Origin of the sequence: Clostridium sp. CCUG 7971 (assembly GCF_017590215.1) — a bacterium.
GTDB lineage: Bacteria > Bacillota > Clostridia > Peptostreptococcales > Peptostreptococcaceae > Faecalimicrobium.
In genome coordinates this window covers 1-57,671 of sequence record NZ_JAFFPK010000054.1, presented here as the reverse complement: position 1 = coordinate 57,671, position 57,671 = coordinate 1, and the positions used below count along the sequence as shown (strand labels likewise).

Annotated in this window: 60 protein-coding genes and 1 other annotated feature (1 of these 61 running past the window's edge); of the genes, 50 read left to right on the top strand and 10 right to left on the bottom strand. The window is 28.3% G+C overall.

Features of this window, described 5'->3' with window-relative positions; genetic code table 11:
• From JWF52_RS07920 to JWF52_RS07900, 5 genes are all read left to right on the top strand, one after another.
• A protein-coding gene (locus tag JWF52_RS07920) for a GTP pyrophosphokinase (protein ID WP_208333042.1) crosses the window boundary here: on the top strand, positions 1–415 show its 3' portion. The gene continues 371 nt to the left of window position 1, outside the view; only the last 415 of its 786 coding nucleotides appear in the window; its start codon lies beyond the left edge, outside the window; the stop codon is at positions 413–415.
• 82 nt (positions 416–497) lie between these two features.
• Positions 498–1,190 carry a metallophosphoesterase gene (locus JWF52_RS07915; protein WP_208333050.1) on the top strand — a complete coding sequence of 231 codons (693 nt, stop codon included), beginning with the start codon at positions 498–500 and terminating at the stop codon, positions 1,188–1,190.
• Between the two features lie 96 nt (positions 1,191–1,286).
• Positions 1,287–2,138: a hypothetical protein gene (locus JWF52_RS07910; RefSeq protein ID WP_208333040.1), complete on the top strand. Its 852-nt coding sequence runs from the start codon at positions 1,287–1,289 to the stop codon at positions 2,136–2,138.
• Between the two features lie 139 nt (positions 2,139–2,277).
• A complete protein-coding gene (locus JWF52_RS07905; protein WP_208333039.1) occupies positions 2,278–2,838 on the top strand; it encodes a 5' nucleotidase, NT5C type in 561 nt (186 codons plus the stop codon).
• A 31-nt stretch (positions 2,839–2,869) separates the two neighbouring features.
• Positions 2,870–3,355: a hypothetical protein gene (locus JWF52_RS07900; protein WP_208333037.1), complete on the top strand. Its 486-nt coding sequence runs from the start codon at positions 2,870–2,872 to the stop codon at positions 3,353–3,355.
• Between the two features lie 138 nt (positions 3,356–3,493).
• Here JWF52_RS07900 and fba read toward each other — a convergent pair whose 3' ends face one another.
• Complete coding sequence (fba, locus tag JWF52_RS07895; RefSeq protein ID WP_208333035.1) at positions 3,494–4,357, bottom strand: class II fructose-1,6-bisphosphate aldolase; 864 nt, start codon at positions 4,355–4,357, stop codon at positions 3,494–3,496.
• 217 nt (positions 4,358–4,574) lie between these two features.
• On the opposite strand from fba, the gene JWF52_RS07890 reads away from it, so the two are divergent.
• From JWF52_RS07890 to JWF52_RS07875, 4 genes are all read left to right on the top strand, one after another.
• Positions 4,575–4,904 carry a DUF1904 domain-containing protein gene (locus JWF52_RS07890; RefSeq protein ID WP_208333034.1) on the top strand — a complete coding sequence of 110 codons (330 nt, stop codon included), beginning with the start codon at positions 4,575–4,577 and terminating at the stop codon, positions 4,902–4,904.
• Between the two features lie 17 nt (positions 4,905–4,921).
• Entirely contained in the window at positions 4,922–5,644 is a 723-nt protein-coding gene (locus JWF52_RS07885) for a pseudouridine synthase (protein WP_208333032.1), read from the top strand.
• Between the two features lie 28 nt (positions 5,645–5,672).
• On the top strand, positions 5,673–7,028 hold the full coding sequence (gene rlmD / locus JWF52_RS07880; protein ID WP_208333030.1) for a 23S rRNA (uracil(1939)-C(5))-methyltransferase RlmD: 1,356 nt from the start codon (positions 5,673–5,675) through the stop codon (positions 7,026–7,028).
• Positions 7,029–7,158: 130 nt separating this feature from the next.
• Positions 7,159–7,380: a sulfurtransferase TusA family protein gene (locus JWF52_RS07875; protein ID WP_208333028.1), complete on the top strand. Its 222-nt coding sequence runs from the start codon at positions 7,159–7,161 to the stop codon at positions 7,378–7,380.
• Here the strand turns inward: JWF52_RS07875 and JWF52_RS07870 are convergent.
• On the bottom strand, positions 7,377–8,276 hold the full coding sequence (locus JWF52_RS07870) for a LysR substrate-binding domain-containing protein (protein WP_208333027.1): 900 nt from the start codon (positions 8,274–8,276) through the stop codon (positions 7,377–7,379). The two genes, JWF52_RS07875 and JWF52_RS07870, sit on opposite strands and share 4 nt — an antisense overlap.
• Before the next feature lie 237 nt (positions 8,277–8,513).
• Here JWF52_RS07870 and JWF52_RS07865 point away from each other — a divergent pair, with 237 nt between their 5' ends.
• The 11 genes from JWF52_RS07865 (at position 8,514) to JWF52_RS07815 (ending at position 18,372) form a co-directional block, all read left to right on the top strand.
• Positions 8,514–9,206 carry a YeeE/YedE thiosulfate transporter family protein gene (locus tag JWF52_RS07865; protein ID WP_208333025.1) on the top strand — a complete coding sequence of 231 codons (693 nt, stop codon included), beginning with the start codon at positions 8,514–8,516 and terminating at the stop codon, positions 9,204–9,206.
• Positions 9,207–9,234: 28 nt separating this feature from the next.
• The gene (locus JWF52_RS07860; RefSeq protein ID WP_208333023.1) at positions 9,235–9,462 is read left to right on the top strand and encodes a sulfurtransferase TusA family protein; all 228 of its coding nucleotides are present in this window, start codon (positions 9,235–9,237) and stop codon (positions 9,460–9,462) included.
• Positions 9,463–9,486: 24 nt separating this feature from the next.
• Positions 9,487–10,035, top strand: a complete 549-nt coding sequence (locus JWF52_RS07855) for a YeeE/YedE thiosulfate transporter family protein (RefSeq protein ID WP_208333021.1) — start codon at positions 9,487–9,489, stop codon at positions 10,033–10,035.
• Positions 10,036–10,097: 62 nt separating this feature from the next.
• The gene (locus tag JWF52_RS07850; protein WP_208333019.1) at positions 10,098–11,336 is read left to right on the top strand and encodes an FAD-dependent oxidoreductase; all 1,239 of its coding nucleotides are present in this window, start codon (positions 10,098–10,100) and stop codon (positions 11,334–11,336) included.
• A gap of 98 nt (positions 11,337–11,434) precedes the next feature.
• Positions 11,435–11,824, top strand: coding sequence for a tetratricopeptide repeat protein (locus tag JWF52_RS07845; RefSeq protein ID WP_208333018.1), 390 nt, complete (start codon positions 11,435–11,437; stop codon positions 11,822–11,824).
• A 114-nt stretch (positions 11,825–11,938) separates the two neighbouring features.
• Entirely contained in the window at positions 11,939–13,528 is a 1,590-nt protein-coding gene (locus tag JWF52_RS07840; RefSeq protein WP_208333016.1) for an ATP-binding protein, read from the top strand.
• Positions 13,529–14,230 carry a response regulator gene (locus tag JWF52_RS07835; RefSeq protein WP_208333015.1) on the top strand — a complete coding sequence of 234 codons (702 nt, stop codon included), beginning with the start codon at positions 13,529–13,531 and terminating at the stop codon, positions 14,228–14,230.
• 144 nt (positions 14,231–14,374) lie between these two features.
• Positions 14,375–14,851: a potassium channel family protein gene (locus tag JWF52_RS07830; RefSeq protein WP_208333014.1), complete on the top strand. Its 477-nt coding sequence runs from the start codon at positions 14,375–14,377 to the stop codon at positions 14,849–14,851.
• Positions 14,851–15,519 (top strand): potassium channel family protein, encoded by a 669-nt coding sequence (locus JWF52_RS07825; RefSeq protein ID WP_208333013.1) that lies wholly within the window; start codon positions 14,851–14,853, stop codon positions 15,517–15,519. Before JWF52_RS07830 ends, JWF52_RS07825 begins: the two co-directional genes overlap by 1 nt.
• Positions 15,519–17,006 (top strand): TrkH family potassium uptake protein, encoded by a 1,488-nt coding sequence (locus JWF52_RS07820; RefSeq protein WP_208333012.1) that lies wholly within the window; start codon positions 15,519–15,521, stop codon positions 17,004–17,006. Before JWF52_RS07825 ends, JWF52_RS07820 begins: the two co-directional genes overlap by 1 nt.
• 79 nt (positions 17,007–17,085) lie before the next feature.
• Positions 17,086–18,372 (top strand): transcriptional regulator, encoded by a 1,287-nt coding sequence (locus tag JWF52_RS07815; RefSeq protein WP_208333011.1) that lies wholly within the window; start codon positions 17,086–17,088, stop codon positions 18,370–18,372.
• A 57-nt stretch (positions 18,373–18,429) separates the two neighbouring features.
• On the opposite strand, the gene JWF52_RS07810 is transcribed toward JWF52_RS07815, so the two are convergent.
• From JWF52_RS07810 to JWF52_RS07795, 4 genes are all read right to left on the bottom strand, one after another.
• Positions 18,430–19,743: a M20 family metallopeptidase gene (locus tag JWF52_RS07810; protein WP_208333010.1), complete on the bottom strand. Its 1,314-nt coding sequence runs from the start codon at positions 19,741–19,743 to the stop codon at positions 18,430–18,432.
• A 26-nt stretch (positions 19,744–19,769) separates the two neighbouring features.
• Positions 19,770–20,240: a hypothetical protein gene (locus tag JWF52_RS07805; protein ID WP_208333009.1), complete on the bottom strand. Its 471-nt coding sequence runs from the start codon at positions 20,238–20,240 to the stop codon at positions 19,770–19,772.
• A gap of 21 nt (positions 20,241–20,261) precedes the next feature.
• Complete coding sequence (locus JWF52_RS07800; RefSeq protein ID WP_208333008.1) at positions 20,262–21,107, bottom strand: DUF3100 domain-containing protein; 846 nt, start codon at positions 21,105–21,107, stop codon at positions 20,262–20,264.
• 297 nt (positions 21,108–21,404) lie between these two features.
• Positions 21,405–22,754 (bottom strand): dicarboxylate/amino acid:cation symporter, encoded by a 1,350-nt coding sequence (locus JWF52_RS07795; protein WP_286184053.1) that lies wholly within the window; start codon positions 22,752–22,754, stop codon positions 21,405–21,407.
• A 371-nt stretch (positions 22,755–23,125) separates the two neighbouring features.
• Between JWF52_RS07795 and sigV the strand changes: the two genes are divergently transcribed.
• The 7 genes from sigV to JWF52_RS07760 all read left to right on the top strand — a co-directional run bounded on the left by sigV (position 23,126) and on the right by JWF52_RS07760 (position 29,614).
• Positions 23,126–23,623 (top strand): RNA polymerase sigma factor SigV, encoded by a 498-nt coding sequence (sigV, locus tag JWF52_RS07790; protein ID WP_208333007.1) that lies wholly within the window; start codon positions 23,126–23,128, stop codon positions 23,621–23,623.
• Between the two features lie 14 nt (positions 23,624–23,637).
• Complete coding sequence (gene rsiV, locus JWF52_RS07785) at positions 23,638–24,486, top strand: anti-sigma-V factor RsiV (protein ID WP_208333006.1); 849 nt, start codon at positions 23,638–23,640, stop codon at positions 24,484–24,486.
• Positions 24,487–24,577: 91 nt separating this feature from the next.
• Positions 24,578–25,468 carry a LysR family transcriptional regulator gene (locus JWF52_RS07780; RefSeq protein ID WP_208333005.1) on the top strand — a complete coding sequence of 297 codons (891 nt, stop codon included), beginning with the start codon at positions 24,578–24,580 and terminating at the stop codon, positions 25,466–25,468.
• A gap of 157 nt (positions 25,469–25,625) precedes the next feature.
• Positions 25,626–26,831 carry an acetyl-CoA C-acetyltransferase gene (locus tag JWF52_RS07775; protein ID WP_208333004.1) on the top strand — a complete coding sequence of 402 codons (1,206 nt, stop codon included), beginning with the start codon at positions 25,626–25,628 and terminating at the stop codon, positions 26,829–26,831.
• A 21-nt stretch (positions 26,832–26,852) separates the two neighbouring features.
• Positions 26,853–27,512, top strand: coding sequence for a 3-oxoacid CoA-transferase subunit A (locus tag JWF52_RS07770; protein WP_208333003.1), 660 nt, complete (start codon positions 26,853–26,855; stop codon positions 27,510–27,512).
• Positions 27,512–28,171 carry a 3-oxoacid CoA-transferase subunit B gene (locus JWF52_RS07765; protein ID WP_208333002.1) on the top strand — a complete coding sequence of 220 codons (660 nt, stop codon included), beginning with the start codon at positions 27,512–27,514 and terminating at the stop codon, positions 28,169–28,171. The genes JWF52_RS07770 and JWF52_RS07765 overlap by 1 nt, the downstream gene beginning before the upstream one ends.
• Before the next feature lie 81 nt (positions 28,172–28,252).
• Complete coding sequence (locus JWF52_RS07760; protein WP_208333001.1) at positions 28,253–29,614, top strand: short-chain fatty acid transporter; 1,362 nt, start codon at positions 28,253–28,255, stop codon at positions 29,612–29,614.
• An 81-nt stretch (positions 29,615–29,695) separates the two neighbouring features.
• On the opposite strand, the gene JWF52_RS07755 is transcribed toward JWF52_RS07760, so the two are convergent.
• Both JWF52_RS07755 and JWF52_RS07750 read right to left on the bottom strand, forming a co-directional pair.
• Positions 29,696–30,145, bottom strand: a complete 450-nt coding sequence (locus JWF52_RS07755; RefSeq protein WP_208333000.1) for a hypothetical protein — start codon at positions 30,143–30,145, stop codon at positions 29,696–29,698.
• 5 nt (positions 30,146–30,150) lie between these two features.
• A complete protein-coding gene (locus tag JWF52_RS07750; protein ID WP_208332999.1) occupies positions 30,151–30,585 on the bottom strand; it encodes an MFS transporter in 435 nt (144 codons plus the stop codon).
• A gap of 235 nt (positions 30,586–30,820) precedes the next feature.
• Between JWF52_RS07750 and JWF52_RS07745 the strand changes: the two genes are divergently transcribed.
• On the top strand, positions 30,821–31,483 hold the full coding sequence (locus JWF52_RS07745) for a hypothetical protein (RefSeq protein WP_208332998.1): 663 nt from the start codon (positions 30,821–30,823) through the stop codon (positions 31,481–31,483).
• Positions 31,484–31,555: 72 nt separating this feature from the next.
• Complete coding sequence (locus tag JWF52_RS07740; protein WP_208332997.1) at positions 31,556–32,929, top strand: DUF3298 domain-containing protein; 1,374 nt, start codon at positions 31,556–31,558, stop codon at positions 32,927–32,929.
• Between the two features lie 94 nt (positions 32,930–33,023).
• Here JWF52_RS07740 and sleC read toward each other — a convergent pair whose 3' ends face one another.
• Positions 33,024–34,298 carry a spore cortex-lytic germination protein SleC gene (sleC, locus tag JWF52_RS07735; RefSeq protein ID WP_208332996.1) on the bottom strand — a complete coding sequence of 425 codons (1,275 nt, stop codon included), beginning with the start codon at positions 34,296–34,298 and terminating at the stop codon, positions 33,024–33,026.
• Between the two features lie 124 nt (positions 34,299–34,422).
• Between sleC and JWF52_RS07730 the strand changes: the two genes are divergently transcribed.
• From JWF52_RS07730 to JWF52_RS07690, 9 genes are all read left to right on the top strand, one after another.
• Positions 34,423–35,127, top strand: a complete 705-nt coding sequence (locus tag JWF52_RS07730) for a PrsW family intramembrane metalloprotease (RefSeq protein ID WP_208332995.1) — start codon at positions 34,423–34,425, stop codon at positions 35,125–35,127.
• 97 nt (positions 35,128–35,224) lie between these two features.
• On the top strand, positions 35,225–36,016 hold the full coding sequence (locus JWF52_RS07725; RefSeq protein ID WP_208332994.1) for a hypothetical protein: 792 nt from the start codon (positions 35,225–35,227) through the stop codon (positions 36,014–36,016).
• A 48-nt stretch (positions 36,017–36,064) separates the two neighbouring features.
• Complete coding sequence (lepB, locus tag JWF52_RS07720) at positions 36,065–36,598, top strand: signal peptidase I (protein ID WP_208332993.1); 534 nt, start codon at positions 36,065–36,067, stop codon at positions 36,596–36,598.
• A gap of 8 nt (positions 36,599–36,606) precedes the next feature.
• The gene (locus JWF52_RS07715; RefSeq protein WP_208332992.1) at positions 36,607–37,368 is read left to right on the top strand and encodes a sugar phosphate isomerase/epimerase family protein; all 762 of its coding nucleotides are present in this window, start codon (positions 36,607–36,609) and stop codon (positions 37,366–37,368) included.
• 42 nt (positions 37,369–37,410) lie between these two features.
• The gene (locus tag JWF52_RS07710; RefSeq protein ID WP_208332991.1) at positions 37,411–39,078 is read left to right on the top strand and encodes a nucleoside kinase; all 1,668 of its coding nucleotides are present in this window, start codon (positions 37,411–37,413) and stop codon (positions 39,076–39,078) included.
• Positions 39,079–39,172: 94 nt separating this feature from the next.
• Positions 39,173–40,090 (top strand): glutaminase A, encoded by a 918-nt coding sequence (glsA, locus tag JWF52_RS07705; RefSeq protein WP_208332990.1) that lies wholly within the window; start codon positions 39,173–39,175, stop codon positions 40,088–40,090.
• Positions 40,091–40,172: 82 nt separating this feature from the next.
• A complete protein-coding gene (locus tag JWF52_RS07700; RefSeq protein ID WP_208332989.1) occupies positions 40,173–40,739 on the top strand; it encodes an ArsR/SmtB family transcription factor in 567 nt (188 codons plus the stop codon).
• Between the two features lie 91 nt (positions 40,740–40,830).
• Positions 40,831–41,673, top strand: coding sequence for a deoxyribonuclease IV (locus JWF52_RS07695; RefSeq protein ID WP_208332988.1), 843 nt, complete (start codon positions 40,831–40,833; stop codon positions 41,671–41,673).
• 68 nt (positions 41,674–41,741) lie between these two features.
• Positions 41,742–42,737 (top strand): aldo/keto reductase, encoded by a 996-nt coding sequence (locus JWF52_RS07690; RefSeq protein ID WP_208332987.1) that lies wholly within the window; start codon positions 41,742–41,744, stop codon positions 42,735–42,737.
• 68 nt (positions 42,738–42,805) lie between these two features.
• Here JWF52_RS07690 and JWF52_RS07685 read toward each other — a convergent pair whose 3' ends face one another.
• Positions 42,806–43,213 (bottom strand): RusA family crossover junction endodeoxyribonuclease, encoded by a 408-nt coding sequence (locus JWF52_RS07685; RefSeq protein WP_208332986.1) that lies wholly within the window; start codon positions 43,211–43,213, stop codon positions 42,806–42,808.
• A 64-nt stretch (positions 43,214–43,277) separates the two neighbouring features.
• On the opposite strand from JWF52_RS07685, the gene queG reads away from it, so the two are divergent.
• The 12 genes from queG to JWF52_RS07625 all read left to right on the top strand — a co-directional run bounded on the left by queG (position 43,278) and on the right by JWF52_RS07625 (position 57,383).
• Positions 43,278–44,183 (top strand): tRNA epoxyqueuosine(34) reductase QueG, encoded by a 906-nt coding sequence (queG, locus tag JWF52_RS07680; protein ID WP_208332985.1) that lies wholly within the window; start codon positions 43,278–43,280, stop codon positions 44,181–44,183.
• 220 nt (positions 44,184–44,403) lie between these two features.
• Complete coding sequence (locus tag JWF52_RS07675; protein WP_208332984.1) at positions 44,404–46,656, top strand: Lon protease family protein; 2,253 nt, start codon at positions 44,404–44,406, stop codon at positions 46,654–46,656.
• A gap of 177 nt (positions 46,657–46,833) precedes the next feature.
• Positions 46,834–47,478 carry an endonuclease III gene (gene nth / locus JWF52_RS07670; RefSeq protein WP_208332983.1) on the top strand — a complete coding sequence of 215 codons (645 nt, stop codon included), beginning with the start codon at positions 46,834–46,836 and terminating at the stop codon, positions 47,476–47,478.
• On the top strand, positions 47,465–48,817 hold the full coding sequence (locus JWF52_RS07665; protein ID WP_208332982.1) for a VanW family protein: 1,353 nt from the start codon (positions 47,465–47,467) through the stop codon (positions 48,815–48,817). Before nth ends, JWF52_RS07665 begins: the two co-directional genes overlap by 14 nt.
• 205 nt (positions 48,818–49,022) lie before the next feature.
• On the top strand, positions 49,023–49,493 hold the full coding sequence (gene trmL / locus JWF52_RS07660) for a tRNA (uridine(34)/cytosine(34)/5-carboxymethylaminomethyluridine(34)-2'-O)-methyltransferase TrmL (protein WP_208332981.1): 471 nt from the start codon (positions 49,023–49,025) through the stop codon (positions 49,491–49,493).
• Positions 49,494–49,537: 44 nt separating this feature from the next.
• Positions 49,538–50,383, top strand: a complete 846-nt coding sequence (locus JWF52_RS07655) for a DegV family protein (protein ID WP_208332980.1) — start codon at positions 49,538–49,540, stop codon at positions 50,381–50,383.
• 263 nt (positions 50,384–50,646) lie between these two features.
• The gene (locus tag JWF52_RS07650) at positions 50,647–51,699 is read left to right on the top strand and encodes a BMP family lipoprotein (protein ID WP_208332979.1); all 1,053 of its coding nucleotides are present in this window, start codon (positions 50,647–50,649) and stop codon (positions 51,697–51,699) included.
• Between the two features lie 318 nt (positions 51,700–52,017).
• Entirely contained in the window at positions 52,018–53,580 is a 1,563-nt protein-coding gene (locus JWF52_RS07645; protein ID WP_208332978.1) for an ABC transporter ATP-binding protein, read from the top strand.
• A complete protein-coding gene (locus tag JWF52_RS07640; protein WP_208332977.1) occupies positions 53,580–54,671 on the top strand; it encodes an ABC transporter permease in 1,092 nt (363 codons plus the stop codon). The genes JWF52_RS07645 and JWF52_RS07640 overlap by 1 nt, the downstream gene beginning before the upstream one ends.
• Positions 54,671–55,606, top strand: coding sequence for an ABC transporter permease (locus tag JWF52_RS07635; protein WP_208332976.1), 936 nt, complete (start codon positions 54,671–54,673; stop codon positions 55,604–55,606). Before JWF52_RS07640 ends, JWF52_RS07635 begins: the two co-directional genes overlap by 1 nt.
• A 199-nt stretch (positions 55,607–55,805) precedes the next feature.
• Positions 55,806–56,606 (top strand): putative sporulation protein YtxC, encoded by an 801-nt coding sequence (gene ytxC, locus JWF52_RS07630; protein WP_286184052.1) that lies wholly within the window; start codon positions 55,806–55,808, stop codon positions 56,604–56,606.
• Positions 56,607–56,780: 174 nt separating this feature from the next.
• Positions 56,781–57,383: a DUF445 domain-containing protein gene (locus JWF52_RS07625; RefSeq protein WP_208332975.1), complete on the top strand. Its 603-nt coding sequence runs from the start codon at positions 56,781–56,783 to the stop codon at positions 57,381–57,383.
• A 53-nt stretch (positions 57,384–57,436) separates the two neighbouring features.
• Positions 57,437–57,664 (top strand) — a binding site (T-box leader).
• The last annotated feature ends 7 nt before the right edge of the window (positions 57,665–57,671 follow it).

Sequence of the window (57,671 nt, the reverse complement as noted above, 5' to 3'; positions counted from 1 at the left end):
CCCTATAAACTCAATTGCTGGATCAAAGGAAATTTTATGTGAAATACAAATAAGAACATTAGCTATGAACTTTTGGGCAACAATAGAACACTCTTTAAAATATAAATATGAACATTATATACCGGAAAACTTAGCAGTAAGGCTAAGAAGAGCAGCAGATGCTGCATTCTTACTAGATCAAGAGATGAGTGAGATAAGAGAAGACATAATGAAAGCACAAGTTATGTATCAAGTAAAGTCTATAACAGTAAGAGATGTTTTAAATAAAGTTCAAGAATTATATAATGTAGGAGAAACTCATAAAGCTATATTATTTCAAAGAAGATTAGATAAAATTGATAATGAAAAAGATATAACAGAAATAATTAATTTAAAACATGAGATAGATGGATTATTACAACAATATAAAAAATAACTAGAGGGTTATCCATGTAAGTGGATAGCTTTCTTTTTTAGAAAGAAAATAAACTAAAGAGACACTAGAAAGGATTATGAATATGAGTTTATATGCAATAGGAGATTTACATTTTTCAACGGCAGTAGATAAACCGATGGATGTATTTGGTGACAATTGGAGAAATCATGAAAATAAAATTATTGACAATTGGAAAGCAAATGTAAAAGAAGATGATTTAGTCTTAGTTTTAGGAGATACTTCATGGGGAATAAATTTAGCTGAAGGAAAAGCTGATTTAGATATAATAAATAACTTACCAGGTAAAAAGATTTTTATAAAAGGAAATCATGATTATTGGTGGACAACAGTTACAGGATTAAATAAATTATATGAAGATATGAAATTTTTACAAACTAACTTTTATGAGTACAAAGATTATGCAATATGTGGCGGAAGAGGATGGATTTGTCCAAATGATGTAAAGTTTGATAAAAATGATGAAAAAATTTATATAAGAGAAGAAAATAGATTAAGATTATCATTAGAATCAGCTCGTAAAAAAGGATATTCTAAACTAATTGCAATAACTCACTACCCTCCAACTAATGATAAACTTGAAGAGTCTTTATATACTAAATTGTTTGAAGAGTATAAAGTTGAAAAAGTTATATATGGACACTTACATGGAAAAGAATCTTTTAAGATGGGATTAAAAGGAATTAGAAATGGAGTAGAATATATACTTGCTTCTTGTGATTTTCTAGACTTTAATTTAATAAAAATAATGGATTAATAAACTAAAAAGTTGTAAATAATATAAACTAAATGGATAAAAATAGGTATAATGGAGCATTTTGATTCCATATACATGAAAAGGAGATTGTTATTAATGAGATGGATATTAGTATTCTTATTTTTATATCTTATACCCTTAATAGTTCTATTTAGGAATTATAACAACTTTAGAAGATCTTGTATATACAGTAGTATTTATATAGTGTTAGTAAGCACAATAGTAATAACAAATATGTATATGAGTGGCCTAAATAAAATAAAAGAGGCTATGTATTATCAAAACTATGCTTTAGAAGAACGATATAAAGATAAATATGCTTCAAATTTTGAAAAAGATTATGAAAAACAAGATAAAGATAAAAAAAGTGAAAAAGTTACTAGTAATATAGAATCAGACAATAATAAATCTAGTAATGAAAATGAAGTTATTAAAAATAATGATAAATCTAATAATAAATTTAAAGAAAGTAATGATTTATCAAAAGATAATAAAACAGAAGATGTAGCTATTACTAAAGAAAAAACAGATAAAGAAATTGTAACAGAATTTAAAAAAGAAATTTATGATATAGAAACAATAGCCTTAGTTCCGATGAGAGACTGTATGCCATATACTAAGAATATATCTGAAAATCTTAAACATCTAGATAGTATAGGAGAAGATATTAAACATGCTCAAAAGATGTGCAAAGAAGTTATATCTATGTATAATGATATGAATATACCATCTCTTTCAGAAAAAAATTATACACAAGTACTATATAATGCAAGAGATGATGTAAGAAAAGCGTATGAATTAAGAGAAAAGGCTATGGTATCTGCCTCTAAACTTATAGAGACTAAAAATCCTAAATATATAGGAAAAATAACAGAGTACTTAAAATTATCAGATAAACATATAACTAGCTTTAAAGAAAGATTAAGTGATTTAAATGATAAAATGTAATAAATATATTTAAAAGCTTACCTTTTAAGGTAAGCTTTTGGTATTATATACATATACTTAAATTATATATTTTGATTTATAATTTAACATATGCTATAATGTCTTAACTATAAATCAGATGGGAAATAGGGAGGATAATATGAACAAACTAAATATATGCGTTGATATAGACGGAACAATAACAAGTCCATATCACTTTATACCATACTTAAATGAATTATATAATAAAAATATAACAGAAGAACAATGCAATACTTGCGATTGGGAAACTTTATATGAAATAAAAATGGATAGAATGCTAAGTGAATTCCATGAAAAATATATGCATTCATATGGAGAAGCGTCAGTAGTTGAAGGTGCAAAAGAGATAATAGAAGAGCTATGTTCTGAAAATACTGTGTATTTTGTAACAGCAAGAAGTGAAAGTTTAACTGAAATTACTAAAAAATGGCTAGAAGATAGTGGATTTTCTGGAATAGAAGTCCATTTATTAGGAAGTGACTATAAAGTAGAAAAAGCAAAAGCATTAAATTGTAATGTATTTATAGAAGATAATCCTTACAATGCAATACAACTTGCAGATGAAGGAATTAAAGTTTTATTAATAGATACAAATTATAATAAAGGTGTAGTTCATGAAAATATAACTAGAGTTAATAACTGGATAGAAATAAAAGAATTTATAGATTCATATAAATAGAGAGTTATTACATGATGGGGGAGGCGATCTTGTGATAAAGTTAGAATTAAAAAATGAAAAAGGAAAATTTCATGTACAAAGTAATGAAGTTAAAGATATCTTAGGATTGCGTCCAGATTTTGAGGATATACAAGACATATCAAATAGTATAAATCAAAAGAACATAATGGTATTTGATTGTAAGTTATCTGAAGAAGTATTTGATATGCAAGATATAGAAGAGTTAGTAGAAGAAATTGGAGAAGAATTAGATGATTCTTACTTTAATGTATTGTTTGAAGATGTAAGAGCATATTTAAAAGATGCTACAGATGAAATAGAAGAAGAATTACAAGATACGTACAGATTTGATAATGTAAGATGTTTCTTCGATGTATATAATATAGATGAAACATTTACTGATTTTAAATTTGTATTCCTTATAAGTTTTAAGGAAATAAAAATAGCATCACTTACTAATTTAGCTAAAATAGTTGGAAAAAGACAATTAGTTGGTGGATCTAAATTTTATAGTTAATTAAAAGTTTGATTAAAAAAGACCTTAGTATTGTAGAAATCTACATTATACTAAGGTCCTTTATAATTCTAGTGATATTATCGATCACATTAATTTAATAAATTTTTTATAATTTATTTTATGAAACTCGACATAAAATTAAGCTTTGTTTACAGAACCGAATAATTCCATCTTTTCTTTAACAGTAGCTTTTATAGCTTCGAATCCTGGAGCTAATACTTTACGAGGGTCAAATCCTTTACCTTGTAAGTCTTTTCCAGCTTCTATATATTTACGAGTAGCTTCTGCAAATGCTAATTGACACTCAGTGTTAACATTTATTTTAGAAACACCTAAAGATATAGCTTTTTGTATCATATCTGCAGGTATACCAGTTCCACCGTGTAATACTAATGGCATTTCTCCTGTAGTATCATTTATAGCAGCTAAAGCATCGAAGCTTAATCCTGCCCAGTTTTCTGGATATTGACCATGTATATTACCGATACCAGCAGCTAACATATCAACCCCTAAATCTGCTATTAATTTACATTCAGCTGGATCTGCAACTTCCCCAGCTCCAACAACACCATCTTCTTCTCCACCTATAGAACCAACTTCTGCTTCTACAGATATACCTTTAGAATGAGCTATTTCAAGTACTTCTTTAGTTTTAGCTATATTTTCTTCTATAGAATAATGAGAACCATCAAACATAACAGAAGAGAATCCTGCTTCTATTACTTTTAAAGCTCCATCATAGCTACCGTGGTCTAAGTGTAGTGCAACTGGAACTGTTATTTTTAATTCTTCTAACATTCCGTTAACCATTCCAACTATAGTTTTGTAACCACCCATATATTTACCTGCACCCTCAGATACACCTAATATAACAGGTGAATTGTTTTCTTGAGCAGTTAATAATACTGCCTTTGTCCACTCTAAGTTATTGATGTTGAATTGACCTACTGCATATTTACCTTCTCTAGCTTTTATTAACATTTCTTTAGCTGAAACTAACATACGTAAAACCTCCAAATAAATTATATTGTTAAAAATTTATAAAATTTACCCATCACTTAATATTATAACTAATATACAAAAAAAGTATATAGTAAATTGTAATAACATGAAATTAAAAGTATAATAATATCTATAATTAGTACATCAAAAATAAACGTTTTATATTTTAAGCTATGTTAAAATATAAAATAGTATTTAATATAGAAAGGAAGAAAAAATGCCACAAATTAAAATAAGAGGAATACATGAAAATGAAATATTAAAAATAAGTGAAAATATGATAGATAGTTTAGTTGAAGCTGTTAAATGTCCAAGAGACTATTTTGAAATAGAGTGTATAAAATCAGTTGCAATAAGAGATGGAAAAATAGCTGATGTTTATCCATTTGTAGAAATAGCGTGGTTTGATAGAGGCCAAGAGGTTCAAGATACAGTAGCTAAAATTATAACTGATAGCATAAGAAATAATTTAAGCGTAGAAAATATGGATCTTGCATTTACAGTATTTGAAAAAGAAAAATACTATGAAAATGGAGAGCACTTCTAAGGAAGTCAAATTTAGATATGGCTAAAAAATTACGTTTAGATAAAGTACTTTCAAATATAGGATGTGGAAGTAGAGCGGAAATAAAAAAATACTGTAAATACGGAAAAATAACTGTAAATGGAAAGGTAGTAAATAATCCTGGTCTTCAAGTTGACACTGAAAATGATGAAATTTTATTTGATGGAGAAGCTGTAAGCTACAGAGAATTTGTTTATATAATGTTAAATAAACCAGATGGATATATATCTGCAACTTTTGATAAGAGAGATCCTATAGTTTTAGACTTAATAGATCCATCATATCTTGTATTTGAACCTTTTCCAGTAGGTAGATTAGATAAAGATACAGAAGGTTTATTAATATTAACAAATGATGGGCAACTTTCACATAGAGTATTATCACCTAAGAAACATGTACCAAAAACTTACTATGCAAAAATTGAAGGCTTGGTAACTGAAGAAGATATAACAGCATTTGAAAAAGGTGTAATTTTAGATGATGGGTATGAAACTATGCCATCTCAATTAAAGATACTAAAAAGTGAAGAAATATCAGAAATAGAACTTACTATACATGAAGGAAAGTTCCACCAAGTAAAAAGAATGTTTGAGAGTGTAGGTAAAAAAGTAGTATACTTAAAAAGACTGTCTATGGGTAAATTAAAGTTAGATGAAAGTTTAGCTTTAGGAGAATATAGAGAATTAACTGAAGAAGAAATCAGATTAATGGAAGAAAGATAGATAATAGACTTAAGCGGAGGTAACATTAGTGAAGAAAAAAGATATTATAGAGTTTGAAGTAGACAAAATGGAGTTCGGAGGAACGTCTGTAAGTCTATACGGAAATAGAGATATTCATATGAAAGGTGGAATAACTGGTCAAAAGGTAAGAGCAGCTGTTAAGAGAACTAGAAGTGGTAAAGCGGATGTTAAAATGTTAGAATTACTAGAAAATTCACCAATAGAAACAGCAAAAACTTGTAAGCATTTTGGAGAATGTGGAGGATGTTCTATATTATCAGTTCCTTATGAAAAACAATTAGAAATAAAAGAAAAGCAAGTAATGGATTTATTCTTAAACCAAGATTTGTTTGGATTTAAATTTGAAGGTATAAAAGGAAGTCCATTAGAAAGATTATATAGAAATAAGATGGAGTATACTTTCGGAGATGAAATGAAAGATGGTCCTCTTACATTAGGTCTTCATAAAAAGGGAAGACATATAGATATAATGACAGTTGATGGATGTCTATTAGTAGATAATGATTTTATAGAAGTACTAAGTAAAACAGTACAGTACTTTAATGAAAAAGAGCTTCCTTATTATAGAACGGTAAATCATAAAGGGTACCTAAGAAACCTTGTTGTAAGAAAAGGTGTTAACACTAAAGAATTAATGGTAAACATAGTTACTTCTTCTCAAATAGATTTTGATATGACAGAGTATAAAACTTTATTATTAGGACTTTCATTAGATGCTGAGTTAGTAAGTATATTACACACTATAAATGATGGATTAGCTGATGCAGTTCAATGTGATGAACTTAGAGTATTACATGGTAGAGATTATATACAAGAAGAAGTTTTAGGTCTTAAATTTAAAATATCTCCTTTCTCATTCTTCCAAACTAATACAAAAGGTGCAGAAGATCTTTATACTATGGCTAGAGAATTTATAGGAAATCATGCTGATAAAGTTGTATTTGATTTATATAGTGGGACTGGAACTATAGGGCAAGTTATGGCAGGTAGCGCTAAAAAAGTTTATGGAATTGAAATAATAGAAGAAGCAGTAGTTGCTGCTAACGAAAATGCTAAATTAAATGGACTTACTAACTGTGAATTTGTTGCAGGTGATGTTGCTAAAACTGTTAAAAACTTTAAGGTTAAGCCAGATTTAATAATAGTTGACCCGCCAAGACCAGGTGTTCACAAAGATGCAATAAGAGATATATCGAGTTTTGGTGCCAAAGAGATAATCTACATTTCTTGTAATCCTAAGACTTTAGTTCTTGATTTAGTTGAATTTAAAAATTATGGATATGAAATAGAAAAGGTTAAGTGTATGGATATGTTCCCTAACACTCCTCATGTTGAAACTGTAGTTAAATTAAAAAAGAAATAATATTTTTATAATAGGGTAGTTAGAATTAAAATTCTTTCTACTCTATTTTTATTTCTAGTATTATAGATAAATTTGATTTCTTATGTATGATATAGTTTATTTATAAATTATAAAAGGGGAGGAGAGCGTTATGAAAAAAATTGATTGTTTAGGAGAAATTTGCCCTATTCCAATTATTCATTTACAAAATCACATTAAGAAAATTGAAAAAGGGGAAACTATTATAATTATTACAGACCATAGTTGCACATTAATTTCTATTAAAGATTTTTGTAAAAATCATAATTTTACATATAACTATGAAGAAGTCATAAATGGTGTTTGGGAAGTAAAAGTATTTAAGACCATTTAGCAAATGGTCTTAGAAATTGTTTTTTCTATGTAATTTATTAGTTTATATATTTCTTTATCGTAGGAATCGTCTAAAGGTTTAGTAACAGTATAAAAATTATTATCTAATTTAAAATCATCCATTTCAATAATTTTGAGTTGTTTATTATATAGTTCTTTTTTTATGGTCATATAAGGTAAAAAAGCAAGACCAAAACCTCTTGCAGATGAAGATTTAATAGATTCTATTGAATCTAAGGAGTATAGAATCTTAAGGTTTGATACATCAATACCTATTTTTTTTAAGTATTTATCAAGTTGATGTCTTATATATTTAGATGAATCTAACATAATTATGGGATAATCATAAAGCATTTCTTTACTTAAATAGGCAGGCACGCTCATATCATTTCCTGCTACAAGACAAATCTTATCAGAAAAAATTTTTTTACTTATAAGAGATTTATTTTTAGGTTTCCCAGATATAAACCCAATGGTACCTTGTCCACAAGCGATATGCTCCTCAATCAGTTGGCTAGACATATTAGATAATTTGATAGTAAGCTGGGGATACTTTTTCTTGATATGATAAAGCGTACAAGGTAGAGCATAATCGCATATAGAAGAAGTTGAAAAAATTTCAAGTACTTTATCTTGATTTTGCATTCTTTCAATATCTTGAAGCATTTTATTATATAGTGTAATGATTTGAAGAGATTGCTTATAAACTATATTGCCTTGAGGTGTTAAAGACACTCCCTTATTACTTCTTTCAAGCAAAGTTGAGTCAAGAAATTGCTCCATAAGTTTAATCTGTTGGCTAAGAGCTGACTGAGATATATGATTTTTTTCAGCGCCTTTAGAGATGCTACCGAGTTTGACTACATCAACAAATTGACTGAGATAGTTAAAATTCATTTCATAACGCCCCCCTTTATTTGATTTTATCATAAGATATAAAATTTGCTATAAGATTTTACTAATGTAGCATTAATCATATGAATGATAAAAAAATAACAATCAGTGCTATAATAATTTATATAAAGAGGAATTAGCTAGTATAAGGTTTATATTTTCTTGGCTCATTCTTATAAGAGTCTAGATTTAAATATAAAGCAAGTTAAAAAGTAGTTTTTGTGCAAAGGGGGTAGCAAGATGTCTAGTGTAAATGAAGCAGAAATTAAATCTATACGTAAATCACGTGCACCACGTAAAGCTAAAAAGAGTCAAATTCCTATTGCTCTTATTGTTACAGCTATAATAGTAGCATTTGGAATTTACTTAAGTACTTATAACACAAAACTTGTAATTTATTGGATTTTTGGTATTAGTTTTGGCTATATATTACAAAGATCTAGATTCTGTTTTACAGCAGCTTTTAGAGATCCTTGTATTACAGGAAGTACATCTGTTACAAGGGCAATTATTGTAGCACTAACTTTAACAACAATAGGATTTACTGCAATTAAATATAGTGCAGTAATTAAAGGCAATGAAATTCCAGGAATGAGTGCAGTATCACCTATTGGAATACCACTTATAGTGGGAGCAATTCTCTTTGGTATTGGCATGGTTATTGCAGGAGGATGTGCATCTGGAACATTAATGAGAGTTGGAGAAGGTTTTTCAATGCAAATGCTATCATTAATATTTTTCGTAATTGGTTCTTTATGGGGAGCGCACGATATGGGATTTTGGGGGCCGACATTTAATGAAAAGGCACCAAAAATATTTTTACCAGACGTGTTTGGATGGTTAGGAGCACTTGTAGTTCAAGCAATTATTCTTGTTTTACTTTATATAGCTGCTGTTAAGTGGCAAGAAAAGAAAATGGGAACAGGAGAATAAAATAATAAAAAATAAGGGGGAATTTAAGATGGTAGAATATAATCTTGATTGTTTAGGAGAGGCTTGTCCAATACCATTAATGAAAACAGAGAAAAAAATGGGTGAATTAAACGTAGGAGATATCCTTATAGTAGAAATAGATCATAGTTGTGCAATGAAAAATGTACCAGAATGGGCAAGAAAGCAAGGACATAATGTGGAAATTGAAGAAGTAGATGATGGTGAGTGGGAAATAGTAATTCAAAAAAATAAATAATAATTCATAAAGTAGGTGAGAACGTTGAAGGAATTTTGGATTAAACTAGGAAAAAATAAAACATATAAAACACTACTAAAAGAGCCTCTTACATATGTTGCTGGTGCAGTATTACTTAGTATATTTCAAATTGCACATTTATCTATATTTGATAGTGGATGGGGAGTTACAGGTACTTTTGCCAATTGGGGAGCGTGGATATACAATGCTTTAGGTGGAGATGCAGGTAGCTGGTCATATTTTGCCTCAGAAGGGGCACAAAAAACACTAAGCACAGGATTTATGAATGATGGAGGCTCTATTAGAAATCTTGGTATTATAGTAGGTGCTTTCGTTGCAGTACTTTTTGCATCTCAATTTAAGTTTAAAAAGATTAAATCTTTTAAACAAGTAATAGCAGCTATTCTTGGTGGACTTCTAATGGGATATGGAGCAAGACTTGCAGGTGGATGTAACATTGGAGCGTTATTCACTTCAATTGCATCTCTTTCACTTTCAGGATGGATTTTTGGATTGTTCTTATTTGGGGGAGCATTTATAGGAAGTAAATTATTAGCAAGATATTTTATGTAGATAAAAGCAGGGGCTATGAAAATAGCAACCCTGCAAATTTTTTATAAAGGAGGGCACATATTATGGAAAAAAAGGTAGAGCAGTTTGACGTAGTAATAATAGGGGGAGGAGCTTCAGGACTTACAGCAGCTATTTATTGTGGCCGTGCTAGATTAAAAACACTTATTATAGAAAAATCATTGGTAGGTGGGCTTGCAACATATACAAATGAAATTGAAAACTATCCTGGATTTCCTAATGGGACAACAGGACTTGAATTAATGGACTTATTCCATAAACAAGCTAAGAAATTTGGAGTGAAATTTAAGTTAACGGATGTAAAAGGAGTAACATTAGAAAAAGATAAAAAGGTTGTTGAAACTTTTAGGGTAAACTATGAAGCAAAGGCAGTTATTGTAGTAAGTGGAGGAAAGCCACGCCTAACAGGTGCCAAAAATGAAGAAAATTATTTATATGATAAAGGAATATCTTTCTGTGCAACATGTGACGCAGCAGCTAATACAGATAAAACAGTTATGGTAATAGGTAGCGGTGATGCAGCAATAGAGGAAGGTATATTTTTGACTAAATTTGCAAAAAAAGTTATTGTATCTGTAATGCACGATCCAGGAAAGATGGATTGTAATGAAATTGCAAAAGCTGAAGCACTTAATAATCCTAAGATGTCTTTTATGTGGAATACGTTAGTAGAAAGCTTTGAAGGGGAAGGTCACCTTTCAAAAGTAGTTCTTAAAAATACAAAAACAAATGAATTAATACCAGTAGATGTAGATTCTTGTTTCCTTTTTATAGGGTATATACCTAACACGGAATTCTTCAAAGGTATACTAGATATGAATCCAGCAGGTTATCTTGTTACAAATGAAAAAATGGAGACAAACGTATCAGGTGTATTTGCAGCAGGTGATGTACGTGATAAATTCTTAAAACAAGTTTCAACAGCAGTAGGAGACGGAGCCATTGCAGGATATGGAGCAGAGAAATACATTGCAGAGATGGAAGTTTATGAAAATCAAATACTAAATGGTGGAAAACCATCCCTTATATATTTATGGAATGCAGTAGATCCAGTATGCCGAGAACTTTTGCCAATAATAGAAAGTTTTGAGGAAAAACATGGTGAAAGTATAGATGTTACAAAAGTAGATATTTATAAATCTCAAGGAATTTCAGCGTGTTTAGGTGTAGAAAAATTCCCAGCAGTAATATTTATTAATAAAAATAAAGTTGTAGGGTTACTAACTGAAGGTATAAAAACTGAGACAATTGAAAAACTAATAAAAAATTATAAATCTTTATAGAATCTTTATCTGTAAATAATTATCTTAATACTATATTTATTTAAATTTTGATAAAGTATAATTATAAATCAATATTTAAATAAATAGGAGTGTAGGCTATGATAGATAACTACTTAACAATAGATAGTTTTGAAAAATGTATAAAAGAATCAATTAACAATATAAAAATAGGTAATTTAAATGAAGCTATAGAGTATATACATGAAGCTATGTTGCAAGATGATTCTTCACCAAAGCCACATAATTTATTAGGAATTATTTATGAAATGAGGGGAGAGTTAGATTTAGCTAGAAAACATTATAGAGCATCTTACTCATTAGATCCCACATTTAAAGCTTCGAGTATAAATTTAGAGAGAATAAGCTCATTTTCATATAAATTTAATATTGAAAATATAAAATATGGATATGAATCATTAATTCTTGAAAAATATTACTACAAAATAGTATATGATGAAAAAAATATTGGTAGATTAAAAAGACTATAAATTTATAGTCTTTTTATTATATTAAATAATATTTTAAACTATAATATATTGAAACTTAATATTATTAACCATATAATGATATAAAATATTATCAATAGCAGATAGGAGGAAACTATGAGTATAACTGATTATGATGAAGATAATTTAGACAATTATAACTATAGTCAAGATATAGAAATACATAATAAAAATACAATTATATATAACTTAATAAAAATTGCACTAATAATGATAGCATCCATAATTATATCTTTTATATTTAGAGAAGTAGGGCTTAATGAAGTAAGCATTATATTAATTTATATATTAGGAGTGCTATTTTCAGCGAGTAGTACAGATGGATATTTTTATGGTATATTTGCATCAGTGATAGGGGTTTTATCATTTAATTTCTTTTTTACAGAACCATATTATACATTTTTAGCATATAGAGCTGATTATCCTGTAACATTTATTATAATGCTTATTACGGCAATTATAGCTAGTACTCTCACATCTAAAGCGAAAAAAGAGGCTAGAATATCTCTGATTCGTGAAAATATAATAAAGTTACTGTATAAAAATAATAAAAAATTACTTAAAGCTAGGAATAGAAATCAAGTACTAGATTTTTGTGGGGAAAGTTTAGTTGAAATGCTTAAAAGAAATATTATGATAACCGTTGTAGATTCAAATGATAATTTAAAAGAGCCTAATATATATATAGCAAATAGTGATGGTAGTGAAAATATATTTAAATTAGACTTAGCTAAAAAGGCAACTTATAAGGCATTTGAAAGTGGAAATCCCATAGGTATAGGAACAGGTATATATGAAGAAAGTAGTTCTTATTATTATCCTATAAAAGGCCAAATTTCAATTTTAGGGGTCATAGGTATAGCATCATTTGAAAAAGAGATTATTAAAGAAAATGAGAAAATCTTATTAGAATCAATTTCTACACAAGTTGCACTAGCAATTGAGAGGGAAAATTTATTTGAAAAAAATAAATTAGTAAATCTAGAAGCAGAAAGAGAAAGATTAAGAGGTAATCTTTTAAGATCCATATCTCATGACTTAAGAACACCACTTACAAGTATTCTTGGGTCGGCATCAACAATTATTGAAAATGATGAAGTACTAGATAATGATATAAAAAAAGAATTACTGAAAAATATTTATGAGGATACTATTTGGCTTACTCATTCATTTGAAAATATTTTAAGTATGACTAAAATAGATGAGGGAACTCTTAGTATAAAAAAGGAAATAGAGGTAGTTGAAGAGATTGTAGCAGAATCCATAGCAAGAATAAGGAAATTTTCAGGTAATCATAATATAAAGGTAGAGCTACCTGATGACATGATTTTAATATATGTTGACGGGCTACTAATTGAACAAGTTATTGTTAATTTAATTCAAAATGCTATAAGATACACACCGGAAAATTCTAATATATTAGTAAAGGTTATAAAAGATGCAGATAATGTTATTTTTGAAGTATCAGATGATGGTAATGGGATACCAATGGAGGATATAAATTATATATTTGATAGATTTTATACAAAAACAAAGTCAAAGAATATTGAAAAAAGAGGTATAGGACTAGGGCTTGCTATATGTAAGTCAATTATTGAAGCCCATGGAGGTAAGATTGAAGTTTCTAATAATTCTTCAAAAGGAGCGACATTTAGATTTAGTATACCTTCAAAAGGAGTGATGTAAATGGATATAAAGCCATTAATTTTAATTGTAGAAGATGATAAGCCAATTTGTAAATTTATTAAGGTATCACTTGAGGCTCAAGGATATAAATGTATAGAAACTAGCTCTGGAAATACAGCAGTATCTTTAGTATTTTCTATGAACCCAGAGATAATAATATTAGATTTAGGTTTACCAGATATGGATGGTGTCGAGATAATAGAAAAAATAAGAGATAGAACTAAGGCAAAGATAATAGTTGTATCAGCAAGAGAAAGAGAAAGGGATAAAGTAGAAGCCTTAGATAGTGGAGCTGATGATTATTTAACTAAACCATTTAGTGTATCTGAACTTTTAGCACGAATAAGGGTGGGTCTTAGAAATTTTAATAAAAATAATAATGCTCAAGATAATCCAGTATCAAGTTTCGAACTTAGAGACTTAAAAATAGATTTTGATAAGCGTAGAGTATCTGTGCGTGGAGAAATTATACACTTAACACCAATAGAGTATAAGTTACTAGAGTTAATGTCAAAATATCCAGGAAAAGTGTTAACGCATAAATTTATAATAAATGAAGTTTGGGGTGGATATTGTGAAAGTGAAACAAAGTCTTTGAGAGTATTTATGGCAAGTATAAGAAGGAAAATTGAAAAAAATCCAGCTCAGCCAGAATATATAATAACAGAAATTGGAGTTGGTTACAGATTAGTAGATGAATAAAAGAAAGCTTAAAATTTAAGCTTTCTTTTTTTATTAATCTATCTTAACACAATCTTTATACAATACTAATTATCTTAACAAGATATTTGTATAGAATTTGCTAGAATAGTTGTATAAATAATTTAACTTTAAGGAGCAAAAAAAATGAAAAAAAATAATTATATTATTATAGCAGGATGCAGTAGATTTGGAGCTAGTATAGCTTCTATATTATCAGCAAAAGGTGAAGATGTTGTTATTATTGATATAGATAAAGCTTGTTTTAGAAAATTATCACAAAACTATAGTGGTTTTAAATTACAAGGTGATGCAACTGATATAGATGTTTTGATGGAAGCTGGAATAGAGAAAGCAAAGACTATTGTAGCTGCAACAGATGATGATAATACAAATATTATGATTGCTCAAATTGCTAAGATAGTATTTAAGGTAAATAAGGTTGTGTCTAGGTTATATGATATAGAAAAAGAAGTTATATATAATAAATCTGATATACAAACTATTTATCCAACAAAGTTAACTATAGATGAATTTGAAAAGTTAGTTTATGAACCATCTAAGTATAAAAATTCCGGGATATCAAGATTTAGAATTAATGGCATAAGAATGGAGGAAGCTTAATGGATATATTAATAGTTGGTGGGCGTAAGACATCAGAATTTATTTTAAAATCTTTAATATCTAAAAATCATAAAGTGACTATTATAAATAATGATTATGAATATTGTAAGAACTTATCTAGAAAATATGACGCATCAGTAATGTGTGGAGATGGAACTAAACCATATATGTTAGAAGAAGCAAATATATATAAAGTTGACATAGTGATAGCATTAACTCAAAAAGACTATGATAATTTGGCAATATGCCAGTTAGCTAAGAATGTTTATAGAGTAAAAAAAGTTTTTGCCACAGTAACTAACCCTAAAAATGTTGATGTTTTTAAATCTCTAGGCATCGATACAGCTATAAGTTCAACATATATTGTAGCGGATATGATAGAACAAATGGCAACAGTAGATGAAATACACAAATTTATGCCAATCGAAGATGGAAAAGTTAGTATAATGGAAATAGTTATTAAAGAAAATTATGTTGTTTGTGGAAAATTAATAAAAGATATAGTACTTTCAGAAGAAGCGATAATTGGATGTATTATAAGAGGGTCAAATAGCATAATTCCAAAGGGGAGCACTAAAATATTTTTAGAGGATAAGCTAATTATACTATCAACACCTAACGCGCAAAAAAGTATCATTAATAATATAATTGGAGGCGTGGGTAAGTAATGAAAAAAATAAAATCATTTTTAAAGGATAACATTATAATTGCTTATATAGGAGTATTGTTAATGATAATAGGGACAATACTATTGATCCCTTTATTAACATTAATTGTTTATCATAATGAAGTTAGGCATACTTTGTCATTTGTAATTCCATCAGCTGTTGCTATAATAACAGGATTTATATTAAGCAAAGCTTCATCATTTAAAGAAAATGAAAAATTATCTGTAGGAGAAGATGCAGTTATAGTTGTGTCTATATGGATTTTAGCAACATTATTTTCAGCACTACCTTTTATTATATCAGGAGAATTAAACTTTACTCAAGCCTACTTTGAATCAGTAAGTGGATGGACTACAACTGGTTTATCTGTTATAGACGTAGAGGAATGTCCAAAGATATTTTTAATACACAGAAGTACAATGAATTTCTTTGGAGGGGTAGGAATTGTTCTAGTAATGGTATCAGCATTATCATCTACATTTGGTATGAAACTTTATAATTCTGAAGGACACTTAGATAAATTATTACCAAATCTTCTTAAATCATCAAGGATGATAATGTCTATTTATTCAGGGTATGTTATATCAGGTATAATTTTGTATTGTATACTAGGCATGCCATTATTTGATGCTATAAATCACTCAATAGCGGCATTATCAACTGGAGGTTTTGGAGTGAGAACAGATAGTATAGGTGCATATAATAGCTTTCCTATAGAATTAGTAACTATAATATTAATGATACTTGGGACAACTAATTTTGCAGCACACTTATTATTAGTAAGCGGTAAATTTAAAAAGTTTTTAAAAATAAGTGAAATAAGATTTATGTTAATACTAATTGGTATATCTATACCATTAGTAGCATTCACTTCATTAAATGGGTTATATGGTAGTTTGGGTAAAGGATTAAGGGTAGCATCTTTTGAAATAATATCAGCTCTTTCGACAACTGGATTTTCAACAGTAGGATATAGTAATTGGAGTTCATTCGCTATTTTTATAATGATTATATTAATGATTATAGGTGGAGGCGCTGGATCAACAGCAGGAGGAATTAAATTATATAGAGTATATTTAATGATAAAAAGACTTATTTGGAACTTAAGAAAAAAATTTATATCTGATAATTTAGTAAATGAAGACCGCATGTTTAAGCCAGAAGGAAAAGTATATATAGAAAAATCTGATATTATGGATGCATCAAATTATGCATTTATATATATGATTATATTTATTATAGGAGTTTCTATAATGCTTATACACGGATATCCATTACAGGATTCATTATTTGAATTTGCATCTTCTTTAGGCACAGTAGGATTATCTATAGGTATCACATCAGCAACAGCGCCACCTATTATTTTATGGACAGAGATAATTGGAATGATGTTTGGAAGGCTTGAAATATGGGTTATATTTATAGCTACTATCAAAATATTAAAAAACTTTAAAAATAAAAGGTCTATTACAAGTAAAATTAATTAAATATATATAAATTTTACAATTAGAGAAAATTATGATATATATTGATTATAAATATATAAAAGATTAAGGTGATAAATTTATGATAGTAGGTGTTATTGGACCTTCGGACTCCAGTCAAAAAATATGTGAATACTTACACCAATTAGACAGAGAGATAGAAATCAAATTATATATAGGTGAGAGAGTGGTAGATACTCTAGATAAGATATCTATTTGTGAGAAAGAATGCGATGTAATTATATTTACAGGATGTGGAGTTTCTGAAGCTGTTAAATCTAAACATGAAGTTAAAAAACCAAATGGATTTGTATCAAGAGGTGGAACTAGTATATTAAAGGCATTTTGGGAAGTAAAAAATGATAATATGAAATTAGATAGGTTTAGCATAGATGTTGTTGAAAATGAAATTTTAGAAGATATTCTACAGGAAGTAGATATTAATCACAAAGAAATATTTTCATTACCATTTTCTAATGAAATAGATGAAATGGAATATGCAAAATGGCATATAAATTTATATAAGCAAAATAAGATTAGTGTAATTTTAACAGGTTTTGCTGGGGTGTATAACGAAATAAAAAGGCAAGGTTACCCTGTATATAGACTACACGTAACAAGACCACTTATAAAAGTATGTTATGAAAAAGTTAAAAGTGAATTTGAATTAAATAAGGCACAATATTCGCAAATAGCAGTAGAGGTATTGAGCTTAGCTGACTATAAAAGTAATAATGAAAACTATTACTCAAACATGATTAAAAAATCTGAAATGGATAAATTTATAGTTGAATATGTTAGAAGTATTCAAGGGTCTTTATTTAACTTTGGTAGAGATGAGTATATAGTTTTTGCTCATAAGGGAGCAGTAAAAAATGTAGATAATTATAACAAATTATTTAAATTACAAAAAGATATAAAAAATATAGGATTTTCTCTAGGTGTAGGAATAGGAATAGGTGTTACTGCTTATCAAGCAGAAGCTAACGGATATAAAGCATTAAAACGTTGTAAAGATTCAGATGAATTTTATATATACTCAGTTGATGAAAATGATTTTATAAAAGGTCCGCTAGGTCTTGATAATGAGTTAAATTATTCTTTAGTATCATCTAATGAAAAAGTGATGGATATAGCCACCAGGACTGGACTAAGTTGTGAATCTGTAGCTAAACTAATGGCAATAAATGAAATTAGACAAAGTAAAATTTATGATACCAAAGAATTAGCAAACTATTTAGATATAAGTGATAGAAGCTCTAGACGTATATTAAATAAAATTGTATCAGCAGATTTAGGAAGAATATGTGCAAAAGAGAGTAGCAAAGGTGGAGGAAGACCAAAAAACCTTATAGAGGTATTGTTTTAGATTTAATAAAAATAGGAACTTCTGATTAGAAGTTCCTATTTTTATTACCATATTTAATTATATAGTTCTATCATATTTAGCTAAGAATCCTAAGTATTCTTCTTTAGTCATTACTGGTTTAAAATCAGATAATATATTATTAGCTTCTTTAGCTCCATCAAATAATAAATCTACAACTGTCATAGCCATTGATTTAGCTGGCACTATATAAGCTAAATCTTCATCAACTATTTCAAAATCTCTAGTATGAAGAGCACCTTTAACACCACCCATCATAGGATGAAGCGTTGGCATTAAATGAGATATATCTCCAAAGTCAAATGAACCAGTGAAATCTCCACCATCAACTATTTTTTCGTTATCTATACCTAATTCAACTAAGTTATTGCTAAATAAGTTATCCATACTTCTGTAACGTAATATTGGTAAGTATCCAGGTATTTCAGTTAATACAACATCAGCACCTACAGCCATACCACCAGCTATTAACGCCTTATTTATTCTTTCACTAGCATCTATCATTCCATCTATAGTTCTAGCTCTAACATAAGATTCCATTTGAACATCAGCAGGAACAACATTTACTATATCACCAGCTTTAGTTAAGATTGGGTGGAATCTAACTCTTTCAGATTCTTTGAAAGTTTCTCTTAATGCATTTACATTATTTATAGCTAACATTGCTGCATTTAAAGCATTAACTCCATCATATGGAGCAGAACCTGCATGAGCTTCCTTACCTACAAATTGCACTTTCTTTCCTATAAATCCATTACTTTCAGGTCCAACTAATGCTTTATTTTCACCCATATCTAATGAATGGAACATCATAGACATATCTACATCATCAAAATAACCTCTTTTTACAAGTTCTTGTTTACCACCAAAATAAGTTATTTCTCCATTATTTTTTAACTGTTGTCTGTATTCTAATTCTATAAATTCCTCAGCTGGAGTAGCCATGAAAGATATTTTACCGTCTAATGAATCAAGTACTCCACTTTTAACTAATCCTAAAGCAGCACCTAGCATACCAGCTATTTGTATATTGTGACCGCAAGTATGAGAAGCTCCTATGTCGTTAGCATCTTTATGTTCCTTGCAAGATATACCATCTAATTCACCTAATACAGATATATGAGGACCTTTTTTATCATTATTTAAAATAGCCTTACATCCTGTAACAGCTATATTTTTTTCGACTTCTAATCCTAATTCCTCATGTAAGAAGTTAGCTACAGCTTCAGTTGTTTTATATTCTTTGTATCCGTATTCTGGAGTTTCGTATATTCCACGACCTACTTCTATTATTTTATCTCTATTATCATCTATTGTTTTTATAATTAAATTTTTTAATTGTTGCTTATTCATAATAACCCTCCAAGTTTAATTTAAATTTATATAACGCCTTGTATCTTTAACACAATGTGTCCGATAGATGCACAAGCGAAGAATATAGTTGTGAAGACTACTAATGATATAACTACTATTTTCCAAGACATAGACTTTAACTCTTCTATCTTATTACCTACAGATATACCCGCAAAAGCTAATAGTGGAGTAGTTATAGCCATAAAGTTTATGTTAGCTACTTGAGCATTAAATACATCAGATACAGGATTACCTGGTACGCTAAGTATTAATCCTATTATTGTTGCAAATCCAAAAGCTGGGAATATTGATTTAGGAAATAAATCTTTTAACATCATAGCTATCATAGCTGCAAATATCATTATTAACATACCAGGAAGAGCTGTTATTATAGAAGTACCTTTACTTATAAATTGTCCTATAAGTATCATAGCTCCAACTATTAACATAACTACAAATTGGTATCCAGTTCTTTTTAAATTTATATTACTAAACATTTTAAATGCACCTCTCTTCAATTATGCTGTTTTATTATTTTTTTTACTATTTCTACCAAGTTTTGGTTCTAATATAGCATATAACTTGTTAGTTAATGGTAAAGTTATAAATACTAAGAATATTAGTCCTGTTAAACTAGACATCATGTTACTTGTAGCACCATAAGAAAGTATAGTATCGACCATTTCGGGATTAGATGCTATTGCAGGTACTTTTGTAAGTGCAGCTGATGCAGCGGTCATCATACTCCCACTACCAACTCCAGTTGCCATACCTAATGCATATGGATGAAGTCCTGTATATATTGAAACTGAACCTAATATAGAGAAGTATATTGTACCGATAACTGTACCCATTAAGTAAGTACCTAAAACTCCGCTACCTTCTGGTGAATTTATACCATATTTTTCAGATATAACACCTAAAGAAGTCTCACGGCTTATACTAGAACAAGCGCCAACAGCTTCTCTTTTAAATCCAAACCATAAAGCTAAAGGTAGTGCTACTAACGGAGCTAATATATGTCCAAATTCTTGAGCTAAGAATGCAGGCCCTGCCTCTATTATTTTTGCTAAGTTAGGACCAACAGTAGATCCATACTTTATACCTAATAGAACTAATGCTATACCAACAACATCACCAGCAATGTTGATTTCTTTTTCGCCAATCATTTCTTTTAAAGCCTTTATCTTTTTACCTAATAAATCTGGTGTGATTATAATTCCTACTATAACTGCATATAACATCGGGAATAAAACTAAAGCTACAGGGCCGATATTAACTGTATACTCACCGATGAATTCACAAGCTACAACTATAACGAAAGCTGTAATCATTAATTTGATAAGATTTTTATTGTTCTCCATATTTCCTCCCAAAATATAAATTGTATTTGACATAATTATGAATAGGTTTTCCTTTGCAGGCTTAATAAACGTTTACCTAAGCTTGAAAAAATATAAACATGAAAAATATTAATAATTAAAGTAGAGCATTTTTTAATATTTGACATGTCATAAATATGTCCTTAACTAGAGAATAAATTATATGTATATTTTTGTCAACAAGAAAATAAAAAAATGTGTTTTAATTTTAAAAATATGGGTATGAGTGTCGAATGTTATTATAAAAAAGAGTGTGACTTAAGGCACACTCTTCAAAATTTAACTATTATATATTTTTTCATCAAGGCAATTTTCAGATTTAGCAACAAATATAGCAGTTGCAGCATCACCAACGACATTAAGAGATGTAACTAACATTTCAATAGGTCTATTTATAGCTAATACTAATGAATATGCTAAAACTGCAGCATCATTTTGGTATCCCATACCTGTTAATACAGTAAATAATATAATTGCTCCGGCACCAGGTGCAGCAGGAGTTCCTATTGAAGCGATTAACGCTAATAAAGCGATTATTAATATATTTACAACTGTTACATTATACCCAGCACTTGAAGCTATAAATATTGCGGCAACAACTTGCATTATTGCTGTACCGTTCATATTAATGGTCATTCCAAGTGGAAGTGTGAAAGAAGCTATTTCTTCATTAACACCTAACTCTTCGACTATTGTTTTAGTATTTAAAGGTAGAGTTGCTGCTGATGAAGATGTAGAAAATCCAAATAATGCTACTTTAGCGATTTTTTTTATAAATATAATTGGATTTAAACCTGTAGTGAAGAATATGAATAATGCATATCCAAAAGTTAAAAATATCAATAGCGCGATTGTAGCGGTTAAAACATATGCAAGAGCTGGTTTTAAGTGATTAACTCCGTAGATTGCAAAAGTTCTTGTTATTAACACAAATATTGCAATAGGACCAAATTTAGTTATAATAAATGTTAAAAATGTAGTTATTATTTTATTGATATCTTGTAATAAATTTTTTAAAATTAATATTTGGTCACCTAAAGTATTTATGCAAAGTCCTGTGACAACCGCTAGGAAAACAATAGATAATACACGTCCATTGTCACTAAATACAGAAGATATATTATTAGGTATAGCTTGAACAAATACAAGTAATGGATTGTTACCTGAGTTTCCTTGGCTTGAAGCTATATCATTAATACTTACATTAAATAAGCCAAGCTTATGAGCTGTAAGTCCGAATACACCAGCTAAAACTAATGCAAATACAGATGTAGCTAAAAATCCTAATATTGTTTTATATGAGATACGACCTAACTTTTTAGTATCACTTATATGACACATGGCAAGTGTTATAGATGTAAATACCATAGGTACAATAACTAATTGTAATGAATTGATAAATAGCTGGCCAGCTATATAAAAGATTCCTATTGCACCGTTTCCATCATTACTACTTATATCTTGGAATAATAATTTATTAACTAAAGACCAAGCTTCAGAGTTTCCGTTAGAGTTTAGATGTTCTCTTAAGAAAATAAATGAAGTTCCAGCAATCAGCCCTAATATTAGAGCAAAAGCCATTTTGATAGCCAATTGATTAGAATTATTTTTTATAGATTGAATTTTCATAGTATCCTCCATAAGTTTTAATTTAGGACACCAAAAAAACCTTAATACCGATAATGATATTAAGGTAAAATACTACGTTATGTATATTTCCTTATTAGTCTCACGGGACTATCTTAAAGGTATCCTATGAAATTAAATATACATGAGAAATATTTGTGTGTCAATAATTAACGGAATATTTTCTACAAAATAAGACAATAATTATCATACAGTACGAATATTAATAAACAAATATAAAAAAATAATATAATTATAAATTTAGATTATAAAAATAAAAAAATAAATATAGATATTAACTAAAACTTTTAAAGATATTAAAATCGTCTATATATATGTAACTTTAAAGTTAGAAAGGGTAGTGATAGTTTAGAATGAAGTTACTGAGCTCAAGTAAAAAGAATAAAGAAAAAGAACTTAAAGACTATATAGTAGAAAATAAGGATTCATTTTATAGAATGGCCTATAGTTACACAAAAAATGAAGATGATTCATTAGATGTTGTTCAAGATGCTATATGTAAAGGCCTATCTAAAATAAGTGAACTTAAAGACATAAATTATATTAAGCCATGGTTTTATAGAATACTAACAAACAGCGCTATTGACTATATAAGAAAAAATAAAAAATATCTAGCATTAGATGAAGAAGACATAAGTAATAGGCACACTTATAGTGACACCTATAAAGATATAGATTTGCATAGAGCATTAGATTTATTACATGATGATTATAAAACGATAGTTATATTAAGATATTTTGAGGACATGAAGATACAAGAAATAGCAGACATATTAGACGAGAATGTAAATACTGTAAAAACCAGACTATATTCAGCACTAAGAAAATTAAAAATGGAAATTACAAATTAGAAAGGATGGAAAATATGATAGAAAATAAAAAAATGGAACAATTAAAAAATGAATATAATAATATTGAAATACCTGATAGATTAGAAGATGTAGTAAATGAATCATTAGGTAAAAAAGTAAAAAATAGTTTTAAATGGGTATCGGCAGCAGCTTCATTCGGTATCATTGTAGTATCTATAAATTTAAGCCCATCATTTGCAAACACACTAGAGAAGGTACCTGTAATAGGAAGTTTAGTTAAGGTTGTAAATTTAGCTAACTATAGAATAGAAGACAATGGATTTGATGTATCTATAAAATCACCTAAAATTGAAGGCTTAAAAAATAAAGAGTTAGAATATAAACTAAATAAAGAGTTTGAAAATGAAGGTAAAAACTTATATAATAGCTACCTAAAAGAAATAGAGAATCTTAAAAAAGATGGTATAGAAGGAAGAGAAATGGTTGATTCTTGGTATGACGTTAAGACAGATAATGATAAAATACTATCTTTAGCACTATATACTTATCATGCTCAAGCTTCGTCTAACACTGAAGGTAAATATTATACTATAGACAAAGAAAATGAAACAGTATTAACTTTAGAAGGTATGTTTAACGGATCAGATTATGTAAATGCAATAAGCGAAAATATTAAAGAGCAAATGAAAGAAAGAATGAAACAAGATAAAGATAAAGTTTATTGGTTAGATGATGAAATGGCAGAAAACTTTAAATCAATAAGCAAAGATCAAAAGTTCTATATAAATAAAAATAATGAATTAGTAATTTGTTTTGATAAATATGAAGTAGCTCCAGGATATATGGGAGTACAAGAATTTGTAATATCAAATGATATTGTAGCTAGCTTACAAAATAAATAAAATAAAGTCCCCACTAAAAAACAATTTAGTGGGGATTTTTAAATTCCATTAAACTATAATATAGGTATATATAACTAAAAGGATGATGGGCATGAATATAAAGGACATAACTTATTTTATAGAAGTAGCTAAAGAAAGAAACTTTACAAGAGCTGCTAATAATTTACATATTTCACAACCAGCACTTAGTAAAGCTATAAAAATTTTAGAATATGAAACTAATACAAAATTAATAGAAAGGAACACTAGAAGTTTCAAACTAACGGATGAAGGAGAAATATTTTATGTAAATGCAAAAAAAGCATTAGATATTATAAATCTAGAAATATACAAATTAGAAGATAGTTTGATAGCATCTAAAAAGCACTTAACGCTAGGATTGCCACCTGTTATAGGGAGTGTATACTTTACATCTATAGTTGCTGAATTTAAAGAAGAATATCCAGATATAGAAGTCAAAATATTAGAAGAAGGGTCCAATAACATAAAAGATAAAATTGAAGATGAAACAATAGAACTAGGAGTAGTAATACTTTCGGTAGAGTCAAATAATTTAGTAACTACTCCAGTTACAGATGGAGAGGTTATGCTAGTTATAAGTAAAAAACATAAGTTATCAAATAGAAGATCAATAAATATAGAAGAGCTAAAAGATGAAAAATTCATAACCTTTAATGAACACTTTATGATGCATGATAAAATAATAGATGCTTGTGAATCATCGGGATTTTTCCCTGATATAATAATACAAACATCTCAGTGGGACTTTATAATAGAACTTGTGGCACTTAATCAAGGCATAACTATAATGCCAAAACCTATCGTAGAAAGATTTAAAACTAAAGATATAAAAACTATAAAGATAAAAAAACCTGATATAAGTTGGGACATAGGATTTATAGTTAAAAAAGATAAATATATTTCAAAAAGTGTAAAAACTTTTATAAAATATGTAGAAAAAAAACTAAATAAAAAAGACTGATTTTTATAAAAATCAGTCTTTTTTATTTATAACTTAAAGTTATAAGTATAGCAAATTATGGAATTTAACAAAGGAGAATATTAGAACTATACTAATCTTAAAGAGCAGGTGTACATAAGTTTAAAATTTAAAATAAAATTTTTAGGGGGAAGTATTAATGTCTAAAATATATATTGTAAATGCTAAAAGAAGTCCAATTGGAAAATTTTTAGGAAGCTTATCTAAAGTATCAGCATCAGAATTAGCAGGCCAAGTTATGAGGTCAGTTATAGAAGAAAGTAAAATAAATCCAAGTGATATAGATGAAGTAATATTAGGAAATGTATTATCAGCAGGTCAAGGTCAAGGCATAGCAAGACAAGCAGCAATATTTGCTAATGTTCCTAATGAAGTACCAGCCTATACAGTTAATATAATTTGTGGAAGTGGAATGAAATCAGTAATGACAGCATATTCTCAAATAAAGGCTAATATGGCAGATTTAATACTAGCAGGTGGAGTTGAAGTTATGTCTCAAGCACCATATATAACAGGTATAGAGGCTAGACTAGGAAATAAAATGGGAGGTATGCAACTTAAAGATAGTTTAATAAATGATGGACTTACGGATGCATTTAATAATTATCATATGGGTATAACGGCTGAAAATATAGCTGAGAAATATAACATATCTAGAGAAAGACAAGATTTATTTGCTATTAAGTCTCAGGAAAAGTCTATCACAGCTTTGGATGGAGGAAGATTTAAGTCAGAAATAGTTCCAATAGAAGTGAAAAGTAGAAAGGGATCTACTATTGTTGATACAGACGAATATCCAAATAGAAGTACATCATTGGAGGCGTTATCTAAGTTAAGACCAGCATTTAAAAGTAATGGAACGGTTACAGCTGGTAATGCTTCAGGAATAAATGATGGAGCAAGTATAATAATTGTGGCGTCTGAAAAAGCGGTTAAAGAGTATGGATTAACTCCAATAGCAGAATTAATATCTGTTGGTCAAGGTGGAGTTGACCCATCGGTTATGGGGTTAGGCCCAGTACCTTCAATAAAAGAAGCTTTAACAAGAGCAGATATGAAAATTCAAGATATAGATTTAGTTGAGTTAAATGAGGCATTTGCAGCTCAATCTTTAGGAGTTATAGAGGAACTTAAAGAAAGTTACAATGTAGATGATAATTGGTTTGAAGAAAGAACCAATGTAAATGGTGGGGCTATAGCATTAGGCCATCCATTAGGAGCATCAGGAGCTAGAATAATTACAACTCTTATACATGAAATGAAAAAGAGAGATTTAGAATATGGATTAGCGTCACTATGTATAGGTGGAGGAATGGGTACTTGTGTAATAGTTAAATCACTTTAATTAAGAATGGGGGTATAAATTATGAAAAATAAAATTATATGTTTAAGTAATTTAAGGGACTTAGTTAAAGATTCTATGACAATTATGGTAAGTGGATTTATGGGGTGCGGAAGCCCTCATAAAATAATAGATGAATTGGTTAAATTAGGTGTAAAAGATTTAACTTTAATATGTAATGACACAGGGTTTGTAGACTATGGAGTAGGTAAAATGGTTGTTAATAATCAGTTTAGTAAGATAAAAGCTACTCACATAGGATTAAATCCAGAGGCTATAAGACAATTAAATGACAAAGAAACTGAATTTGAACTTATACCACAAGGAACTATGGCTGAAAGAATAAGAAGTGCAGGGTCTGGACTTGGTGGAGTTTTAACACCAACAGGCATAGGAACATTAGTGGCAGAAGGTAAGGAAACTATTAACATAGACGGGAATGAATTTTTATTAGAAAAACCATTAAAAGCTGATATAGCTATAATAGGAGCTAGTAAAGTAGATAAAAAAGGTAATACATACTATAGTGGATCAGGTAGAAATTTTGCACAAGTAATGGCAACTGCAGCAGATACAGTAATAGTTGAAGCTGATGAAATTGTAGAAATTGGAGATATAAATCCAGAACATGTAATGACGCCACATATATTCATAGATTATATAATTGATGGGGGTGTGAAGTAATGGATAGAAGTCAAATAAAAGGATTTATAGCAAAGAGAGTAGCTAAAGAATTAAAAGATGGAGATGTAGTAAATTTAGGAATAGGTCTACCAACGCTTGTACCAAATTATTTGCCAAAAGATATAGATATAACACTTCAATCAGAAAATGGATTTATAGGAATTGGACCTACTCCAGATAAAGATAAAGAAAATAAATATATAGTAAATGCAGGTGGTTCATCTGTAACTATAAATGAGGGAGGAGCATTCTTTGATAGCTCTACATCATTTTCAATTATAAGAGGAGGCCATGTTGATATAACAATATTAGGAGCACTACAAGTTGATGAACAAGGTAATCTTGCAAATTGGATGATACCAGGAAAGTTAGTTCCAGGAATGGGTGGAGCTATGGATTTAGTAGTAGGAGCGAAGAAGGTAATAATAGCAATGGAACATACTGCTAAAGGAAAAGCTAAAATTTTAAAAGAGTGTAAATTACCACTAACAGCTAAAGGTCAAGTGAATTTAATAGTAACGGAAATGGGTGTTATGGAGGTAACAAGTGAGGGGTTAATTTTAACAGAAATTAATAAAGAATTTACCATAGAAGATGTAAAAAATGCCACAGAAGCACAATTAACAATAAGTGATAATTTAAAAATAATGGAAGATTAATTAAGTTTCATAAAGTAACTAATAGCCTAAGTTTAATATCTTAGGCTATTAGTTAAAAGCATAATAAAAGGGGGAAATAGTGTGTTCAAAAAATTTACAAATGGCTGTGTTAATATTGTCCAAAATTACTTACCAGATCCGTTTTTATTTTGTATTATAATAACTTTTGCAATATTTATTTCAGGAATTATATTTACTGGTCAAGGTCCTATGGATATGGTTTTACATTGGACTAGTGGATTTTGGAGTTTGTTAGCTTTTGCAATGCAAATGGCATTAGTACTTGTATTAGGTCATACCCTTGCAAGTGCTCCAATGTTTAAAAATGCACTTAAATCATTAGCGAGAATACCAAAGTCTCCAACTCAAGCTATATTAATGGTAACTTTTATATCATCAGTAGCATGTTTAATAAACTGGGGATTTGGGCTAGTTATAGGAGCAATATTTGCTAAAGAATTAGCTAAAGAAGTGGATGGAGTTGACTACAGATTACTTATAGCATCAGCTTATTCAGGTTTCTTATTATGGCATGCAGGTCTTTCAGGGTCAATTCCTTTAACAGTAGCGTCAGGTGGAGAAGCAGTTGTGTCTGCTACAGCAGGAATTATAGGAGCTGAAGGGATTTCTACAAGTAAAACTATATTCTCTTTATCTAATATGGCCATAGTAGGTGTATTAGTTATAACACTACCTCTTTTAAATAAAGCAATGCATCCAATAAAAGAAAAAGTAGTAGTTATAGATAAAGATTTATTAAAAGATGATGATGAATTTATAGAAATGCAAAGAAATGAAATGACTCCAGCGGATAAATTAGAGAATAGTAAAATAGTTACTATAATAATGTCAATAATGGGTTTTGCATATATAATATATTTCTTTATTAATAATGGGTTTAACTTAAATTTAGACATAGTAAACTTTATATTTTTATTTTCAGGTATAGCACTTCATAAGACTCCAAAAAGATTTTTGCATGCGTTAGGTGGAGCAGCTAAAGGGGCAGGTCCAATAATGTTACAATTCCCATTTTATGCAGGAATAATAGGAATGATGACCGGTGTAAATGCTGAAGGTATTTCTTTAGCAATACTAATATCTAATTTCTTTGTTCAAATTTCAACAACAGTTACATTTCCAATGTTATCATTTTTAAGCGCTGGTATAGTAAACTTTTTTATACCATCAGGTGGTGGTCAATGGGCAGTTCAGGCACCTATAATGATGCCAGCTGGAGCAGCACTTGGGGTAGATCCAGCTAAAACTGCAATGGCTATAGCTTGGGGAGATGCATGGACGAATATGATACAACCGTTTTGGGCATTGCCAGCATTAGGAATTGCAGGTCTTGGTGCAAAAGATATTATGGGATTTTGTTTAATAGATTTATTATACTCAGGGATAATAATATCAATGGGATTAATGTTTATAGGAATGTAGATAATAAGTAATTAATGGCCTAAAGTATAAACTTTAGGCTATTTTGTTACTATAAAAATTGGCGAAATAAAATGTATTAATTTAAAGTACTTTATCTTTTTTTCTTAATAATCTTATCAATTGGATAGTTCCTAAAAAGCAAACAAGAGAACATATACCTATAAAAATATATCCCGCACTATACCTATATTTTAGTCCAACTTCTACACTATATATATTAGTAAATATAACTTTAAATAAATCTGTTATAACGCCTATTAAGAAATTACCAACTACTATACTTACACCCATTTCACAAGTAACGCCAAAAGAAAGAACTAGTACTATAAGCCATATTGTAGGATTTTTTATATATGATTTAATAGACATAGGTTGATCTTGTTCTTTATACTCTGGAAATTTACTAAATATGGCCGGGATTATCGGTATTAAAGTTGCAATAAGAACTACTAAGTACATACCTCTCCAACCGAGTGGATCATTAATAATATTTATACCCATAAGCTTAGTTGATAAAATTGGAGCTACCATAGAGCTTAGACCATAAAAAAATGAGATAAATTCATCATAGTACCAGTATTTTTACTAAATATTTTGGCTGATAATATTCCTAAAGAAATCTCCAACATACCATTACCAAGGTACATTATAAAATAGGAACCTGAAAACATTAAAAATGATTTGGAAAAATAAATAAGTATTCCAGATAAAGCCATAATTGCAAAACATAATATATTAGTTATTTTTAATCCGATTTTTCTAGATAACCATCCTGAATATGTACATGCCAATAAGTATCCTAATGAATTTAGAGATAGTAGTATTCCAATTTGCATTTCATTTATAATAAATTCTGACTGTACCTTTGGGATTGCTGTACCTTTTATATTTTCAGAAAAGCCAAACATTAAGAAACCTAAAAATATAGCTATTGTTAAAATTATGTAGTTATTTTTCTTTAATATATTCATAATACCCCTCCAAATTTTTTATCTCTAAAGAATATATCAGTATTACATTCTATATACAATTAATAATATTTTTTATATATAATTTAATTTATTCTTTATAGTTAAAGTAATATTAAGATAGTAATTGTATAAATTTATTATTTTGTTTTATAAAAATAATAAATTTATAGAGGAATAAAGGAATTGTGCGAAGAAGGATTGATTAAGTTTATTATAAATAAAAAGGAGAAATGCTGTGAAAAAGGGAGATTTTATTTGGATTGGAGTACTTATACTATGGATAGTTATACTAATTGAGCCAAGATCTAGGGAAATTTTCATATCAACAACAGAAAGCTATCCATACATGGGAGGTTTTTTTAAGTTTTTAATTTTAGCTACTATGGGAGATTTACTTGGAGTAAGAATTATAAATGGATATTGGAAAAAGCCAAATGGAATTATTTATAAAGCTATAATTTGGGGATTTATTGGAGTTGTAACAACATTAGCTTTAACTGTGTTTCCAGCAGGAGTAGAAAAAGCTCAAGAAATTGGCAAATTGCCTTTTAGAGGTTCTTTATTCTCTCATGCATTATTAACTAGTATAGTTATGAATATATTGCAATCTCCAGTTATATTTTTATTCCACAAATTTACGGATACATATATAGATGAGATTTATTTGACTAATAAAAAGGATGTTTCATTATCATACTTAGTTAAAAAAATAGATTGGTACAGATATGTTAGTTTTACTTTATTAAAAACAATTCCTTTATTTTGGATTCCATGTCACACAATAGTATTTATGCTACCTTCAGAATATAGAGTAATAGCATCAGCATTTGCATCTATTGCGCTTGGACTTATATTAGCCATGGCAAATAAATCTAAAAAAGATATAGTAGTATCTTAAGAAAATACTATGTATGAAAACATATAAAAACTCTAAATATAATAGGTGAATTGTATTTAGGAGGAACAATATATGAAGCATACAAATAATTTCTTAAAATCAATAACTATAATAACTATAGGAATACTAATAATATCAATAGTAAAACAAGGCAAATTTAATAATATAAAAGATATAATGCAAACAAATTTATATCAAGGACTAAGAACAGTAAAGGTAACAGGAGAGAAAATCAAGATAGATGGTAAAAATACTTCAATAGCTATAAAAATGCCAGAAATTCATTATCAAAATTATGAGGTTGAAAGATATATAAACGCATATATAAGAAAAAGTGTAAATGAATTTGTTAATCATCAAAGACAAATAGGAGAATTAAGAAAAGAAAAAAAGAAGAGGGATATTAGTATAAATTATCATGTAGCTTTTGAAGATAGTAATTTACTTAATATAGTAATATATAGGAATATAAATGAAAAACAAAAAGATGTTAAACTTGAAAAGGATAGCTATATATTTGACTTAAAAACTGGGCAGAGAGTGTATATAGATAATTTTTTAAAAGATAATAGTGACTATGATGAAGTGATTAAAAATTATATAGATAAGTATATAGATAAAAATAAGTTAAAGATAGATAAAGAAAAAATAAATATCAATAAGTATACTAACTATATAATCACAGATGGAGGTATTGCAGTTTATTTTAATCCTTATAAAGATAGTAAGGAAAAAGGGATTTATGAATTTAAAATACCATATGAAATATTTAAACATAAAATAAAGATAATAGAAACGGATGAAATAGTAGCAAATGTAGATACTCAAACTATAACTAAAAATAATAAATATATTAATAGTGTAATTAATATACCTATAATAATGACTTCGAATAAAGATATAGATTATAGTATAAATGAAAAAATTAGAAATGATATAATGCAATTTTATGATGTATCTCAAAAAGAGGCTGAAAGTTATTTTCAAGGTATGCCAGATGATCAAAATAAATTTGTAGCAAATGTAGATTTTGAAGTTAAGAAAAATAGTGATGATATGTTAAGCGTAATGGTGAAATACTACAAGTATAGCGGAGGAGCCCATGGTTATTATGAAGATATAACTTATAATATAGATATAAAGAGCGGTAAAATATTAGTACTAAATAATCTATTTAAAGAAAAATCAAATTATAAAAAAGTAATAGATAATGAAATCAGAAAACAAATAGAAGATTTAGGTAAGAAGGACCCAGAGACTAAAGGGGTTTATCAATTTGAAGGAATAAAAGATACTCAAAAATTTTATATACAAGATGACAATTTAATTATTTACTTTGATTTATACGAAATAGCTCCTTATGCAGCAGGAATACCAGAGTATGTAATAAATATAAATACCATAAGCCATATAATTAAAGATGAATATATAGATATTTTTAAATAACTACTTAGCAATATATTTAACAATATAGATTAAAATATTTATAGTAAAAAAGTGTCTCAAATAATAGTTAAATTATTTTGAGACACTTTTTTTACTAAATAGTTGGGTTTAAAGATGCTATTTTAGTTACGGCAACATAAACCCTTGATATTTCGTACCAAGTTTTAAAGTCTACAACTCCTGACTGAGGTAATCCAAAAATTTGTTGGAATGTTTTAACTGCATTAGCAGTACTTTCACCATATATTCCATCTTCTCTAACCTTTGGTATAGCAGGATAAGAGTTTGATATTGCATTAAGTTGATTTTGTATAGTTCTAACATTTTTACCACTAGATCCAACCTGTAAAGTTTCGCCAGGGAAAGATATAGGGACACCGCTAACTATAGGTGCTTTTTCAAAAATAATTTCATCTCCATAAAAATATCTTAATATAGACTCATAATCCATTCCTTGATCTCCTAAATCCTTACTTCCCCATTGAGTCATTTGGTTAGGACATTGAGATTTTTTACCATCACAATATTGAGCAAGCAATGGCTGTCTAGAAGTAGGAGGTCTTTTTATAAAAGTATTAAATATGTCATCAACAACAATGCTTATAGGATCAAAGAAGTTTCTATTTTTCATAAATTTATGGTCAAAGTTTGTAGTTGAAGTTATGGTAAAGCTATATCCTTTATTTCTATACCATTCAGTGAAAACTCTGTTTAATGTAAATGAAATTATAGCTATTACGTTTGCATAAATTGTCTGAGTAGGCCATGTAGAATATATTTCAGAAGATGCTACGTTTTTTATATAGTCTTTAAATGGAATCCAATAATTTGGGGCAGATGTATTTTCAGGCAGTCCATCGTGAACAACTATAAATTCTGGAACAACTGGGTTATCTAAAACGACAAATCCAGTTGGCGGTGGTAGAGGTTTTAAGCTACTTTCAGGTATCTTAGGAGGGTAGTCTCCGTATAATGTATGATCTGGAATAATGAAAACTTCCTCATTTTGTCTAGAATATGAACCTCTAGCCCTACTTCTTGGTGGCATAGGAACGGTTTGTCTAGCACCAATTGTAGGCAATAATTGGGTACCGTTGATAATTACAGTTTCATATCCATCAGCAATTGCTTCAACAAGATATTCGCTATAAGGTCTAACCTGAGCGTTTGGATCTAGTGAATAATCAATATCTGGAGCTGGTAGAGCTAAGTTTGTGACTTGACCGGATATGTTAGTTTTTAAATTTTGATGAATTGGCGCAGCAGTTTCTCCGGGTCCTGGAATTGAATAAATATTTACTGTAGCATCTACAATTGGTCTATTATTCGAACTGTCAATAACACTAACTGTTAAGAATCCATCTTGCATGTAATCACCCTTTCTTTTAACAATTTAGTAATCTTTTATATTTATAGTATGAATAAGTTTATTATTTTGTTAAGAAAAATGGAAATAATATATATAAAATATAAGAGAGAAGGACATTAACTTTATGAAATTGAATCTATTAATATTATCTATCGCGCCTACAATAGCACTTATAATATGGTGTTATTTAAAAGATAAGTATGATAAAGAACCCATAATTATTTTATGTAAATTTTTTATACTAGGAGCATTTATAAGTGTTATTGCTATAATAGCAGAAGATTTTTTAATTGGTATAAATAGATATAGTGGATACTCTAACTTGCTATATCTGTCATTTATAGTGGCAGGATTGACAGAAGAAGGTCTTAAGGCTTTAGTTTTAATACCGAATTTATTAAAAGAAAAAAGCTTTAATGAAAAACTAGATGGAATTATTTATTCTATATTTTTATCTTTGGGGTTTGCAACTGTTGAAAATATAATTTATATATTTTTTGAAGAATCCAAAACTGCAATTGAAGTAGGAATGGTGAGGGGCATAATATCTGTACCAGCACATATTATGTTTGCAATTACAATGGGATACTATATTTCTAAGTATAAGTTTAGCAATAAGGTTATTAAAAAGAGAGAATATATATTTATGGCTATTTTAGTTCCTATTTTATTACATGGGACTTTTGATTTTATAGCAATGATAAAATATAATTTTTCCTTTGTAGTTTTTTTCATTTATATAGTACTTTTGTGGAAAGTTAATTTAGATAAAGTAGATGAATATAGTAAAAACTCTAGAAAAAGATTTTTCAAAAGTCGTAAAAAATAAAAATAGAATTTTTTAGAGAAGGTATATTTATTGTTGATATAGTTTAATAATAACTTGTAAGTACATTTAGTTAAAAGTATTTAGGAGGAATTATATTGTGAGTTCTTTAGACAAAAATCATGAATATTTAATATCAAAATTTTTAAGTCGTTATGACTATGATGCAGTATTAGAGGTTTTAGAAGAAGCAGGAGTAATAGATGGAGATTTATATTTATTAATGGAATCATGTAAATATGCTTTAAATTTTGACTTTAAAAAATCGTTAGAATTTATAGAACAAATGAGTAGTCAAATAACGTCTAGAAGTGAAATAAATGAGTTAATGGAAAATTTAAAAAATCTAAAATTAGGTGAACCTGAGGATATATTATCGGAGTTAATAGAAAATATAAAAATTCAAGTTGTAAAGGGAGAATATATTGATTACTTGGGAAGACTTTATAGATTAAAAGAGGCATTATTTAAATATATATTCGTAAGTAGCAAAGAATCAAAGAATTATAAAGTATGTATGTATGGGTATATGGTATCAAAGAAAAATATTTTATATACATTGAAAAAGAAGTATAATATATATAATGGAAATTTAATACATGGAGTAACCAATTATATAAATAGAAATGTTAAAAAGACTAAAAGAATGGAAAAAGTAGTTGAGATATTAAATAGTGATAGATTAGAAAATTTAATAAAACTAAGAAATGAAAGTCCAGTTGGTCATGGCTTTAAGGGAGTAAGTAAAGAAGACATTGAAGAAATATATGGTGATCCTATGGAAGTCATACAAGATTTAGTTAAAGCCTGTGAACTATTAGACTTAGGGATTAAAATGAACAAGTATGATAATATTAATGAGGTAGCAATACATTTAATAGGTAGCTATTAAAAATTTACCTTATTTCAATAAAACTTAAATTTAGAGGAGATGATAGGGATGAGTGACAAATTCAAGAAAGAAGCAATAGAATGGATTAAAATAATTGCTACGGCTCTAGTATTTGCATGTATAATAACTCAATTTGTAAAGCCAACATTAGTAAGAGGAGAGTCAATGTATCCAACACTAGAAGAAAATGACTATCTTATAATAAATAGAATGTCATATAGAGTTGGAGAGCCTGAAAAAGGGGATATAATAGTATTTAGTACAGCTTTATTACAAGATGATGGTAGTCCGAAAGATTTAGTAAAAAGAGTAATAGCTGTTGAAGGAGATCATATAAAAATAGAAAACTCTAATGTGTATATAAATGATAAACTTATAAAAGAGCCATATATTCATGACAATTATACAGAAGGAGCTATAGATATGGTAATACCAAAGGGAAAGGTATTTGCTATGGGTGATAATAGAGAGAAAAGTTTAGATAGTAGATATGAAGATGTTGGGTTAGTTGATAAAAAAGATATAATGGGAAAAGTAATGGTTAGATTATTCCCATTTAATAAAATAGGAACAATAAAATAGGTGTTAATATGATAATAGGAATTTCAGCATTATTATTTAATATAGAAGAAGCTTTAGATTTATGTGAGAATATATCTGATATAAAACATATAGAATTAGGTATCGATAATTTAAATGAATGTACTAAACTTTATAAATATAAGGATAGAATCGAAAAGTTAGGATTATCTTTAAGCATACATTTACCTATGGAATTAAACACTTGTGAAAATGTAGAATATATAAGAAGATCATGGATAAATTTTACTAAAAATATTAGTAATGATTTAAAGGATTTTGACATAAAATATTTTAACCTTCACTTAGGCTATGTAATAAGTAATAGACTAAAGAAAAATAAAGAAAGATACTTAGATAATAGCACCGAATTTTTAAAAGAACTATGTGAAGAGATAAATTATGAAATAACTATAGAAAATGTATATTCTAATTGTGGAGATTTTTCAAATGTAGGTAACACAGTTTACGATTTTGAATATATATTTAAAGTGATAAAAAATAATAATGTAGGGTTTTGTTATGATACAGGACATTATTTGATTAATAAGGATGATTATATAGAGTCTCTAAAAGAAAAAATAAAAGTAATTCATTTAAGTGACAACGATGGTATAGATGATATACATATAGGTATAGGCAGAGGTATATTACAAAAGAAGCACATAAAAGAAGTGCTTAAAATAGAAGCTAAATATTTAATTTTAGAAATTAATTATGAACATATAAAAGAAACTATAAACAAATTAAATGCTATTATGGGAGAGGTATAAATACCTCTTTTTCCTATATATAGGGAAGAAAGGATCATTACTATGAAAACTATAAATTTATATGTAAATAAAGATGTTGAAAAATTTAATTTAGAGGAAAACTCTTCAAGTATATTATTAGAGGATATAGCTAAAAAAGTAAGTGATAAATACAATGGATATATAACTTTGGGAATTGTAAATAATAAATTAAGAGAATTAACATATGAAATTAATGATGAATGTGACCTTAGGTTTTTAGATACAACAGATATGGATGGTCGTAGAGTTTATACTAGGACTGTGTCTTTTATATTTATAATGGCATGCAAAGAATTATTTGGAGATAAAAGAGTGGTAGTAGAACATTCTTTATCAAAAGGGTTATATTGTGATGTGCATATAGGTAGAGAATTAACTGAAAAAGATATAGAAAATATAAAAGAAAAAATGCAACAAATAATTGATTCTAACTATAAAATAGAAAAAATATCTACAACAAAGAAAGAAGCAATTAAAATATTTGAAGAAAATAAAATGTATGAAAGAGCTAAGCTTCTAGAATATAAAGAGTATGATGATGTAAAAATATATAAGTGTAATGGAATGATAGATCATTTCTATGGATATATGCTTCCATCAACAGGATATATAAAAATATTTAATCTTAAATTATATAAAAATGGTGTAATAGTATTAGGCCCAAGTCCACAAAATAAAGATATTGCTATTGAATTTGAACCACAGCCCAAATTAGCAGATGTATATCAAGAAGCAGAAGAGTGGTCTAATCTTTTAGGAGTGGATAAGGTTATAACACTTAATAAAATTATAGAAAATAAAGAATATCCAGAAATAATAAGAACAGTAGAAGCGCTACATGAGAAGAAGTTGTCTCAAATTGCAGATGCAATAAAAGAACAAGAAAAAAGAGTAGTACTTATAGCAGCGCCTTCATCATCAGGTAAAACTAGTTTTGCTCATAGATTATCTATACATCTTAGAGTTAATAACTTAAAACCTGTATCAATATCATTAGATGATTATTTTGTTAATAGAGAAGATACACCATTAGATGAGTTTGGAAATTTTGATTTTGAATCTATATATGCAATAGATTTAGAAAGATTTAATTCAGACTTAAAGAAATTATTAAATGGAGAAGAGATAAGTCTTCCTAAATTTAATTTTAAAATTGGTAAAAGAGAAGAAACAGGCAGGAAATTAAAGATTGAACAAAATCAACCTATAATATTAGAAGGAATCCATGGATTAAATCCTATGTTAACATCATCAATAAAAGATGAAGATAAATTTAAAATATATATAAGCGCTTTAACTCAAATAAATTTGGATGATCATAATAGAATACCAACTACTGACTTAAGACTTATAAGAAGAATGGTTAGAGATTATAATTTTAGAGGATACAGTGCAGAAAAAACAATTATGCAGTGGCAATCTGTTAGAAGAGGAGAAAATAAAAATATATTCCCATATCAAGAAGAGGCCGATGTGATATTTAACTCTGCATGCGTTTATGAACTATCAGTTCTAAAAAAATATGCAAAGCCATTATTAGAAGAAATAACAAGAGACAATGAAGCGTATATAGAGGCTAATAGATTATTAAAATTGCTACAATATTTTGTCGAGTTAGAAGACATATCCGATATACCTTTAACTTCTATAATAAGAGAATTTATAGGTGGAAGTAAAATAGTAGATTAGATATAGAAGTCCTGATATTGACATAATATCAGGACTTTTTGTATTATAGTAGTACTATATATTTCGAAATATAACTAAATAGGGAGGTAATAATATGGAAAAAATCTTACATGACATATTAGACAGAAATAGAAAATACACAAACTATGGACAAGTTGCAAGTTATATACCGGAATTGAAGAATGCGCGTATAGATGATTTAGGCATATGCATAATAGACAAAAATAATAATATATATAAAGCAGGAGATTGTAATACCAAGTTTACTATACAAAGTATATCAAAGACAATAGTACTTGCAATGGCTCTTATGGACAATGATTGGTCTTATGTTTTCTCAAAAGTTGGCATGGAACCAAGTGGAGATCCGTTTAACTCCATAATGAAGCTAGAGACTAATGATACAAAAAAACCTTGCAATCCCATGATAAATGCAGGAGCAATAGTTACAACATCTCTTATAAAAGGTAGTAGTATAGTTGAAAAAGAAGAAAGAATGTTAAAATTCTTTAGACGATTAGCTAAAAATGATAATATAGGAATAAATTATGATGTATATAAGTCAGAAAAAATGAGCGGTGATAGAAATAGGGCTATGGCTTACTTACTAAAAAATGATGGATTTATAGAAGGTGATGTGGAAGAAGTACTAGATTTATACTTTAAGCAATGTTCTATAGAAATAGATGCAATAGATTTAGCAAGAATAGGAATAAATCTTGCAAGTTATGGAGTGGATATTGAAACTGGAGAAAGATTAATAAGTGAACGTGTTTCAAGAATGGTAAAAACATTTATGGTGACTTGTGGGATGTATGATGCATCAGGAGAATTCGCTATAAAGGTCGGAATACCTGCAAAGTCGGGTGTCGGAGGAGGAATACTTGCATCTGTTCCAAATCAAATGGGGATAGGAGTTTACGGTCCGGCCTTAGACAAAAAAGGAAATAGTGTAGCTGGAGTTAAGATATTAGAAGACTTATCACAGAAACTAAAATTAAATATATTTTAAATTATGGAATTTTTTGACAACTTACACTACTTCATATATAATTAACTTACATTAAAATAAATTTTTTATGGGGGTGGGAGAGATGAAAGAAGTATTAGTATTACGAGATTTAGAGTGCATAAAGGCAATAGCACATCCTCGACGAATAGATATACTAAAAACTTTTAATAAATCACCGCTATCAGCAAAGCAATTGTCTCAATTATTAGATGAACCTCATGCTAAGATTAATTATCATATAAAAACACTTTATAAAGTAGGAATTTTAGAATTAGTTGAGGAAAAAATTAAATCAGGTATTGTTGAAAAGTATTATTATCCAAAAGCAAAACACATAGTAATTGGTAAAAATGTTATAGATTTTTCTTTAGATGATGAATGTGACCGTGAAGAATTGTATATATCTAAATTTGAAAATATAAGTGAACTATTTTACCAAGCTGCAGAGGAAGATGGATTAGAGAATAATAATATAATCGATTATAATAACATTTATCTTAACCGAGAAGAATTAAATGAACTTAATGAGACAATAGAATCAAAATTAAAAGAGATTTTAAGTAAGAAAGAAAAAATTAGTGAAGAAGCTGCATATGATCTAGTTATACTAGCTGTGCCGCTGTCAAAAGAGGAAGAGTATAATATATAATAAGTATCAATTTTGTTGATACTTATTTTTTTGGGTATAATATCGTTTATAAATAAATATAATAAAATCGACAATAAGGAGGATTTACAACATGCTTGTAATAGGACCACATATTTCAATAGCAAAAGGTTTTTCTAAAGCAGCACAAACAGCAGTGGAAATAGGCGCTAATACATTCCAATTTTTTAGCAGAAATCCAAGAGGAGGAAATGCTAAGGCATTTGATGAAAAGGATATAGCAAAGTTTCAAAAAATAAGAGAAGAAAATAGTTTTGGAAAAATACTAGCTCATGCACCATATACTATGAATTTAGGTGGAGCAAAGGATGAAGTGTATGAATTTGCTAGAAAAGTTATAAAAGAAGATATAGAAAGAATGGATTCTTTAGGAATAGAATATATGTGTTTCCACCCAGGTAGTCATGTAGGTGGAGGTATAGAGTTTGGAATAAAGAGAATATCAGATGCATTAAATGAAGCTTTAACAGGAAAAGAAAATCTAACTTTACTTCTTGAAACTATGTCTGGAAAAGGAACGGAAATAGGGTTTGACTTTAATCAAATAAAAGAAATTATAGATAGTGTTGAGCACAATGAAAAATTAGGGGTTTGCTTAGATACATGTCATGTGTTTTCAGCTGGATATGATATAGTTAATGACTTAGAGGGGGTATTAGAAGAGTTTGATAAAATAATAGGACTAGATAGATTAAAGGCAGTACATTTAAATGATAGTATGATGCCATTTGGAGATAAGAAAGATAGACATGAAGTAATTGGAGAAGGTAAAATAGGATTAGAGGCTATAATCAACTTTATGACTCATCCTAAAATAAGCCATCTACCATTTTTCTTAGAAACTCCTCTTGAAGACGAAGGTCATAAAAGAGAGATTGCTATGATAAAAGAAATATTAGATAATAAAACTTGCTAAGCTTGTATCGATAATGGCCTATAAATTAGGTTCGTTGCTTAGATAAAAATTTATGACGGGGGAAAGTAATGAGATTATTAGGAAAAAGTGATATGAATGTAAAAAGAGTTGGATTTGGAGGAATACCAATTCAAAGGATAACTCAAGAAGATACAAATAAAGTTATTGATGAATTAGAAAAGCAAGGTGTTAATTTTATAGATACAGCCAGAGGATACACAATAAGTGAAGAATATATAGGAAATAGTATATATGGAAGAAGAGAAAAGTTTTTTATAGCTACTAAAAGTATGTCAAGAAACTATAAAGATATGAAAAAAGATATAGAAATAAGTTTGAAAAATCTTAAGACAGACTATATAGACTTATATCAACTTCATAATGTTAAGCCAGAAGAGTATGATTTAATATTTGATGAAGATAAAGCTTACAGAGCATTATTAGAAGCAAAACAAGAAGGTAAGATAAAGCATATAGGAATAACTAGTCATGGATTAGAAACAATAGAAAAAGCAATAGAGAGTGATAAGTTTACAACAATACAGTTCCCGTATAACATAGTAGAAGGACAAGCTGATAAAGCTTTTAGAAAAGCTAATGAAAAAGGAATAGGAATAATTGTTATGAAACCCTTAGCAGGAGGAGCAATAGACAATGCTACTTTAGCTATAAAGTATATACTTTCAAAAGATTACATCGATGTAGTTATACCAGGGATGGATAGTGTAGAACAAGTTAAAGAAAATACCAAAGTACTAGAGAATTTAGAACTTACAGAAGAAGATAATATAAAAATAGAAGAAATAAGAAAAAAACTAGGGAAAAGATTCTGTAGAAGATGTGAATATTGTCTTCCATGTCCTGTAGGTATAAATATACCAGCAAACTTTTTACTAGAAGGATATTATACTAGATACAATTTAAGGGACTGGGCTAAGCAAAGATATGCAGCTTCAAATGGAAAAGCTAATGAATGTGTAAGTTGCGGATTATGCGAAACTAAATGTCCATATGAACTTCCTATAAGAGAAATGTTAAAGGATGTTGTTTCTAAGCTTGGGTAAAATAGAATTGTATAACTTAAAACAGATAATAATAAAGAGAACTTAGGTAAAGTAAGTTCTCTTTATTATTATTCTCTTGGAAAAATATTATAAGATACATCATATTTAGAAAGAGGATAAAGTTCTATTTCTACACGCGGATTTTCTTTGTCTATAAAATCAAATAATAATACTGGTTTTAACTGTTTATCATTTTTGATGATACCACTTTTTTCTATACCATCACAAATACTTTTAGGATAGTTATGTAAATCTCCCATACGTTTATTTGGGAAGTATAGTTTTAAGACAGTAATTAAATCTTCTTCTATTGTATCTCCTTGGTATTGCTGATTTATATAACCTGCAATCATATTTTCATAAGCTAAGTATTTAGAATGTTTACCAGTTGATGGCATCCATGCTTGTCCATGAACATTATGAAGTTTAAAGTTAGACTTACTTATAGGTCTACCTGGTATTGTTAATTTAATCAAATTATCACCATCCTTACACTTTAGTTATTATAAAGCTAATACAATATTAATGAAAGGATATTTTATGAATAAGGAAAAATTAAAAGAGTTCTGTAAATCAATAGGATTAAAATGTGTAGGTATTGCAGGAATCGGACCATATCACAATTTAGAACAAGTAATAAAACATAGATTATTAAATGGATATGTTACTGGAATGGAAGAACCAGTATTAGAAAATAGAATAGATCCAAGAAATACAATGGAAAATGCAAAATCAATAATAGTATTTGCGTTTCCATATTACAGTGGAAATCAGAATGATGGAAATTTATCAAAATACTGCTATGGAGAAGATTATCATATAGTTATAAAAAATATTCTTCAAAAAATCTGCGACTACTTAACTGAAAATATAGATGGATTTGAGTATAAATATTTTACAGATAATGGTCCTCTAGTGGATAGACACTTAGCCTATTTATCTGGAATAGGATACTTTGGAATTAATAATAATATTATTACAGATGAATATGGATCGTATGTATTTATAGGATATATAATAAATAACTATGATTTTCATCCAGATCACCCTTTACCAAAAACATGCATAAAATGTGGGAAATGTGTAAAATATTGTCCGGGAAATGCCTTATTAGGAAATTTTGAAATGAATCCAAAGAGATGTTTGTCATATATAACTCAAAAAAAGGGAGAATTGACAGAAGAAGAAATAAGGATATTACAAAGTGAAAATAAAGTATTTGGGTGTGATGTATGCCAAGATGTATGTCCTCATAATAAAAATATACCAATAACAAATATTAATGAATTTAAAAATAATATAATGACAAGTTTAGATAATGAGGAAATAAATTCTATTTCAAATAAAGAGTTTAAACGTAGATACGGAAATAAAGCGTTTAGTTGGAGAGGAAAAAATATAATAAAAAGAAATTTAGATTTAATTTCAGAAAAAACAAAGGGTTAATAAACCTTTGTTTTTTTTATATATAAAAATAAGTAGACAAATCACAAAATAAATGAATATGAATAAAATTAGAATATATATTATTTATAAAAAATAAAATAATTACTGTCATATATTAAATTTACAACAAGTATAAGGTGTTGCTGACATATATTAAATAGTATAACAAATTAATTTAGTAACAGAGAATATTATAAAAGGGGAGAAGGGGTGAGGTCTATTGTTAAACTATAAAAATACATCTGAAATAGAACCTCTAGAAAGCATACTAGGTCAAGAAAGAGCTATAGATGCTATGGAGATTGGATTAAAAATTGATAATCCAGCTTACAATATATACCTAGCAGGAGATTCAGGTACAGGGAAAACAACATATGCTACAAAAGCATTAAATAAGTATGCATCTAAAAAGAATTCTCATAAAGATTGGTGCTATGTATATAACTTTGAACAAAGTAGAGAACCTATTATAATTGGATTAGAAAAAGGATTAGGAAGAACTTTTAAAAAAGATATTGAAAAATTAATTGAAGCACTTTTAGATGAGTTAAGAGACACATTTGAAAGTGAAGATTTTGAAATAGGAAAAAATCAGGTTGTTGAGGAATATGAAATAGAGAAAGATGCATTACTTAAAAAAATTAAAAAATATGGAGAAGAAAAAGGATTTAAATTAAAAAATAGTAAAGTCGGGATGGTATTTATACCTATAAAAGACGAAAAAGATGATAAAGATGAAGATGATGAAAAATCAGACGAGGAGTTTTACAAAGTTAAAAGGGAATTAGAAAATATGGCAATACAGGTTGTATATAAAATAAGAGATTTAGAAGATGCTGCAAAAGAAGCATTACTTGACTTAGAAGAGGAAGTAGCAAAGTTTGTAATAGACCCTCATATTGAATCTTTAATTGAAAAATATAAGGATTATGATAAAGTAGAAACATATTTAAATAATATAAGAAAAGATATATTAGAATATGTATATCTATTTTACTTAGATGAAGAAGATTTAAAAGATAAGTATGATAAAGAACATTTTATAAAATATAAAGTAAATTTATTTGTAGATAATGGTAGCGATAAAGAAAACTCATCAGCGCCTGTAATATTTGAGATAAATCCAAGTCCAGCTAATTTATTTGGTAAAGCTGAATATGATTACTATAATGGAAATATAAAAACTGATTTTACTAAGCTAATACCAGGGGCAGTTCATAAAGCTAATGGTGGTTATTTAGTTTTATATGTAGATCAACTTTTAAGATATGCCCTATCATGGGATATGCTAAAGAGAGCTATCCAGTCTAGAAAAATGGGAGTAGATACTCAAACAGCTATAAAGCCAGAAAGTATGCCAATAGACATGAAGGTAATACTAATAGGAGATAACTATATGTACAATGCTTTATATAGTTATGATCCAGACTTTAGTAAGTACTTTAAAGTATTTGTTGATTTTGATGATGAGATGGAAAAAAATGAGGTAAATGAAGATGGAATAGCAAGGTTTATAGCGTATCAATGCAATAAGGGAAATTTAAAACATTTCACATATGATGCAGTTGACGAAGTAGTTAAATTTAGCACAAGAATTGTAGGAGATAGCTATAAGTTATCAACAAAATTTAATAAAATTATGGAGGTTATAGTAGAAGGAGATGCATATGCTAAAATTAGAAATGTAGAATATGTAGATAAAGAAGACATAAAAAAAGCTATAAATGAAAGAAGAAAAAGATTAAATAGAATTGAAAATAGAATGGATGAATCATTAGAAAATGGTTTTACTCTTATAGAAACTGAGGGAAGTAGAGTAGGAGTTATAAATGGTTTATCAGTTTTAAATACGGGTGAATACTCATTTGGAAGACCTTCAAGAATAACAGTAACTACTAGTCCTGGTAATGATGGAATTGTTAATATAGAAAGAGAAGTTAAGATGAGTGGGCCTATACACAATAAAGGTGTATTAATATTAGGTGGATATTTAGCAGAAAACTTTGCTCAAGAATTCCCATTATCATTAAATGCATATATTTGTTTTGAACAAAACTATGGAGGAATAGAAGGTGATAGTGCAACTGGAGCGGAATTATATGCACTTTTATCATCATTAAGTAATGTTCCTTTGAAACAAAATATTGCAGCAACAGGATCAATGAATCAAAAAGGCGAAATACAAGTAGTAGGAGGAATTACTGAAAAGATAGAAGGATTTTATTCAGCATGTAAGAAAAAAGGATTAAATGACAATCAAGGTGTAATAATTCCTAAAAATAATAGCAGAAACTTAGTTTTATCTGATGAAGTAAATAAAGCAATTGAAGAAGGAAAATTCAGGGTTTATACAGTATCTAAAGTTGAAGAAGCAATAGAAATATTAACTGATATGAAATTTGAGGAAATTAAAAAACTTGTAAAAGAAAGATTATTAAAATTTTCAAAAGCGCAAAAATCAGAATATAAATAGTTTTAATGATTTATATTCTGGGTAATTATATAATGAGATAAAGCAAAAGCTAATTAGCTTTTGCTTTCTTTTTTATTTAATATAAAAAATATAATAAAATTAGCAATAATAATTTGTTATATATTGCTGATTATGATAGATAATATTATTATAATTTAAATTTTAGGGGGATTTTAAATGAAAAATGTTAATGAAATACTAGATGCATTAGAAGAACTTTACCCAGATGCCAAATGTGAGTTAGATTATACAACTCCTTTTGAACTTTTAATTGCAACAATATTATCAGCTCAATGTACAGATGTAAGAGTCAACAAGGTAACAGGAGAATTATTTAAAAAATATAATACTGCACAAGCTTTTTCTAAGTTAAGTATTGAAGACATTAGTAAAGAAATAAAAAGTTGTGGATTATATAAAAGTAAGGCTGAAAAAATAAAAGTAACATCGCAAACTATATGTAATGTTTATAATGGAAAAGTGCCAGACACATTAGAAGAACTTGTAAAACTCCCAGGTGTAGGAAGGAAAACTGCAGGAGTAGTTTTAAGTAATGCATTTGGACAAGATGCAATAGCAGTAGATACACATGTTTTTAGAGTATCAAATAGAATAGGTATAGTTAATACACATACTCCAGAAAAAACAGAGTTTGCCCTTATGGAAGCAATACCGAAGAATAGATGGTCTCATTCACATCATCTTTTAATTTTCCATGGAAGGAGGATGTGTAAAGCTAGAAATCCAGAATGTAGTATTTGCCCTATAAAAAGTGACTGTAATTACTATAAGGAGAGGGATGACAAAATTGAAACGACTTAAGATGATATTATTATTGTCAGTAGGAATCTTTTTTTTAGGTAGTACAAATTTATCTCAAGCAATAACAAGAGAAGGAAAAATACACAAAAATATTTCTATAATGTCTATAGATATATCAGGATTAACTAAGAATGAAGCAAAAATAAAAGTTGAAGAAACTATAAATCACTATAATGAAATAAACTTAATATTTGAAGATAAAACCTATAAGTTAAATAAAAAAGACTTAGGAATAGTTTATAACATTGATGATGCTGTAGAAAAGGCATATAATATTGGTCGCGATAAAGATATAATATCTAATATTAAAACAAAAATAGACTTAGATTTAGGTGAAAATAAAACTATTCGCTTAAAATGTAGTTATAATGAAAAAAACTTAGATAAATATATAAATTTTTTAAATGAAAATATTAATATAGAACCTATAAGTGCAACTATAAAATTAGAAGATAATAAATTTAATTATACAAAAGAAACTTATGGAATAAAGATAGATGTAGATAAACTAAAAAAAGCAATTATATTAGATATAAATAAAGTTTTTTCTAATGACGAAAAAATACCAACAATAAGCATAAGACCTAATTTTATATATGATGAGTTAAGCAAAATAGATACAGTACTTGGAACTTATGAAACTAATTTTAATCCTAAGCTAGAAAATAGAGTCAATAATATAGATGTTGCAGCTAGAGCTACTAATAATGTAATAGTTAAGCCATCTGAAGAGTTTTCATTTAATCATTATGTTAATGATGCTAGTATTCAATCACAGTTTAAAAATGCTCCAGTAATAATCAATGGAAAATTAGAACAAGGATTAGGTGGAGGTATATGCCAAGTATCAAGCACTATGTATAATGCAGCACTTTATGCAGGTCTTGAAATTACAAAAGTAAGAAATCACAGTATACCAAGTGCTTATGTTTCAAAAGGAAGAGATGCTACAGTTGCAACAGGTAATTTAGATTTTAGATTTAAAAATAAATATAATACACCTATACTTGTTACTCACAAAATGTATAATAATAAGATAGTAACAACTATATATGGTAATAAGGAAGATAAGAAAGAAATAGAAGTAACAACAGAAATTATAAAATCAGTACCTAATAAAGTAAAAATAGAAACTAGTGAAAAAATTTTTGAAGGAGAAAAGACAATAACACAAAATGGGAGGGTTGGATATAAAATAAATACTTTCAGAGTTTATAAAGGGGATAAAGGCAAAACAAAAGAATTTATTAGTGAAAGCTATTATCCTCCTATGGATAAGGTAGTTGTATATGGTACTAAAAAGAAAGTTATAGACAATATAGATAAAGAAATTATTTGATAAATGAAATCTTCTATTTATATTAATATAGATAGAAGATTTCATTTATTGTACATATATCTAAGAAGTTTCTGAAAGTGAGTTCTTAGAAAAGTAATTTTCTGATATAATTGTATTTGGACTAATATTAAAATATAAAATTGTTAAATTTTACATAGTTTAATTGACTATAGAATACAGATAGAAATATTTAAGGAGGATGGATATGTCATTAAATGTAGTCTTAGTAGAGCCAGAAATACCTCAAAATACAGGTAATATAATAAGAACGTGTGCAGCAACAGGAACGATCTTACATTTAGTAAGACCTTTAGGATTTTCATTAGAAGATAAGTATTTAAAAAGAAGTGGACTTGACTATTGGGACTTAGCAAATATACAATATTATGATAGTTTCGAAGAAGTAGTTGAGAAAAATCCTAATGGAAAATTTTTCTTTTCTACAACAAAGGTAAATCAATCACATTCAGATGTAGAATTTGTTGATAACTCATTTATAGTATTCGGAAAAGAAACTAAAGGATTACCAGAGACTTTAATAAAAGCAAATTTAGAAACTTGTATGAGAATACCTATGATAAATGTAGAAAAAGCTAGATCACTGAATTTATCTAATTCAGTTGCGATAGTTGTATATGAAGCATTAAGACAATTAGGTTATCCTAATATGAGATAATCCTAAATATCCGAAACACTGTTTTTAGAAGGGGGCGTGTTTTAATGAAAAATTTAAAAATAATATGCGATAGTTTATCAGATATACCTAAAGAACTGATAGAAAAATACGATATAGAAGTAGTTCCACTTACAGTTATATTAGATGGAAAAGAATATAAAGATGGAATTGATATATCTAATGATGATTTTTACAAAATCTTAAGAGAAGAAAATGCATACCCAAAAACTTCACAAGCTACATATGCACAATTTAAAGAGGTTTTCGACAAGTATGTAAATGAAGAAAGAAAAATACTTTATATAGCAGGTTCATCTGCAGCTACAGGAACATATCAAAGTGCTGTAATGGCAAAGAATGATACAGAGGGAGAAATATACACTTATGACTCTCAAACATTAACTTATCTAGTTGGATTATTAGTAGTTAAAGCTGCACAGATGGCCAAAGAAGGGAAAGAAATTGAGGAAATAATTTCTGAAATAGATAAATTAAGAGAAAAGACTTATGTATTATTCTCTGTTGATACATTGGAGTATTTACAAAAAGGTGGTAGAATATCATCTACTAAAGCTGCCATAGGTAGCATTTTAAATATAAAGCCAATACTTGATATAAAAAATGGTTTGGTTGCGCCTGTATGCCAAGTAAGAGGCAAGAAAAATGTTATATCAAAAATGGTAGAGATTATAAAAGAGAATTGTGGAACAGATTTCTCAGATCAAACTATGTACATAGCATATAGTGACGATTTTAAAGAAAGAGATAGATTAACAGAAGCAATTAAAGAACAATTTAATCCTAAGAGTATAGAATACTTCCAAATTGGAACTGTAATAGGCTCTCATGCAGGCCCAGGTTTAACTGGAATAGTATGCTTTAAAAAATAACTTTAAGAATAAAGAACTTTCAAATATAATTTGAAAGTTTTTTTAATAAAACAAAATATAAAATGAAATTTTAATTTTATTTTAAAATAGAGTAGCATATATACTTAATATGATGCACTATATTACATGTAAATGTCAAGATATTACATAAAAGTCAAAAAATTTATCATGAATATTGAATTAAATATAGAAAAATAATATAAAGTGTAGTAAAATAAAGATAATTATTACACAATATATATGAGGTTTTGAGGAGGATACTTATGAAACTTAAAAAGTTATTATCTGTAGCATTAGTTACAGTTATGAGTGCTAGTGTGCTAGTTGGATGTAGCTCAGGAGAGAAAAAAGAAGCGGCTGGGAGTGCAGATGGAGAAAAAAAGGTATTCAAGATAGCTATGGTTACAGACACAGGTGGAGTTAATGATGAATCATTTAACCAATCTGCATGGGCTGGATTAGAAAAGATAAAAAAAGAATTTGGTGAAGATAAAGTTAAAGTTAAGTACTTAGAATCAAAGCAAGATGCTGACTATGTACCTAATGTTGAAACATTAGTTGAAGAAGATACTGATTTAATAATAGGTGTAGGATTTAAATTAGCAGATGCTATAGAAGAAGCAGCTAAAAACTACCCAGAAAATCAATTTGCTCTTGTAGATGCTGCATATGAAAAGCAACCAGCAAATGTAACATCATTATTATTTGAAGACCACGTATCATCATACTTAACAGGAGTAATTGCTGCTAAGCTGAGTGAAAGTCATAAAGTTGGTTTCATAGGTGGTATATCAGGTGAAGTTATAGATAGATTTGACTATGGATTTAGAGCAGGGGTTGAAGCAACTGATCCAAATGCAAAAGTAAGTGTTCAATATACAAACAGCTTTACAGATATGGCAAAAGGAAAGTCGATAGCTAACCAAATGCATAAAGACGGAGTTGACGTAATATTTACAGCTGCTGGTGCTTGTGGTATAGGTGCAATAGAAGCTGCTAAAGAAAATGGTAAAAAAGCTATAGGTGTTGACCAAGATCAAAATAAATTAGCTCCAGATAATGTAATAACTTCAGCAATGAAAAATATAGATATTGCTGTTTTTGATGCAGCTAAGTCTATGATAGAAGGTAAGTATAAGCCAGGACAAGTTATAGTTAATACATTAGATATGGGTGGAGTTGGTATAGCTAAAACTAGTGACAAAAATGTTCAACCAGATGTATTAAAATACGTTAATGAAATAGCTGAAAAGATTAAAAAAGGTGAAATAAAAGTTCCTGAAAATGAAAAAGAATATAAGGAATTAAAGAAATAATTAAATAATGAAGGGCTATCCTAAAATTAGGATAGCTTTTTTTGCGACAATCCTTTTAAAGATATAGCACAATTAAATTGATAGTAACTGTGTATAATAAAATATTTTACGAGGTTTTGGAAAGAATAAAAATATATGAATTCAAAGGAATTATATTGGTCTATTAGTTAAAAAAATAAGGATTAATTATTAAAATTCGACAAAAAAACACAAAAAACAAGCTAAAATGAAAAAAATATATAAAATGGTTTGTTATGCTAGCGGTATTTTAGTATAATAAAAATGCTGACTATTAAATTAAGGAGGATAAAAAGAGCGATGAATAATAGTAATGTCGACTACAGCAAAAAAGTTGTAGAAATGAAAAAGATAACTAAAAAGTTCGGAAACTTCGTTGCGAATGATAACATAGACTTGACTGTTCATAAAGGTGAAGTACATGCTCTTTTAGGTGAGAACGGAGCAGGAAAATCTACTCTAATGAACATATTATATGGTTTATATCACCAAACATCGGGTGAGATACATATAAATGGGAAATTAGTTAATATGGATAATCCAAATGTGGCTATACAAAATGGAATAGGTATGGTGCATCAACATTTCATGCTAGTTCAACCTTTTACAGTAGCTCAAAACATAATACTTGGTACTGAACCAACAAAAGGATTAGGAGCTGTAGATATAAACAAAGCTATAGAAGATGTTAAAGCAATATCAGAAAAATATGGATTATATGTTGACCCAAATGCCAAGATTGAAGATATAACTGTTGGGATGCAACAAAGAGTAGAAATATTAAAAGCTTTATATAGAGGAGCTGAAATATTAATACTAGATGAACCTACAGCAGTTTTAACACCACAAGAAATAATAGAACTTATACAAATAATAAGAAATTTAACTAAAGAAGGTAAATCTGTAATTATAATAACTCATAAGTTAAAAGAGATAAAAGCAGCAGCAGATCACTGTACAATAATCAGAAGAGGAAAGTATATAGATACTGTAAAAGTATCTGAAACTACTGAAGATGAATTAGCTGCAATGATGGTTGGTAGAGAAGTAAACTTTAAAGTTGATAAAGTTGAAGCGAAGCCAAAGCAATCGGTATTAGAAATAAAAGATTTAATAGTCAAAGACAATAGAAAGATATCAGTAGTAGATGGATTATCACTAGATGTAAAAGCTGGTGAAATACTAGGTATTGCTGGTATAGATGGTAATGGTCAATCAGAACTTGTTGAAGCTTTAACTGGACTTAGAAAATCTCAATCAGGAAGCATAAAAATCAATGGGCATGAAGTTTTAAATAATACTCCAAAAGAAGTGTTTAAAAAAGGTATAAAGAATATACCAGAAGATAGACATAAGAGAGGATTAATATTAGATTTTACTGTTGCTGAAAATACAGTTTTACAAAACTATAAAGATCCTAGATTCTCTAAAAATGGAATATTAAATAAAGAAGCAATAGAAAAATATGCTGATGGAATAATAGAAAGGTTCGATGTTAGACCAACAGACCATACTGTAAAGTCAAGAGCTTTATCTGGAGGTAACCAGCAAAAGGTTATAATAGGTAGAGAAGTTGATAATATAGAAGTTTCAAGAGCTGCTACAGGAGAACCGCAATTATTAATAGCAACTCAACCTACAAGAGGATTAGATGTTGGAGCTATAGAGTTTGTTCACAAATCATTAGTAAAACAAAGAGATGAAGGAAATGCAGTATTATTAGTATCTTTAGAATTAGATGAAGTTATGAACGTATCTGATAGAATAGCAGTAATATATGAAGGAAAAATAGTAGGAATAGTTGATGCGAAAGATGCAGATGAAAATACATTAGGATTAATGATGGCAGGAGGTGACGAATAATGAGCGATAAAGCAAAAAAGAAAAAAGTCTCTCTAGTAGATAATACTATATTATTCTCTTTAGTATCTATAGTATTAGGATTAATAGTTGGAGCTATAGCTTTAATTATAGCGGGACATAATCCAATAGAAGCTTATGCAGCTATGATAGATGGTATATTTGGAAAGCCTAAATTTATAGCATGGACTATAATAAGATCTACACCACTTATATTAACAGGTTTATCTATTGCCTTTGCATTTAAGACGGGATTATTTAATATAGGTGCAGAAGGTCAATTTATAATAGGTTCATTAGTCGCAACTATAGTTGGTGCAGGAGTTCAATTGCCTGCAATAATACATGTACCGTTTGTACTTTTAATGGCAGCACTTGGTGGAGCTATTTGGGGTGGATTTGCAGGATGGTTAAAATCTAAATTTGGTATAAATGAAGTTATAGCTACAATAATGCTTAACTGGATAGCTTTCTATCTAAGTAACTTTATGATAAAGACTAGTTGGTTAGCTAGAGAAAATAGTGAAGCATCAATAAATATACATGAAAGTGCTAGTATAGGAATACACTGGTTAAATGGATTAGTAGGACCTGCTACTAAAGTAAACTGGGGTATAGTAATATCTATAGTACTTGTACTAATAATAGCATTTATATTATTTAAAACAACTTTAGGATTCGAATTAAGAGGAGTTGGATTTAATAAATATGGCGCTGAATACGGTGGTATAAATGTTAATAGCTCTATATTAAAATCTATGGCTATAGCAGGTTTACTTGCAGGTGTAGCTGGTGCTATACAAGTTATGGGTGTGTCTCACAACATAACAATACTTGCAGCACAAGAAGGATATGGTTTTGATGGTATAGCTGTTGCACTTATTGCTAACAGTAACCCAATAGGAGTTATATTCTCAGGATTATTATTCGGAGCATTTAAATATGGTGGAACTAAGATGCAATCTATAGGAGCTCCTTCAGAGGTTGTAAATATAGTTATAGGATCAATAGTTTACTTCATAGCTTTAAGTAGTGTCTTAAGAATGTTATATGTAAAAATGAGAGATAAGAAAAATAAAGGGGGTAATGCATAATGGAAGATTTAGCTTTAATTATTAGCACAACGTTAATGTACTCTACGCCCCTGATATTTGCAGCATTAGGCGGTGTATTCTCAGAGAATTCTGGTATAGTTAATATCGGAATAGAAGGAATGATGACTATAGGTGCATTTGCAGCTGCAGCAACAGGGTTTTTAGTAGGAAATCCATGGATAGCATTTTTAGTAGGTGGATTAGCAGGTGGATTATTCGCATTAATCCATGCATTTGCTACAATAAGTTGTAATGCTGACCACACTATTTCTGGGGTAGCAATAAACTTATTAGCTCCAGGAGTTGCTTTATTTGCATCTAAAATAATGTTTGATGGAGCTACAATGACTCCAACAATACCAATGGAAAATAAAATACCAAGACCGTTAAATGGTTTATTCCCACAAGGTAGCATATTAGATACAATATTTAACTCATATGCAACTGTATTTTTAGCATTTGTATTAGTAGTTGTAGTATGGTATGTATTATATAAAACTAAGTTCGGTCTTAGAGTAAGAGCAGTTGGAGAACATCCAGGAGCAGCAGATACATTAGGTATAAATGTTGCTAAAACAAGATATATGGCTGTTATAATATCTGGTATATTAGCAGGTTTAGGTGGAGCATCAATGAGTTTAGCTGTTGTTTCTTCATTCAGACCTACATTAATATCTGGACAAGGATATATTGCTATGGCAGCAGTAATATTTGGTAAGTGGAGACCACAATGGGCTATGGTAGCTTGTTTATTATTTGGTTTCTCTACAGCTTTATCAGTATTCTTTGGAAACCCAGAGTTACCATTTAGTATAAATGAAAACTTATTATCAATGATACCTTATATAGTGACATTAGTAGTATTAGTATTATTTGTTAAGAGTTCTAAGGCTCCGGCAGCTTTAGGTAGCTCATATAAAAAGGGTGAAAGATAATAAAAAAATGATAGCTAAGCTATCATTTTTTATGCCTAAATTTCTATTATTATGAAGAAATTTGAGTGAAGAGAATTCTTCATAATATGAATTAAAAAAAGAAATATAGAAATAATAAAATCTATAGGATATAACAAGTTTAAAATATATCTATCCATCCATCCATGGTTCCTCTTATAATGAGAAAGGAGCGATAGTTTTGACAGAAAAAGATATACATTTAAGTTTACCTAAAGAAGATCAAATATCTGTAATGAAATTTTTAAATAATAATAATTTTGAAAAGGAATTAAGATATGACGGTGAGCTTATAGAAATATTACTGAGAATAGACAATAAAGGTATCAAGGATAACAAAGAAATAGCTGAAGAAATAACAAATCTAATAATAGATGTAATTAAGGATAATATACTAAAAGAATATATATATAAGCAATATAGTGAAATATATACTGATGATAAAGATGGTATTTATTTAAAGTCTATAGAATTATTTAATCAAAAAGAGATGATTATCAAAAATTCTATAAATACGAAGGTTTATAACTACATATTAAGCAACAACTATATAAACATAGATGGATTTGTAAAATTTAGAATGAAAGAATTTACTAAATACCTATCAGCTATAGGGGATGCAGCACTAGAGGAATATCTTATAAAAAAGGATCAAGATGAATTTATAAATGTACTAAAATATTTTATAGATATCCAAGAGGAAAAAATGGATTTACTTAGAGTACATATTATGAATGATAATTCCTTTATTCTATATGATAAACATGGAAATAAAATAGATAGTATTGATGACGAAGAAATTGTAAATATGGCAATAAAAGAAAACTTAAACTATGAAGATTTTCTTATAAGTACACTATTAACGTTATGTCCTAAAAAAATAGAAATCTTAGATACATTAAATAATAACTCGTCAAAAGAAATAATAAGTACTATATCATCTATTTTTGACAATAGAGTAAGTATAATTTATCAAAATTAAAATTTAAGTGAATTTTGTGTAACAAATAGGGCTAATTATCATAGGTTATTATATACAAGAAATTCAATTTATTGTTTGTTAACTTAAAAAACTACTTTTTTAATTATTAAGTAAGATTTATAATAGTATATAACTTAAAAACTTACTAATAAGATAGACTAAGGAGAACTTATAATGAACAATATTTTGAAAATACTAGTATTAGCAAGTATTGGTGGACTAATTGGATATATAACTAACATAATAGCTATAAAACTGATATTTAGGCCAATAAAACCTATTAAAATACCTTTAATAAATAAAGAAATAATAGGGTTGATTCCAAAAAGAAAAGCAGAGATAGCAGCTAACATAGGAATGGTAATAGAAGAAGAATTTCTTTCTTTAGAAGAGATTTTAGATAATATTATTACAGAAGAAGATAAACAAAATGTTGTAGAATATATAAAAATTAAAGTTAAGCTTATAATAAATGAGAAAATGTCTCTAGCTCCAAACTCTATAAAAAATCTTATCCAAGGATATATTGTAGATATTGTAGAGGTAGAAATAAAAAATAGTATTGATGATTTAAGCAAAGATTTAATAATTAAAGCAAATGAGCGTATAAATATTCAAAAAATGGTAGAAAATAAAATTACAGAATTAGATTTGTATGAATTGGAAGATATAATACTTAAAATTGCTCAGAAAGAGTTAAAGCATATAGAGGTATTAGGTTTAGTACTAGGATTCTTAATAGGAATCATACAAGGAATAATAATTATATTTATCTAATTATTATTCTTGCTACAGATATAACTATCTGATATAATGATACTAAATTAAAAATAAGTGCTATGAAAAGGAAGAGTAAAATAGAAACAATTTTCAGAGATAATGGGTCACCGGCTGAAAGCCCGTTTAAATATGACTATTTGAAAACTACCTTGGAGCAGAATTTATTAGCATATTTTATATATGTGAAAGTATTCGGTTGACTACCTTATAGTCATCAAGAGGGTTCTACATTTGTAGACCAACTTGGGTGGAACCGCGAATTAACACTCGTCCCAAAATATATTT

What these genes read in the sequence shown, in the direction of transcription:
- JWF52_RS07885 (WP_208333032.1), top strand. Translation starts at nt 4,922, where the DNA reads ATGGCTAAAAAATTACGTTTAGATAAAGTACTTTCAAATATAGGATGT.
- glsA (WP_208332990.1), top strand. Translation starts at nt 39,173, where the DNA reads ATGGAAAAAATCTTACATGACATATTAGACAGAAATAGAAAATACACA.
- JWF52_RS07800 (WP_208333008.1), bottom strand. Translation starts at nt 21,107, where the DNA reads ATGGAGAACAATAAAAATCTTATCAAATTAATGATTACAGCTTTCGTT.
- rsiV (WP_208333006.1), top strand. Translation starts at nt 23,638, where the DNA reads ATGATAGAAAATAAAAAAATGGAACAATTAAAAAATGAATATAATAAT.
- nth (WP_208332983.1), top strand. Translation starts at nt 46,834, where the DNA reads ATGAAAAATGTTAATGAAATACTAGATGCATTAGAAGAACTTTACCCA.
- JWF52_RS07870 (WP_208333027.1), bottom strand. Translation starts at nt 8,276, where the DNA reads ATGAATTTTAACTATCTCAGTCAATTTGTTGATGTAGTCAAACTCGGT.
- JWF52_RS07840 (WP_208333016.1), top strand. Translation starts at nt 11,939, where the DNA reads ATGAGTATAACTGATTATGATGAAGATAATTTAGACAATTATAACTAT.
- JWF52_RS07750 (WP_208332999.1), bottom strand. Translation starts at nt 30,585, where the DNA reads ATGAATATATTAAAGAAAAATAACTACATAATTTTAACAATAGCTATA.
- JWF52_RS07780 (WP_208333005.1), top strand. Translation starts at nt 24,578, where the DNA reads ATGAATATAAAGGACATAACTTATTTTATAGAAGTAGCTAAAGAAAGA.
- JWF52_RS07875 (WP_208333028.1), top strand. Translation starts at nt 7,159, where the DNA reads ATGAAAAAAATTGATTGTTTAGGAGAAATTTGCCCTATTCCAATTATT.
- JWF52_RS07825 (WP_208333013.1), top strand. Translation starts at nt 14,851, where the DNA reads ATGGATATATTAATAGTTGGTGGGCGTAAGACATCAGAATTTATTTTA.
- JWF52_RS07695 (WP_208332988.1), top strand. Translation starts at nt 40,831, where the DNA reads ATGCTTGTAATAGGACCACATATTTCAATAGCAAAAGGTTTTTCTAAA.
- JWF52_RS07860 (WP_208333023.1), top strand. Translation starts at nt 9,235, where the DNA reads ATGGTAGAATATAATCTTGATTGTTTAGGAGAGGCTTGTCCAATACCA.
- JWF52_RS07645 (WP_208332978.1), top strand. Translation starts at nt 52,018, where the DNA reads ATGAATAATAGTAATGTCGACTACAGCAAAAAAGTTGTAGAAATGAAA.
- JWF52_RS07805 (WP_208333009.1), bottom strand. Translation starts at nt 20,240, where the DNA reads ATGTTTAGTAATATAAATTTAAAAAGAACTGGATACCAATTTGTAGTT.
- JWF52_RS07650 (WP_208332979.1), top strand. Translation starts at nt 50,647, where the DNA reads ATGAAACTTAAAAAGTTATTATCTGTAGCATTAGTTACAGTTATGAGT.
- JWF52_RS07795 (WP_286184053.1), bottom strand. Translation starts at nt 22,754, where the DNA reads ATGAAAATTCAATCTATAAAAAATAATTCTAATCAATTGGCTATCAAA.
- JWF52_RS07640 (WP_208332977.1), top strand. Translation starts at nt 53,580, where the DNA reads ATGAGCGATAAAGCAAAAAAGAAAAAAGTCTCTCTAGTAGATAATACT.
- JWF52_RS07910 (WP_208333040.1), top strand. Translation starts at nt 1,287, where the DNA reads ATGAGATGGATATTAGTATTCTTATTTTTATATCTTATACCCTTAATA.
- JWF52_RS07715 (WP_208332992.1), top strand. Translation starts at nt 36,607, where the DNA reads ATGATAATAGGAATTTCAGCATTATTATTTAATATAGAAGAAGCTTTA.
- JWF52_RS07635 (WP_208332976.1), top strand. Translation starts at nt 54,671, where the DNA reads ATGGAAGATTTAGCTTTAATTATTAGCACAACGTTAATGTACTCTACG.
- sigV (WP_208333007.1), top strand. Translation starts at nt 23,126, where the DNA reads ATGAAGTTACTGAGCTCAAGTAAAAAGAATAAAGAAAAAGAACTTAAA.
- JWF52_RS07865 (WP_208333025.1), top strand. Translation starts at nt 8,514, where the DNA reads ATGTCTAGTGTAAATGAAGCAGAAATTAAATCTATACGTAAATCACGT.
- sleC (WP_208332996.1), bottom strand. Translation starts at nt 34,298, where the DNA reads ATGCAAGATGGATTCTTAACAGTTAGTGTTATTGACAGTTCGAATAAT.
- JWF52_RS07820 (WP_208333012.1), top strand. Translation starts at nt 15,519, where the DNA reads ATGAAAAAAATAAAATCATTTTTAAAGGATAACATTATAATTGCTTAT.
- JWF52_RS07700 (WP_208332989.1), top strand. Translation starts at nt 40,173, where the DNA reads ATGAAAGAAGTATTAGTATTACGAGATTTAGAGTGCATAAAGGCAATA.
- JWF52_RS07835 (WP_208333015.1), top strand. Translation starts at nt 13,529, where the DNA reads ATGGATATAAAGCCATTAATTTTAATTGTAGAAGATGATAAGCCAATT.
- JWF52_RS07730 (WP_208332995.1), top strand. Translation starts at nt 34,423, where the DNA reads ATGAAATTGAATCTATTAATATTATCTATCGCGCCTACAATAGCACTT.
- JWF52_RS07655 (WP_208332980.1), top strand. Translation starts at nt 49,538, where the DNA reads ATGAAAAATTTAAAAATAATATGCGATAGTTTATCAGATATACCTAAA.
- JWF52_RS07710 (WP_208332991.1), top strand. Translation starts at nt 37,411, where the DNA reads ATGAAAACTATAAATTTATATGTAAATAAAGATGTTGAAAAATTTAAT.
- JWF52_RS07625 (WP_208332975.1), top strand. Translation starts at nt 56,781, where the DNA reads ATGAACAATATTTTGAAAATACTAGTATTAGCAAGTATTGGTGGACTA.
- JWF52_RS07755 (WP_208333000.1), bottom strand. Translation starts at nt 30,145, where the DNA reads ATGGTAGCTCCAATTTTATCAACTAAGCTTATGGGTATAAATATTATT.
- JWF52_RS07775 (WP_208333004.1), top strand. Translation starts at nt 25,626, where the DNA reads ATGTCTAAAATATATATTGTAAATGCTAAAAGAAGTCCAATTGGAAAA.
- JWF52_RS07690 (WP_208332987.1), top strand. Translation starts at nt 41,742, where the DNA reads ATGAGATTATTAGGAAAAAGTGATATGAATGTAAAAAGAGTTGGATTT.
- JWF52_RS07740 (WP_208332997.1), top strand. Translation starts at nt 31,556, where the DNA reads ATGAAGCATACAAATAATTTCTTAAAATCAATAACTATAATAACTATA.
- trmL (WP_208332981.1), top strand. Translation starts at nt 49,023, where the DNA reads ATGTCATTAAATGTAGTCTTAGTAGAGCCAGAAATACCTCAAAATACA.
- JWF52_RS07850 (WP_208333019.1), top strand. Translation starts at nt 10,098, where the DNA reads ATGGAAAAAAAGGTAGAGCAGTTTGACGTAGTAATAATAGGGGGAGGA.
- JWF52_RS07830 (WP_208333014.1), top strand. Translation starts at nt 14,375, where the DNA reads ATGAAAAAAAATAATTATATTATTATAGCAGGATGCAGTAGATTTGGA.
- queG (WP_208332985.1), top strand. Translation starts at nt 43,278, where the DNA reads ATGAATAAGGAAAAATTAAAAGAGTTCTGTAAATCAATAGGATTAAAA.
- JWF52_RS07810 (WP_208333010.1), bottom strand. Translation starts at nt 19,743, where the DNA reads ATGAATAAGCAACAATTAAAAAATTTAATTATAAAAACAATAGATGAT.
- JWF52_RS07915 (WP_208333050.1), top strand. Translation starts at nt 498, where the DNA reads ATGAGTTTATATGCAATAGGAGATTTACATTTTTCAACGGCAGTAGAT.
- JWF52_RS07815 (WP_208333011.1), top strand. Translation starts at nt 17,086, where the DNA reads ATGATAGTAGGTGTTATTGGACCTTCGGACTCCAGTCAAAAAATATGT.
- JWF52_RS07770 (WP_208333003.1), top strand. Translation starts at nt 26,853, where the DNA reads ATGAAAAATAAAATTATATGTTTAAGTAATTTAAGGGACTTAGTTAAA.
- lepB (WP_208332993.1), top strand. Translation starts at nt 36,065, where the DNA reads ATGAGTGACAAATTCAAGAAAGAAGCAATAGAATGGATTAAAATAATT.
- JWF52_RS07890 (WP_208333034.1), top strand. Translation starts at nt 4,575, where the DNA reads ATGCCACAAATTAAAATAAGAGGAATACATGAAAATGAAATATTAAAA.
- JWF52_RS07845 (WP_208333018.1), top strand. Translation starts at nt 11,435, where the DNA reads ATGATAGATAACTACTTAACAATAGATAGTTTTGAAAAATGTATAAAA.
- JWF52_RS07765 (WP_208333002.1), top strand. Translation starts at nt 27,512, where the DNA reads ATGGATAGAAGTCAAATAAAAGGATTTATAGCAAAGAGAGTAGCTAAA.
- JWF52_RS07905 (WP_208333039.1), top strand. Translation starts at nt 2,278, where the DNA reads ATGAACAAACTAAATATATGCGTTGATATAGACGGAACAATAACAAGT.
- fba (WP_208333035.1), bottom strand. Translation starts at nt 4,357, where the DNA reads ATGTTAGTTTCAGCTAAAGAAATGTTAATAAAAGCTAGAGAAGGTAAA.